50 protein-coding genes and 1 pseudogene (2 of these 51 running past the window's edge) are annotated in these 57,671 nt (G+C 56.6%); 19 read left to right on the top strand and 32 right to left on the bottom strand.

What is annotated here, in order from left to right; genetic code table 11:
- The 5 genes in view from FO268_RS10540 to FO268_RS10520 are tightly spaced (at most 11 nt apart) and all read left to right on the top strand, a layout consistent with a single transcriptional unit that may run on beyond the window.
- Positions 1-299 carry the final stretch of a Bax inhibitor-1/YccA family protein gene (locus FO268_RS10540; protein WP_150992694.1) on the top strand. Its footprint begins 418 nt before the window's first position, so 299 of the gene's 717 nt are visible here — the last part of the coding sequence; its start codon lies beyond the left edge, outside the window; its stop codon occupies positions 297-299.
- An 8-nt stretch (positions 300-307) separates the two neighbouring features.
- The gene (gene tusD, locus FO268_RS10535) at positions 308-739 is read left to right on the top strand and encodes a sulfurtransferase complex subunit TusD (RefSeq protein ID WP_225316605.1); all 432 of its coding nucleotides are present in this window, start codon (positions 308-310) and stop codon (positions 737-739) included.
- A 2-nt stretch (positions 740-741) separates the two neighbouring features.
- The gene (locus FO268_RS10530; RefSeq protein ID WP_150992690.1) at positions 742-1,092 is read left to right on the top strand and encodes a DsrE family protein; all 351 of its coding nucleotides are present in this window, start codon (positions 742-744) and stop codon (positions 1,090-1,092) included.
- A gap of 11 nt (positions 1,093-1,103) precedes the next feature.
- A complete protein-coding gene (gene tusB / locus FO268_RS10525) occupies positions 1,104-1,385 on the top strand; it encodes a sulfurtransferase complex subunit TusB (protein ID WP_150992688.1) in 282 nt (93 codons plus the stop codon).
- A 3-nt stretch (positions 1,386-1,388) separates the two neighbouring features.
- A complete protein-coding gene (locus FO268_RS10520) occupies positions 1,389-1,715 on the top strand; it encodes a TusE/DsrC/DsvC family sulfur relay protein (protein ID WP_150992686.1) in 327 nt (108 codons plus the stop codon).
- Here FO268_RS10520 and FO268_RS10515 read toward each other — a convergent pair.
- The 3 genes from FO268_RS10515 to nfuA all read right to left on the bottom strand — a co-directional run bounded on the left by FO268_RS10515 (position 1,710) and on the right by nfuA (position 4,129).
- Complete coding sequence (locus FO268_RS10515; RefSeq protein ID WP_150992684.1) at positions 1,710-2,039, bottom strand: hypothetical protein; 330 nt, start codon at positions 2,037-2,039, stop codon at positions 1,710-1,712. The genes FO268_RS10520 and FO268_RS10515 overlap by 6 nt on opposite strands.
- Positions 2,040-2,091: 52 nt before the next feature.
- Positions 2,092-3,291: a hypothetical protein gene (locus tag FO268_RS10510; protein ID WP_191966942.1), complete on the bottom strand. Its 1,200-nt coding sequence runs from the start codon at positions 3,289-3,291 to the stop codon at positions 2,092-2,094.
- Positions 3,292-3,541: 250 nt separating this feature from the next.
- The gene (gene nfuA / locus FO268_RS10505) at positions 3,542-4,129 is read right to left on the bottom strand and encodes a Fe-S biogenesis protein NfuA (protein ID WP_150992682.1); all 588 of its coding nucleotides are present in this window, start codon (positions 4,127-4,129) and stop codon (positions 3,542-3,544) included.
- 184 nt (positions 4,130-4,313) lie between these two features.
- Here nfuA and metH point away from each other — a divergent pair, with 184 nt between their 5' ends.
- The 4 genes from metH (at position 4,314) to FO268_RS10485 (ending at position 10,772) form a co-directional block, all read left to right on the top strand.
- Positions 4,314-8,021 carry a methionine synthase gene (gene metH / locus FO268_RS10500; protein ID WP_150992680.1) on the top strand — a complete coding sequence of 1,236 codons (3,708 nt, stop codon included), beginning with the start codon at positions 4,314-4,316 and terminating at the stop codon, positions 8,019-8,021.
- Between the two features lie 41 nt (positions 8,022-8,062).
- A complete protein-coding gene (locus FO268_RS10495) occupies positions 8,063-8,296 on the top strand; it encodes a DUF2970 domain-containing protein (RefSeq protein ID WP_191966941.1) in 234 nt (77 codons plus the stop codon).
- 327 nt (positions 8,297-8,623) lie between these two features.
- Complete coding sequence (locus tag FO268_RS10490) at positions 8,624-10,276, top strand: nitrite/sulfite reductase (protein ID WP_150992676.1); 1,653 nt, start codon at positions 8,624-8,626, stop codon at positions 10,274-10,276.
- The gene (locus FO268_RS10485; protein WP_150992674.1) at positions 10,269-10,772 is read left to right on the top strand and encodes a DUF934 domain-containing protein; all 504 of its coding nucleotides are present in this window, start codon (positions 10,269-10,271) and stop codon (positions 10,770-10,772) included. Before FO268_RS10490 ends, FO268_RS10485 begins: the two co-directional genes overlap by 8 nt.
- 225 nt (positions 10,773-10,997) lie before the next feature.
- Here the strand turns inward: FO268_RS10485 and FO268_RS10480 are convergent, their stop codons facing one another.
- Positions 10,998-11,996: a YhdH/YhfP family quinone oxidoreductase gene (locus tag FO268_RS10480; RefSeq protein ID WP_150992672.1), complete on the bottom strand. Its 999-nt coding sequence runs from the start codon at positions 11,994-11,996 to the stop codon at positions 10,998-11,000.
- Positions 11,997-12,020: 24 nt separating this feature from the next.
- Positions 12,021-13,085: a protease SohB gene (sohB, locus tag FO268_RS10475; protein ID WP_150992670.1), complete on the bottom strand. Its 1,065-nt coding sequence runs from the start codon at positions 13,083-13,085 to the stop codon at positions 12,021-12,023.
- A gap of 197 nt (positions 13,086-13,282) precedes the next feature.
- On the opposite strand from sohB, the gene FO268_RS10470 reads away from it, so the two are divergent.
- Positions 13,283-13,597 carry an SCP2 sterol-binding domain-containing protein gene (locus tag FO268_RS10470; RefSeq protein ID WP_150992668.1) on the top strand — a complete coding sequence of 105 codons (315 nt, stop codon included), beginning with the start codon at positions 13,283-13,285 and terminating at the stop codon, positions 13,595-13,597.
- 78 nt (positions 13,598-13,675) lie between these two features.
- Here the strand turns inward: FO268_RS10470 and FO268_RS10465 are convergent, their stop codons facing one another.
- The 4 genes from FO268_RS10465 to FO268_RS10450 form a co-directional block, all read right to left on the bottom strand.
- Complete coding sequence (locus tag FO268_RS10465) at positions 13,676-15,382, bottom strand: chemotaxis protein (RefSeq protein ID WP_150992666.1); 1,707 nt, start codon at positions 15,380-15,382, stop codon at positions 13,676-13,678.
- 249 nt (positions 15,383-15,631) lie between these two features.
- Positions 15,632-16,342 carry a DNA polymerase III subunit epsilon gene (dnaQ, locus tag FO268_RS10460; RefSeq protein WP_150992664.1) on the bottom strand — a complete coding sequence of 237 codons (711 nt, stop codon included), beginning with the start codon at positions 16,340-16,342 and terminating at the stop codon, positions 15,632-15,634.
- Positions 16,343-16,357: 15 nt separating this feature from the next.
- Complete coding sequence (gene rnhA / locus FO268_RS10455; RefSeq protein ID WP_150992662.1) at positions 16,358-16,801, bottom strand: ribonuclease HI; 444 nt, start codon at positions 16,799-16,801, stop codon at positions 16,358-16,360.
- Positions 16,801-17,571, bottom strand: coding sequence for a class I SAM-dependent methyltransferase (locus FO268_RS10450; protein WP_150992660.1), 771 nt, complete (start codon positions 17,569-17,571; stop codon positions 16,801-16,803). The genes rnhA and FO268_RS10450 overlap by 1 nt, the downstream gene beginning before the upstream one ends.
- Positions 17,572-17,666: 95 nt before the next feature.
- Between FO268_RS10450 and gloB the strand changes: the two genes are divergently transcribed.
- From gloB to FO268_RS10415, 7 genes are all read left to right on the top strand, one after another.
- The gene (gene gloB / locus FO268_RS10445; RefSeq protein ID WP_150992658.1) at positions 17,667-18,461 is read left to right on the top strand and encodes a hydroxyacylglutathione hydrolase; all 795 of its coding nucleotides are present in this window, start codon (positions 17,667-17,669) and stop codon (positions 18,459-18,461) included.
- 165 nt (positions 18,462-18,626) lie between these two features.
- Positions 18,627-20,360: a lytic transglycosylase gene (locus tag FO268_RS10440; RefSeq protein ID WP_150992656.1), complete on the top strand. Its 1,734-nt coding sequence runs from the start codon at positions 18,627-18,629 to the stop codon at positions 20,358-20,360.
- Positions 20,361-20,386: 26 nt separating this feature from the next.
- Complete coding sequence (locus FO268_RS10435; protein WP_150992654.1) at positions 20,387-22,210, top strand: extracellular solute-binding protein; 1,824 nt, start codon at positions 20,387-20,389, stop codon at positions 22,208-22,210.
- 38 nt (positions 22,211-22,248) lie between these two features.
- The gene (locus tag FO268_RS10430) at positions 22,249-23,334 is read left to right on the top strand and encodes a microcin C ABC transporter permease YejB (RefSeq protein WP_150992652.1); all 1,086 of its coding nucleotides are present in this window, start codon (positions 22,249-22,251) and stop codon (positions 23,332-23,334) included.
- A complete protein-coding gene (locus FO268_RS10425) occupies positions 23,331-24,359 on the top strand; it encodes an ABC transporter permease (protein WP_150992650.1) in 1,029 nt (342 codons plus the stop codon). The genes FO268_RS10430 and FO268_RS10425 overlap by 4 nt, the downstream gene beginning before the upstream one ends.
- A 1-nt stretch (position 24,360) precedes the next feature.
- Positions 24,361-25,950 carry an ABC transporter ATP-binding protein gene (locus tag FO268_RS10420; RefSeq protein ID WP_150992648.1) on the top strand — a complete coding sequence of 530 codons (1,590 nt, stop codon included), beginning with the start codon at positions 24,361-24,363 and terminating at the stop codon, positions 25,948-25,950.
- Positions 25,951-26,053: 103 nt separating this feature from the next.
- Entirely contained in the window at positions 26,054-26,839 is a 786-nt protein-coding gene (locus tag FO268_RS10415; RefSeq protein WP_150992646.1) for an enoyl-ACP reductase FabI, read from the top strand.
- Between the two features lie 50 nt (positions 26,840-26,889).
- Here the strand turns inward: FO268_RS10415 and FO268_RS10410 are convergent, their stop codons facing one another.
- The gene (locus FO268_RS10410; RefSeq protein WP_150992644.1) at positions 26,890-27,300 is read right to left on the bottom strand and encodes a PilZ domain-containing protein; all 411 of its coding nucleotides are present in this window, start codon (positions 27,298-27,300) and stop codon (positions 26,890-26,892) included.
- Between the two features lie 41 nt (positions 27,301-27,341).
- The gene (locus FO268_RS10405) at positions 27,342-29,165 is read right to left on the bottom strand and encodes a DUF1631 family protein (RefSeq protein WP_150992643.1); all 1,824 of its coding nucleotides are present in this window, start codon (positions 29,163-29,165) and stop codon (positions 27,342-27,344) included.
- Positions 29,166-29,289: 124 nt separating this feature from the next.
- Between FO268_RS10405 and FO268_RS10400 the strand changes: the two genes are divergently transcribed.
- Positions 29,290-30,363: a 3-deoxy-7-phosphoheptulonate synthase gene (locus FO268_RS10400; RefSeq protein ID WP_150992641.1), complete on the top strand. Its 1,074-nt coding sequence runs from the start codon at positions 29,290-29,292 to the stop codon at positions 30,361-30,363.
- A gap of 38 nt (positions 30,364-30,401) precedes the next feature.
- Here the strand turns inward: FO268_RS10400 and cobA are convergent.
- The 20 genes and pseudogenes from cobA to leuC all read right to left on the bottom strand — a co-directional run.
- Positions 30,402-31,223: pseudogene (gene cobA, locus FO268_RS10395) on the bottom strand (uroporphyrinogen-III C-methyltransferase); the annotation flags it as partial.
- A gap of 14 nt (positions 31,224-31,237) precedes the next feature.
- Complete coding sequence (gene serS / locus FO268_RS10390) at positions 31,238-32,512, bottom strand: serine--tRNA ligase (protein ID WP_150992637.1); 1,275 nt, start codon at positions 32,510-32,512, stop codon at positions 31,238-31,240.
- 115 nt (positions 32,513-32,627) lie between these two features.
- Positions 32,628-33,971, bottom strand: a complete 1,344-nt coding sequence (locus FO268_RS10385; protein WP_150992635.1) for a replication-associated recombination protein A — start codon at positions 33,969-33,971, stop codon at positions 32,628-32,630.
- Positions 33,971-34,627, bottom strand: a complete 657-nt coding sequence (gene lolA, locus FO268_RS10380; RefSeq protein WP_150992632.1) for an outer membrane lipoprotein chaperone LolA — start codon at positions 34,625-34,627, stop codon at positions 33,971-33,973. Before lolA ends, FO268_RS10385 begins: the two co-directional genes overlap by 1 nt.
- A 12-nt stretch (positions 34,628-34,639) precedes the next feature.
- Complete coding sequence (locus FO268_RS10375; protein ID WP_150992630.1) at positions 34,640-37,243, bottom strand: DNA translocase FtsK; 2,604 nt, start codon at positions 37,241-37,243, stop codon at positions 34,640-34,642.
- Between the two features lie 6 nt (positions 37,244-37,249).
- A complete protein-coding gene (locus FO268_RS10370) occupies positions 37,250-38,491 on the bottom strand; it encodes an O-succinylhomoserine sulfhydrylase (protein WP_150992628.1) in 1,242 nt (413 codons plus the stop codon).
- A gap of 30 nt (positions 38,492-38,521) precedes the next feature.
- Positions 38,522-40,045 (bottom strand): amidophosphoribosyltransferase, encoded by a 1,524-nt coding sequence (gene purF / locus FO268_RS10365; RefSeq protein ID WP_150992626.1) that lies wholly within the window; start codon positions 40,043-40,045, stop codon positions 38,522-38,524.
- Between the two features lie 35 nt (positions 40,046-40,080).
- A complete protein-coding gene (locus FO268_RS10360; protein WP_150992624.1) occupies positions 40,081-40,650 on the bottom strand; it encodes a CvpA family protein in 570 nt (189 codons plus the stop codon).
- 95 nt (positions 40,651-40,745) lie between these two features.
- Complete coding sequence (locus tag FO268_RS10355; RefSeq protein WP_150992622.1) at positions 40,746-41,393, bottom strand: SPOR domain-containing protein; 648 nt, start codon at positions 41,391-41,393, stop codon at positions 40,746-40,748.
- 121 nt (positions 41,394-41,514) lie between these two features.
- Positions 41,515-42,831, bottom strand: coding sequence for a bifunctional tetrahydrofolate synthase/dihydrofolate synthase (gene folC, locus FO268_RS10350; protein WP_150992620.1), 1,317 nt, complete (start codon positions 42,829-42,831; stop codon positions 41,515-41,517).
- Positions 42,815-43,741 (bottom strand): acetyl-CoA carboxylase, carboxyltransferase subunit beta, encoded by a 927-nt coding sequence (gene accD, locus FO268_RS10345; RefSeq protein WP_150992617.1) that lies wholly within the window; start codon positions 43,739-43,741, stop codon positions 42,815-42,817. The genes folC and accD overlap by 17 nt, the downstream gene beginning before the upstream one ends.
- Before the next feature lie 41 nt (positions 43,742-43,782).
- On the bottom strand, positions 43,783-44,595 hold the full coding sequence (gene trpA / locus FO268_RS10340; RefSeq protein WP_150992615.1) for a tryptophan synthase subunit alpha: 813 nt from the start codon (positions 44,593-44,595) through the stop codon (positions 43,783-43,785).
- 18 nt (positions 44,596-44,613) lie between these two features.
- Positions 44,614-45,822: a tryptophan synthase subunit beta gene (gene trpB / locus FO268_RS10335; protein ID WP_202336622.1), complete on the bottom strand. Its 1,209-nt coding sequence runs from the start codon at positions 45,820-45,822 to the stop codon at positions 44,614-44,616.
- The gene (locus FO268_RS10330; protein WP_150992611.1) at positions 45,815-46,444 is read right to left on the bottom strand and encodes a phosphoribosylanthranilate isomerase; all 630 of its coding nucleotides are present in this window, start codon (positions 46,442-46,444) and stop codon (positions 45,815-45,817) included. The genes trpB and FO268_RS10330 overlap by 8 nt, the downstream gene beginning before the upstream one ends.
- A gap of 7 nt (positions 46,445-46,451) precedes the next feature.
- Positions 46,452-47,348 (bottom strand): tRNA pseudouridine(38-40) synthase TruA, encoded by an 897-nt coding sequence (truA, locus tag FO268_RS10325; protein ID WP_150992609.1) that lies wholly within the window; start codon positions 47,346-47,348, stop codon positions 46,452-46,454.
- A gap of 106 nt (positions 47,349-47,454) precedes the next feature.
- Entirely contained in the window at positions 47,455-50,760 is a 3,306-nt protein-coding gene (locus tag FO268_RS10320) for a FimV/HubP family polar landmark protein (protein WP_150992607.1), read from the bottom strand.
- A 382-nt stretch (positions 50,761-51,142) separates the two neighbouring features.
- Positions 51,143-52,258, bottom strand: coding sequence for an aspartate-semialdehyde dehydrogenase (gene asd, locus FO268_RS10315; protein ID WP_150992605.1), 1,116 nt, complete (start codon positions 52,256-52,258; stop codon positions 51,143-51,145).
- A 118-nt stretch (positions 52,259-52,376) separates the two neighbouring features.
- Positions 52,377-53,450, bottom strand: coding sequence for a 3-isopropylmalate dehydrogenase (leuB, locus tag FO268_RS10310; protein WP_150992603.1), 1,074 nt, complete (start codon positions 53,448-53,450; stop codon positions 52,377-52,379).
- Positions 53,451-53,552: 102 nt separating this feature from the next.
- Positions 53,553-54,200 carry a 3-isopropylmalate dehydratase small subunit gene (gene leuD, locus FO268_RS10305; protein ID WP_150992600.1) on the bottom strand — a complete coding sequence of 216 codons (648 nt, stop codon included), beginning with the start codon at positions 54,198-54,200 and terminating at the stop codon, positions 53,553-53,555.
- 17 nt (positions 54,201-54,217) lie between these two features.
- Positions 54,218-55,636, bottom strand: a complete 1,419-nt coding sequence (gene leuC / locus FO268_RS10300; RefSeq protein ID WP_150992598.1) for a 3-isopropylmalate dehydratase large subunit — start codon at positions 55,634-55,636, stop codon at positions 54,218-54,220.
- 601 nt (positions 55,637-56,237) lie between these two features.
- Here leuC and FO268_RS10295 point away from each other — a divergent pair.
- A complete protein-coding gene (locus FO268_RS10295; protein ID WP_150992596.1) occupies positions 56,238-57,104 on the top strand; it encodes a LysR family transcriptional regulator in 867 nt (288 codons plus the stop codon).
- Positions 57,105-57,110: 6 nt separating this feature from the next.
- Here FO268_RS10295 and FO268_RS10290 read toward each other — a convergent pair whose 3' ends face one another.
- Positions 57,111-57,671 carry the 3' portion of an MFS transporter gene (locus FO268_RS10290; protein ID WP_150992594.1) on the bottom strand. Its footprint extends 579 nt past the window's final position, so the window shows 561 of its 1,140 coding nt (coding positions 580-1,140); its start codon lies off the right edge, out of view; it ends in the stop codon at positions 57,111-57,113.

Genomic DNA, 57,671 nt, shown 5'->3' with positions numbered 1-57,671 from the left:
CCACCAAAAAAGACTTCAGCTTCATGCGAGGCCTGCTGGTTGCTGGTCTGGTTGTGGTGCTTGTAGCGTTGGTGGGTTCGCTGGTTGCCGGCATGTTCGGCGTTGACATCGGCGCATTCAGCCTTGCTATCAGTGCGGCTATCGTGTTTCTGATGTCTGGTTTCATCCTCTATGACACAAGCAGGATTGTGAACGGCGGCGAGACCAACTACATCATGGCGACAACAGGCCTCTTCCTGAATATCTACAACCTGTTCCTGAGCCTGCTTCACCTCATTGGCGCATTTTCCAGCGAATGAGCAGTAGCTTGCCAGAGCAGACAAAAACCCCGGCACCTGCCGGGGTTTTTACGTTGGTAATTACCGGTGCGCCCTACTCGTCTCAGGCACCGCAAACAGCCCTGCAGTTTGCACAGGCCGTGCTGGCAGCCGGCAAGCGTATCGACCGGGTATTTCTCTATGGTGATGGCGTTCACCTCTCATCCAGCCTGAGCACGCCGCCGTCCGATGAACTGAATCTGTCCGAAGCCTGGGCCAGTTTTCTTACCGAAAACAATATCCCCGGGGTTGCCTGTATTGCCTCGGCTCTACGGCGGGGTCTCGTCAACGAAGCAGAAATGCAACGCTACGAGCTCACCGCTTCCAACCTGCGCCCACCTTTTGAGATAGCAGGCCTGGGCGAGTGGGTAGACAGTGCAGCTTCTGATTCCCGGGTTTTGTACTTTCACAAGGGAGGCTGACGATGAGCACTCTGATCATTATCGACCAGCCGCCCTACGGCTCCTGGGACGGCCGGGAAGCGCTGGACATGGCGTTCTCCCTGGCGGCGTTCGATCAACCTGTGTCCTTGCTGTTCTGTGGTGCCGGGGTGAACTGGTTGCGCAAGGGCCAGGACGCCGCGAAGGTTCAGCAGAAATCGATTGAGCGGAATCTGTCAGCGGCACCAATTTTTGGCGTGGAAGCGCTGTTGGCAGACAGTGATGCCTGTGGTCGGTATGGTCTGGCTGAATCGGATCTGCTCGAGCATGCGATCATCACAGACTTCGGGCCGGAGCTGACCAACCGTTTCGATCACGTAGCGTTTGCAGGTTAGGAGTTGAACCGATGATTTCATTTAAAACCCTGCACATCCTCAACAAACCGCCGGAGCACAGCCGCTTCAGCTTGTGCCTCGCTGCCATCGGGCCTGAGGATGGATTGCTGCTCACCGAAAACGGCGTGCTGGCTGTCACCCAGCGGTTGGCTATCCACCGGGAGCGCTGCTTTGCGCTGGCGCCGGATCTGGAAGCCCGGGGACTGTCAGCGCATTTGAGCAGCGACCAGACGGTGTCATTCGATGGCATGGTAGGCTTGGCCGCATCTGCACAAAACGTCATTAGCTGGTGAACCATGAGTGACATCCCGATGCCGGAACGAAACAATGAAGGTTTTCTGGAAAGTGCCGAGCACTGGAATCCGAAAGTTGCGGAGGTTATCGCGCGGGAAGACGGCATCAACCTAAGCGATAATCACTGGGAAATCATCAGGTTTCTGCGGGTTTTTTACAAACAACATGAAATCTCACCGCCTTCCAACCGTCTCTTCGTAAAGGCAGTGAAAGAGGCGTTTGGCGAGGCAAAAGGCAACAGTATCTATCTGATGCAGCTGTTCCCCGGCACCCCGGCCAAGACCGCCTGCCGCATTGCCGGCCTGCCCAGGCCCACCAACTGCCTATAGGTCGTTACGGGGCTTTTTCTCCTGGCCCGGCACATCGCCAAGGAAACTGCTCAGGCCATTTTCGAACAAACCTGACCCGAAACGAAGAAACTGCCGCGTGGATTCCTTGACCGTACTTTCAGGGAGATCTCGCAAGGTCTCCTCCACACCTTGTCGCACCCCTCTTTTAACGGCGGGCTCTACCTCCCGCGCAGCCTGAATAATTTCGGTGACTTTGCGATCCAGGTGAGGCTTGATCACGACAAACCAGAAAACGGCAAGCGCCGATAGTACCGCTGCAGCGGTTACCAGTGCCTGAATAACGAGTGTCCATCCAAAGTCCATACACTGCCCTCCGGGTCAGTTTCTGCTGGGCCAGGCATTTTTGCCGGCCCTGTCACGCCAATACGTTGTTTAACACCAGGAACTGGAGCCCACCCGCCAGGGCACCCAGCACCCCTCCGACCAGCATGAGCTGAAGTTCTTCCTCACGGAATGCCGGCCTCAGTATGTCCTGAAACTCCGCCGGACCCAGGGATTTCATCTGGCTGGCCAGCACCCCTGCCACGACCGGCGCTCTTTCCCGGTTGAAGGTCGGGTCCGCGAACACGTCCCGGGTCGCCAGCACAGCCTTTTGGTTCATGGCTTTCTTCAGCTCAGTGTAACCCGTCATGCCCACTGTTACCTGGGCGGTCAGCTTCATGACCACAGAATTGTCCAGCAGCGGCCTCAGATGCTTCTGGATAATCGCCCGGGTGCGGTCGCCATGGCTGCCATTGATCATGGCGTCAGCGACCTTCTCGACCGTGATCAGCTCCTCGGCCACCAGCCTGGCCCAGACCTCACTGATTTCAGGCTGGCGCCTGAGAAACAGCCCCTGCACTTTCCAGAACAGGAAGCGCCGAGGTCTCAAAGGGCGGAATATAAGGTTAATGGCGATCCAGTTGGTCAGAAACCCCACAGCAAACCCACCCACCGGCAACAGCCAGGGCTCAGGGTACCGGGCCCAGATCGGCGCCAGAATCGCACCGAGAATACCTCCAATGATCGCTCCGCGATTGATTACGGAGCGGAGCTCCACCGAACCGGCCTGCTGGAATATACGGTTCATCAGGTCAGGGTGGGATTCGAGTTCCCGGCTTAGCAGTGCTTTAAGATCCACCAGATCATTCAGGTCGTCACCAAAGTCCTCCACCAGTGACTCGATCCGGCCCGGTAACTGTTCCCGCCCCCATTGATAGATGCGGTTACGGACAAACAACGGCAGGTTGTCCCATAGTACGGGCTGGATGTCGTACATGACCTCATCAATGTACTCATCCATTCGTGGGCCAACCTGGGAGATCACCTGCTCCACGATTCTCTGGGGCTCCAGCTTCTGATAGACAGCGTTCAGGTCACCAAACTGCTGAAGAGTACGGTCAATGCAGATGTGAGCCATCTTTTCGGCCTTGCGGGGAATCACACCCTGCCAGCCGAAGACGCCGGCACCGATAAAATGCACGGGATAGAACGACATCTGGATGGCCAGCCAGTTGGTCAACCAGCCAACCACAGCGGCCACAAGTGGCACAGACAGAAGTGCTACATCAACCAAGACAAACCCCAGCGTATGAATGGCGAGCACAGTGCAACAGCGCGCCGTTAATTATGAGGCGGGCCTGTTGCCCACCATTTGATTCTGATTATGTGCCTGATAATGAAGTAATTGAAATAAAACGACATTGGCCGTGCCGCCAGAGTACAGACGGTAGCGCGGCAGGCCCGGAGCTGACAAATATCACGCCGGACAAAAAAGAAGCCGGCAATGGCCGGCTTCAGATCACAGTTGTATAATGCGCTTCATCCTACTGATAGTATGCGTTTTCTTTCACGGTGTGGTCGGTCACATCCCGTACGGCTGAGATTTCAGGCACACGTTCTTTCAGCGTCGATTCAACACCCTGCTTGAGGGTCAGGCTCACAGCGCTACAGCCCTGACAACCACCGCCAAACCGGAGTACAGCCACGGAGCCGTCGACAATCTCAACCAACGACACATCGCCACCATGGGCGGCCAGGTTCGGGTTGATCTCCGAGGCCAGCACATACTGGATCCTGTCCGGCAGCGGCGCATCGTCGTCAACTTTGGGAACCTTGGCGTTGGGCGCCTTTATGGTCAGCTGGCCTCCCATCTGATCCTTGGAATAGTCCACATACGCTTCTTCAAGGAAGGGAACCGAATTGTGGTCAAGAAACAGGGTGAATTTACCAAGATCAATCTGTTCGTCAGTCGGCACAATTTCATTGGGCGGGCAGTACGCCAGACAGGTCTCGGCATTCTTGGTTCCGGGCTGGGTCACAAAAATGCGGACACCCATGCCGTCAACATCCTGTTTTTCGATAAGTTGTGCAAGGTAATCCCGAGCGGGATCTGTCACCGTAACCAATGCCATAATTGCAACCCGTTGGTAAGTTTAACCGTATTTTAAGTGAGTTCGCGCCAACATGAAAGACCAAGTAAAATAGTCGGACTTTAATTCGTCCATTGATGAACATCATGACGGCGTGGGACGACATCCATCAATTTTGCTATGATCCCGCGCCATTGAGACAAATACGACTTCCGGAAGTAATTCTATGATCAATCGCACCTCTCGTCTGGACCGCCTGGAACAGCTTGGTACCGCCCTGAAAGAACGCATCGTCATTCTTGATGGTGGTATGGGCACCATGATCCAGAACCTGAAACTGGACGAGGAAGCGTTCCGCGGTGATCGATTTGCCGACTATGACCGTGAAGTCCAGGGTAACAATGACCTGCTCAATCTTACCCAGCCGGCTCTGCTCCGCAATATCCACGCAGACTATCTGGATGCCGGTGCGGATATTATAGAAACCAACACCTTCAACTCAACTCAGCTTTCCCAGGCAGACTACGGTCTGGAATCACTGGCCAAAGAACTGAATGTGGCAGCGGCCAAACTGGCACGCCAGGTTGCCGATGAATTCACCGCTCGCAACCCGGACAAGCCACGGTTTGTGGCCGGCGCCGTCGGGCCCACCTCACGCACGGCCTCCATCTCGCCGGATGTAAACAACCCCGGCTACCGCAACGTTGATTTCCAGACCCTGGTGGACAACTACTATGAAGCGGTTGAGGGCCTGGTTGAGGGCGGCTGCGACCTGATCCTGATTGAAACCATCTTTGACACCCTCAATGCCAAGGCCGCCATTTACGCTACCCAGCAGTATTTTATCGATAGCGGAATTGAACTGCCGGTCATGATTTCCGGCACCATTACCGATGCCTCTGGCCGCACCCTGTCCGGTCAGACCACCGAAGCCTTCTGGAACTCAGTGGCCCATGCCAAGCCTATCTCCGTCGGTCTTAACTGCGCTCTTGGCGCCGATGCCCTGCGCCCCTATGTGGAAGAGTTGTCCAACAAGGCAGACACCTACGTCAGTGCCCACCCCAATGCAGGTCTTCCCAACGAGTTCGGGGAATACGACCAGACGCCGGAAGAAATGGCCGACATCATCGAAGGCTTTGCCCGCGATGGCTTCCTGAACATTATCGGGGGTTGTTGCGGCTCTCGCCCGGACCACATTGAGGCCATCGCCAACGCGGTAGCCAAGTACCCGCCCCGCAAGATTCCCGAACCCAAAAAGGCCCTGCGCCTTTCCGGCCTTGAGCCTTTTACCGGCGACGAAAACACCCTGTTTATCAATGTGGGTGAACGCACCAACGTTACCGGCTCCAAGCGCTTCCTCCGTCTTATCAAGGAAGAGCAGTACGAAGAGGCCCTCAGCGTTGCCCGTGATCAGGTGGAAAACGGTGCCCAGATCATCGACATCAACATGGACGAGGGCATGCTGGATTCGAAGGAAGTCATGGTGACCTTCCTGAAGCTGGTGGCCTCTGAGCCCGACATTTCCCGGGTCCCGTTGATGATCGACTCCTCCAAGTGGGAAGTCATCGAAGCCGGCCTGCGCTGTATTCAGGGCAAGGCGGTGGTGAACTCCATCAGTCTCAAGGAAGGCGAGGAAGAGTTCCTCAAGCGTGCCCGCGACTGCATGCGATATGGCGCCGCCGTAGTAGTCATGGCGTTCGATGAAGACGGTCAGGCCGATACCTATGAGCGCAAGACAGAGATCTGCAAGCGCTCCTACGACCTGCTCGTCGGCATCGGATTCAACGCCGGGGACATTATCTTTGACCCCAACATCTTCGCTATTGCCACCGGCATTGAAGAGCACAACAACTACGCGGTGGATTTCATCAACGCCACCCGCTGGATCCGCGATCACCTGCCCCACGCCTCCATTTCCGGCGGTGTGAGCAACGTGTCGTTCTCCTTTCGCGGAAACGACGCAGTACGGGAAGCCATCCACTCAGTATTCCTGTATCACGCCATCAAAGCCGGCATGAACATGGGCATCGTCAATCCTGGCCAACTGGTCATTTACGATGAAATCGACCCGGAACTTAAAGAGCTGGTCGAGGACGTGGTGCTCAACCGTCGCGATGATTCCACCGACCGCCTGCTGGAGATCGCCGAGCGCTATCGCAGCAAGGGCGGAAAAACCCAGGAAGAGGACCTGGCCTGGCGGGAGTGGCCTGTTGAGAAGCGGGTTGAGCACGCCCTGGTCAAGGGTATTACCAGTTACATCATCGACGACACGGAAGCCTGCCGTCAGCGCGCGACCCACCCCATTGAGGTCATTGAAGGCCCACTGATGGACGGTATGAACGTAGTCGGCGATCTGTTCGGTGACGGTAAGATGTTCCTGCCCCAGGTAGTCAAGAGCGCACGGGTAATGAAACAGGCGGTCGCCCACCTGATTCCCTACATCGAGGCCGAGAAGACCGAAGAACAGAAAGCCAAGGGCAAGATTCTGATGGCAACGGTCAAGGGCGATGTCCACGATATTGGCAAGAACATCGTAGGCGTGGTGTTGCAGTGCAATAACTACGAAGTCATCGATATGGGCGTGATGGTGCCCTGCGACAAGATCCTGGAGACCGCCAGGAAAGAGAACGTGGACATTATCGGCCTGAGCGGCCTGATCACCCCGTCTCTGGATGAAATGGTGCACGTGGCAAAGGAAATGCAACGGCTGGATTTCCACATTCCATTGATGATTGGCGGCGCCACTACCTCCAAGGCTCACACTGCCGTTAAAATTGAGCAGCAGTACAAGAACGATATTGCGTTGTACGTGTCTGACGCCTCACGTTGCGTCAACGTGGCGTCACAGTTGCTCAGCAAGACCGCGAAACCTGCCCTGGTGGATGCTGCAAGGACTGAATATCACGACATTCGCGAACGCCGCAAGAACCGGGGCGAGCGCACCAAGCTGGTGTCATTGAAAGAGGCAAGAGATCGCGCGCCTGACATCAATTTCGAGGGCTATGAGCCGCCAAAACCTGCTTTCATCGGAGTCAGGTCGTTCGAGACATACGATCTCGAGAAACTGCTCGACTACGTCGACTGGACTCCGTTCTTTATTTCCTGGGACATGTCGGGCAAGTACCCCGCCATTTTCGACGACCCCAAGCGGGGTGAAGCTGCGAAGACTCTCTTTGACGACGCCCAGAAAATTCTGCGGCAGATGATTGACGAGAAACGCATTTCAGCCAAAGCGGTTATCGGATTCTGGCCGGCTAACCGTCGGGGTGACGATATCGTGCTCTACACTGACGAGAGCCGTCAGAGCGAACTTACCACCCTGCACCACCTCCGCCAGCAGGATGATAAGGCTCCCGGCAAACCGATGATGTCGCTGTCGGATTTCGTGGCACCTGAGGGTGACGGCCCCTGTGATTACGTTGGCGGCTTCGCGGTGACGACAGGGATCGGCGCGGAAGAATTCTCCCTGGAGTTCAAGGATCGCAACGACGATTACAATGCCATTATGGTCAAGGCCCTTGCTGACCGCCTGGCCGAAGCCTTTGCGGAACATCTGCATGAGCGCGTCAGGAAAGAGTTCTGGGGATACGCGGACGATGAAGCCCTGAAGAATGAGGACCTGATTCGCGAGCGTTACCGGGGTATCCGTCCGGCACCTGGTTACCCGGCATGCCCGGACCACACTGAAAAAGAAGCACTGTTTGAACTGCTTGACGCGCCCAAAAACGCCGGCCTGGAGCTGACTGAAAGCTTTGCCATGTTCCCCACGGCTGCGGTATCAGGGTGGTACTTCTCACATCCCGAATCGAAATACTTTGCGGTGGGCAAGATTGGCGCAGACCAGGTTGAGGACTATGCTGAGCGCAAGGGAATATCCAAAGCGGAAGCAGAGCGCTGGCTTGCTCCCAGTCTCGCCTACGACCCGGCAGAATAACGACTGCCGGACGAGCCAAACCTGATCAGATGGAAGGAAGTATGGCCGAGCAACAGGATCACGAAAGGCAACCTGCCCGCAAAAAGGGGCCGGGTGTTTTAAAAGTCATGCAAAGCATTCTCGCCGGCGCTCTCGGAGTGCAATCGGACAAGCGCCGGGAGGAAGATTTCGGAAGCCACAGCCCCTGGCCTTATATTATCGCCGGGATCCTGTTTACCGTGGGGTTTGTCGTCACCCTGATTGTGGTGGTAAACGTGGTGCTATCCAGCCAATAGGTTTATTGGCCGGATACCCAGATCACAGCGAAGGCAACTGCAAGGACTATCAGCAAAACGGCGGCTACCGCGTCCGCCTGGCTATCAGATCGCATTGTCTTCTTCATAGTCTTTCCCCTTTATTTTGTTATGTGTTTCTTCAAGCACGCCTTTTTAAATCTAGGCGGAAAATTGACATCCGTCCAGCAATATCTCGATTCCTATATCACTCAAATCGATAAACATATTTTGAAATAATCATTTTAAGAATAATGACACGGTGATATTCTCCTCCGCAAGAACAGGCACCAAAGCCGTATTTCCAGCGTTTCAGCAGGACGTTCCACTATGTATGTTTATGACGAACACGATCGGCAGATGGCTGCCGAGCGCGTTGCACAATTCCGTGATCAGACCGAACGGGCTCTGGCTGGCGAGCTGCGTGAAGACGAGTTTCTTCCGCTACGCCTGCAGAACGGGTTGTATGTGCAACGTCTTGCGCCGATGTTGCGTATCGCCGTTCCCTACGGAATGCTCCGTTCTGCGCAGCTTCGTCGGCTGGCCCGCATAACACGGGACTATGACAAAGGTTATGCCCACTTTACAACCCGCCAGAATGTCCAGCTCAACTGGCCGGCAATTGAAGATGTGCCTGACATTCTGGCGGAACTGGCAGAAGTGGAAATGCACGCCAACCAGACCAGCGGTAACTGTATCCGTAACACCACAACGGATCAGTTTTCCGGCGTCCAGGCAGATGAAATCACCGATCCGCGCCCCTATTGCGAGATCATTCGCCAGTGGTCGACTTTCCACCCGGAGTTTGCCTTCCTGCCCCGCAAATTCAAGGTGGCAGTGAACGCGTCCGAACACACGGATCGCGCCGCCATCCAGGTCCACGATATCGGCCTGCAGATGGTTCACAATGACCAGGGTGAGCTGGGCTTCCGGGTGCACGTTGGTGGCGGCCTTGGCCGTACTCCGATGGTCGGGCCGGTGATCCGTGAATTCCTGCCCGAACTGGACCTTCTCACTTATCTTGAAGCCGTGTTGCGTGTGTACAACCGCTATGGCCGCCGGGACAACAAGTTCAAGGCCCGCATCAAGATTCTGGTCAAGGCACTGACGCCTGAAGGCTTCGCCGCCAAGGTGGAAGAAGAATGGTCCCATATCAAGGACTCCCCTACCCGCTTGACGGCAGAGGCCATCAACCAGTTCAAGGGCTACTTCACCGAGCCGGATTACCAACAGGTACCGGATGTGACGGACTCCCTGGCCACCCAGCGCTTCGAGAACCGCGAGTTCGACCAGTGGATTTCCCACAATGTGGATGATCATAAAAAGCCGGGCTACACCATTGTAACGCTTACCATGAAGAAAACCGGCACGCCGCCAGGTGATGTCAGTGATCGTCAGCTTGAGCAGATTGCGGATCTCGCCGACCACTACAGTTTTGGCGAGGTGCGGGTTACCCATCAGCAGAACGTGGTTCTGGCGGATGTCAGAAAGGATAAATTGTTCGAGCTCTGGCAGGCTATTACTCCCATGGGTTTTGCCACTGCCAATCTCAACACCCTGACGGATGTGATCTGCTGCCCGGGGGGCGACTACTGCGCCCTGGCCAATGCCAAGTCCATTCCGGTTGCCGAGGCGATACAGCGCCAGTTCGATGACCTGGATTTTCTCTATGACATCGGCAACATTGACCTGAATATTTCTGGCTGCATGAACGCCTGTGGGCACCACCATGTGGGCAACATCGGTGTTCTTGGTGTCGACAAGAAGGGCCAGGAGTTCTACCAGATCAGTCTGGGCGGCTCCTCCCATCACGATGCGGCCATCGGCAAGATTCTGGGGCCATCCTTTGCCCGGGATGACATGCCGGAGGTAATCCAGAAGATCATTAATGTGTACGTCGATCACCGCACAGAGGAAGAACCTTTCTTGGACACCTATCGCCGTATCGGCATTGAGCCATTCAAGGAGCGGGTTTATGCCTGATCTGATCACCAGTGACGGAAATATCCGTCAGGACAATTGGGCGGTCGTCCCCCGGCCTGCAGACGGAGACTCTCTGGATATTCCGGATCAGCCTTCACTGATCCCGGCAGACCTCTGGTTGGCCGGCAAGGAGCACTTCGAGAACCGTGATGATATCGGGGTCTGGCTGGACAGCCATGAGGAGCCAGAGATTCTGGCTGGCGTGGTGAATGAACTTCCGGTTATAGCTGTGAATTTTCCGAAGTTCAGCGACGGTCGCGGCTATAGCACTGCCCGGTTGTTGCGGGAGCGGCTGAATTACCGGAATGAGCTGCGTGCCGTAGGCGATGTGCTTCTGGACCAGCTTCAGTTCATGAAGCGCTGCGGCTTTGACACTTATGTACTTCGGGCGGATAAGGACATCAACAAGGCTGCACGCTGCCTGAACTTCTTCACTCAGGGTTATCAGGCCGCTACGGATACCGACGTGCCGCTATTCCGTCGCCGGGCTTCCTGAATCTCTGGCTCCCCCGGGGGACTTCTTTAACTCCCCTGACGAACAAAGAGGGAGCCGGTAACCAAAACACGCCTCAAGACGTCCTGTTCGGCTTGGGCTCCGCCATCCTTGGCTCCGCACAGTTTTGGTTACCGGCCCCCTCTTGGTTCTCGTCAACCTTTCCCTCAGTCAAACGTAGGTCGGATTAGCCAAAGGCGTAATCCGACAAGCCCAAAGCATCCCTCTCTACCTGGAATGATCCAGAACTATCTTCCCTGAAGACTCCCCTTTCAAGAAGGCCTTCAGCGCCCCGTCCAGCTCACCACGACCAATATCACGCGCCGACGCTTCTGTCTTCTTACACGCCCAGTCGCCAGAAAACTTGTCCCATACGGCCTGCTTTTGCGCTAACGGAATTTCCACGGAATCCACACCCAGCAGGTTATTCCCACGCAGGATGAACGGCAGAACCGTAGTCTCCAGTTGTGGCCCTGCCACCAGGCCGCAACAAGAAACCGAACCGCCCGGGTGAATCTGCTTAAGCAACTCTGCCAACGGGCCGCCGCCGACAGTGTCCACGGCATTCGCGAAGGCCGGCTTCAGTAATGGCTTCTTTTCGCTCGCCAGAGCATCACGGCCCAGCACTTCGGTAGCGCCAAGATTTTTGAGTGAGTCTGCCTGGTCCTGCTTGCCACTGATGGCCACGACTTCGAAGCCGAGATTAGCAAGTAGTTCCACTGCAACACTGCCTACTGCGCCGCTGGCGCCGCTTACCGCGACTTTGCCCTGCTCCGGCTTGGCGCCCATGGTTAGCAGCTTTGTCACACACAGGCCCGCCGTCAGGCCGGCTGTGCCGTAGATCATCGCGGTGCGGGCATCCCAGCCCTGGGGCATGGCCACACACCAGTCTGCCGGCACGCGGATGTATTCGCCAAAGCCGCCGTCGGTGTTCATGCCGAGGTCGTAACCGGTAACCAGCACCTTGTCGCCAGCGGAGAATGCGCCGGCAGCGGCTTCCACCACTTCACCAGCAGCGTCTATGCCTGGAGTATGGGGATAGTTTCGGGTGACGCCCTTGTTGCCGGAGGCTGACAACGCGTCCTTATAGTTAAGGGAAGAGTGGCTGACCCGGATCAGAACGTCGTTCTCGGGCAGGTCCGATACGTGTAGTGTCTGCTCGGAACCGGCATACCCGCCGTCCTGTTCCTGAACACGCCACGCCTTGAACTCGGTGTCGTTCGTCATGATCTTTCCCCGTTGTCGTTGGCTTTACTGGATCTTCTGGTTACGGAATGCGCCCAGTACCCGCCATACGGTGTGCTCAAGTGCCGCACTGGTGGCCAGGCCGAGCTTTTCCGGTAAGGTGCGCTTGCGTTGGTAACTTACCGAGATTACGTCCGCACGGTCACAGGCTTCAATCAGAAATTCGTCGGACGTCTTGATTTCATCGATCAGGTTGACCTCAAGGGCACGGCGCCCGAACCAGATATCACCGTTAGCGACTGCTGCCAGGTCCAGCCCTGGACGGCGCTCGCCGACATATTCCTTGAACAGTAAGTGTGTATCTTCAAGGTCTTCCAGAAACTTTGCTCTGCCCTTGTCGGTGTTTTCACCAAAAATAGTCAGGGTGCGTTTGTGCTCACCGGCAGTGAGAACCTCAAAGTCCACATCATTCTTCTTCAGGAAGCGATGGAAGTTGGGCAACTGGGCAACCACACCAATGGAACCCAGGATGGCAAACGGGGACGCCACAATACGATCCGCCACGCAGGCCATCATATAGCCGCCACTGGCTGCCACCTTGTCAACACAGGCCGTCAGTTTGATGCCCTTGGCGCGGATACGGTCGAGTTGAGCGGCAGCCAGACCATAGGAATGCACCAGCCCGCCTCCGCTCTCCAGACGAATCACCACCTCGTCAGTTTCAGGCTCGGCAACGCTGAGTACTGCCGTGATGGAGCGGCGCAGGGAATCGGTATCACTGGCTTTGATGTCACCATCAAAATCCAGCACGTATACTTTCGGTTTTTCTTCCTCGGCGCCCTCACCAGACTTGCGCTTTGCCTTCGCCGCTTTTTCCTTTGCCTTCTCGGCTTTCTTGCGGGCCTTCTCGAAGGCTTTTCGCTCCGACTCACTACGCAGCCTGGCCTGAAGAGACTCCCTCAGTTTGCGGTACTTTTCATTGAGCTTGCGAACCCTCAGTTCACCATCCCCACCGTGATCATCCTTATCCTTCTGGGCAGTGGACATAATCACGGAAACAATGACCAGCAACGCCACCACCAGGGTAACCGTTTTCGCAATGAACAAACCGAACTCTGTCAGAAATTCCAAGTTGCTTCTCCAGGATTATTCTTGAGCGCTCGATTGTAACTGAGGTACCCAGAGGTACAACCCATCGGGATAAGAAAGAAAATTAAAACAAGCGTTCGATCGAGCTTGACACTGTTATTATCTCACCCTAAAGTCGAATGCTAAGCCTGCGTGCCCGCAGTCAATACGCCAAGACAAACACCAAAAAGGGTAAAACAATGTCTGTAGCTCCAATCTTTGAAAAGCTCGAACAGAATTTCAACGCAGACGCCGCTGAAGGCCTGGACCTGGTCTTCCAGTTCGATATCGAGGACGACAATAACTATCACGTGATTATCAAAGATGGCACCTGCCAAGCAGTCGAAGGTACTCACGACGACCCTTCTGTCACGCTGATCATGAACTCCGAAACCCTTAAGGGCATTGTGTCAGGCGAAACCGATGGCATGCAGGCATTCATGGCCGGCCAGCTGCGCGCCGAGGGCGACATGATGCTGGCCACAAAACTGGGTGAACTGTTCAACATGGGTTAATACCCGCTTGAGAACTCCCCATAAAAAAACCCTGCGAGAGTGCAGGGTTTTTTCGTTTCAACTACTCGAGCATTCCTCTCACAAGCCCACATCGTCCAGCGACGACTCCGCAAGACGCAAGAGATCGGCGTTACGCTCCTCACGCTTTCCGATGCTTTCAATATAATATTCAAGGGACGTGAGCGCGTCAGCCAGTGCTTCCAGAACCTGAGCCGGTGGAGCTTCTCTGGCATCCAGCAGGCGCTCCTGGATAGAGCCGGCGACCCGTTCGAGTACCGAGGCAGCCCCCGGATCATCAAGCATGTGCAAACCACCCCAAATGCTGTGCAGCGTACCCGGCAAGTTAGCCAGGTGGAGCTTGTCGTAGTCAGACTCTATAAAGGCAGTGATGGCCCGCTTGGCCAGGGTCAACGCACTTCTGGCCTCATCTGCCACCACAAACGTGGCTTCCCTGAGATACAGCGACTCTTCCCGGTTCCGTTGTCCGCCTGCCAGTGCGTCGGTTTCGGAGGTAATGCCTCTTGTCACGATCTGCATGACGGCGTCTTCTATGCCAAGCACTGAATCCGCCAGCTTGTAGAGCTCGTCATCCGCCGGTAACCGCTTTTCTTCTTCCCAGGTCCGCAGTTTGACTGCTTCCGCCCGGGCCATGGTGCCCAGCTGGTTCAGATCCAGCATCACCAGTGTATTTGCCATGCGCTCCAGCGCTTCGGCAATGGAGGACAGTTCAGCCAGATCCGGCTCGATGCCGCGCTCAACAATATCCAGCTTGTCTTTGAGCTGGTTAAGCTCGTCCTGCAAGGCTGTCGACAGGGACTTGAGTACATCAGATCCCGGGCCATAGAGCCGGCGGGCGTGGGCATCAAGCATGGAGTCGGGGAATTCCGCCGGTGCAAGACGGAAGGCCGACAGTACGGAGGTAACCTCCGGATTAGCTGAACCACTTCGGTACAGCAGATAGACCAGGTCCTTTATCAGAGAGTCCGGAGCGTCCTTTGCGGTAGCAACCTTGCCTACGTAAACCACTTCACGGGAATACTTTTCAATTCTCATGAACATGCGCTTACGGGCTTTACTGAACCCCATCGCGCGGTCGAGCATTGTGTCTGCAACAATGGCTACCAGGCACCACATCTGCCCCATCGATTGTCCCTGGCACAACCGGGCGAATCCCCGGGCGGCGCGGCCAAAAAGCTTTTTGCTGACCACCTCGTTCTTTTCGCGGAGAACCCCCAGCAACGCTACCTGAAAGGTAAGACGCATACGGCGAGCGAGAATTTCATACTCAGCCTCATTGCCCTCAAACGAAGGCACAGAAATTCCGGCGCAGAAATCCGGCCGCTCCTTGACGTCCACGTCGAAGAAGCAGGACTCGGGATAGGGTTTTTCCTTCCGGGCCTCGCGCAGATCATTGATTACCGGTAACAGAAGTTCGGGGTGATCGGCACGCTGCTGGTGGTAGTATTCAACGTAACGACGCAAGATAAAAAGCGCACTGTTAAGCGTGGTAAGGAGTATGTTCTTGTCATCGTTGGCGCCCACGGGGACGTCGTTCGCCATACTGACTGCTTCCTGACACAGCAAGGTGCCGGCACGCAGCTCAACAAGAATGAAAATGCCACGGAGCTGGTTCAGAAAATCCACACAGTTCTGCAGGTCCTCACCGCTCTCCCGATTTTCCTGAAAGCGTTCCAGGCTGGACTCTGCCTGTCTTATGGTCTGCTCAATCTCACTTTTGACCAGATCAAATGACTGTGATTTCGTCGCCAGAGACGATTGAACCATAAACGCTTCCTGTAAATTATGCGGAAACTACCGCGTCCTGTTCTTGGAATGTGACCCTTTCGGTATTTTTCTGGGCCTTTTTATGAGCCAGTTTTACCCTTCCCAGCTAAAACAAAAGTTCGCGAAAACTCGCGAACTTATCATTACTTATAACACAAAACTCAAGTTGCTCAACAAAGCGGGAATGTAACAAAAAGTACAGTCCGGCACAGTTCTCATTGCGGGGCAGCTATCCGACCCAGCTCCTCATTACTCTTTCTGCGCCAGCTTGCCCCAAACTGTCTCGCCCGCCTGTTTGGCAAGCAGCTCCATGAACTCTTCATGAGCAGACGCCTCCTCGTTACTGGCCAGAATGACATTAAGTGGCTTGCGGTCATCTGGCAGCCGACGGATACCACCCTCACCTCCGGCTCCATCGTTACCGGCGTCCAGAGACAGGGCGGTCTGGCCACCTGTGAGGAGAAGATAGACTTCAGCAAGTATCTCCGCATCCAGCAAGGCCCCGTGGAGGTCCCGACTACTATTGTCGACACCGTACCGTTTGCACAACGCATCAAGGTTGTTTTTCTGCCCCGGGTGTTTTTTTCGTGCAATGGCAAGAGAGTCCACCACGCCGCAGTGGTCAGCAGTCTTGCGGACCGGTTTCAGACGGGCAAATTCCGAGTCCATGAAACCGATATCGAAGGCGGCATTATGAATGACGAGCTCCGCGCCTTTGATGAACTCGAAGAACTCCGCGGCAATGTCCGCAAATTTTGGCTTGTCGGCAAGAAACTCATTCGTTATCCCGTGAACGCCTATAGCCTCAGCTTCCACTTCCCTTTCCGGATTGATATACACATGATAATGGCGCCCGGTGGTCTGGCGCTCCATCAGTTCCACGCACCCGATCTCAATGATCCTGTGCCCTTCCGCCGGATCAATACCGGTGGTTTCCGTATCCAGTACAATCTGTCTCATTATCCGCCCTGCCCGTTATGCGTTCGCCAGTTCTTCAACACCACGATTGGCGAGCTCGTCTGCCAGCTCATTCCCCGGATTTCCGGAGTGGCCTTTTACCCAGTGCCAGTTCACGGTATGCCGCGCCACTTCTTTGTCCAGTTCGCGCCAGAGATCTTCATTCTTGACCGGTTTCTTTGCCGACGTCTTCCAACCGTTGCGTTTCCAGCCGTGCATCCACTCAGTGATGCCTTTGCGCACGTACTGGGAATCCGTATACAACTCCACTTCACAGGGTCGTTTCAGGGCTTCAAGGCCACGTATGGCGGCCATCAGTTCCATCCTGTTGTTGGTTGTATTGCCTTCGCCACCATGCAGCTTCTTGGTAGCGTTTCCATAATTGAGCACAACACCCCAACCTCCTGGGCCTGGATTTCCCTTGCAGGCGCCATCGGTGTAGAGAACAACCTTACCGGCCATCAGTATTCCTCGACTTGACTATGATTAAGAGCGGCTCCCCTGCCCGGCAAGGCAATCACCTTCTTGCCCTGCCAGACCGGCTTGCGAGGCATTCTTGAGTAAACCCTTTTTTTGGCAAGGATACAGTAATAGGCGCCCGCCGGCAGGAACCGGTTACCACAAACCCTTTCCATTATCCCTGTTCGCTCACTCAGTACCGCACGCTGAAGAGGCACCTGAAAAAATGAGGAGCCGGCCGATTCCACTGAGAAATCCAGCAGCCTGAGCCAGTCTTCCATTCGCCGCTTCAGCATGAACCGGCCGCCCCAGGGACCACCGCGGTGCCGGGACATCAACTTCCTGAGCCCCCAGAGGCTGAACGGATTGAATCCGATCAGCACCATCATTCCTTCACCGCGAAGCACCCTGGAGGCCTCCCGCAGGGCCTGGTGGGGATGGGGCGAAAAATCGGCGGTATGATGAAGTATTACCAGGTCCATGGAGTCGCCGGGAAAAGGCAGCTCATCTGCATCACAAACCGCTACGCCTTCGGGAATCACTGAATTCCAGCGGGGCGTAGTGAGAATTCTCTGGGTGAAATCAGTTGCGCCTGCCAATGGCAGACGGTGGCTCAGCCCAACCTGCAACTGTCGGGCCCCCGACAGTTTTGCAGTGTGATGATCAACACAGGCCCTTTGATCTGCCAGCAGAGAGCGGCCCAGCGGTGTCTGGAACCAGTTCTCAAAGCTCTGCTGTCGGGCAGAGTAATCAATATCACCTGCTGTGGTCATCGCCGTGTTCCCCTGTTTCATCCCGCGCGGTGTTGGGACGTCGCTGTTAATGCACTATCATAACAGTCACATTCGTCTTGCACATGTGGGAGCCTATGCTGACCATTAGCGCTATTCCAGCTTTTAATGACAACTACATCTGGTGCCTGTTCAACACTGAAGACCGGCAGGCACTGATTGTCGATCCGGGCCAGGCAGAGCCCGCTATCCGCTTCCTGGCAGATAACGACCTGAAGCTGGATACCATTCTGGTTACCCACCATCATCCGGATCACGTTGGCGGTGTTGGCGCCCTTGCGAAGACGGCGCCCGACTGCCGCATCATCGGGCCCGCGCATTCGCCCTTCAAGGGGGCCAACAGCGAGGTCCACCCCGGCGATGAAGTGGTATGGCAGGATCTGACATTCAATGTGCTGGCCGTACCCGGCCATACGCTGGACCACATTGCCTACTTTACCGACTGCCCGGTGAACGAGCGCCCGGTGCTGTTTTGTGGCGACACGCTGTTTGTCTGCGGTTGCGGGCGATTGTTTGAAGGAACGCCGGAACAGATGAAGCAGTCCCTGGAATCCATCCGGAATCTGCCGGACGATACCGCAGTCTATTGCGCCCACGAATACACCATGGCTAACCTGAAATTTGCCAGGCACTGGCTTCCGGATGATGCGCCGCTGCGCGAATTTGAAGCCCAGTGCCAGAGACTACGGGATGATGGCAAACCGACGGTGCCGTCCATTCTGGGTGACGAAAAACGGTTGAACCCTTTCCTCCGCTGGGATGACCAGGCCGTTATCGACTCGGCGAAAAAACATGCAGGCAAGGCCGGGCTGACGATCACCTCAGAAAATGACGTTTTCGCCGTCACCCGTCACGGAAAGGACACCTTTTAGCAAGCAGGGGGTAACAAATTCTATCAATGCGGTAACGAGAGTCTTGTTGACCCCCTGAAAAGTGTTCCAATAGAATTCATGTAACTTTTGCGCCGTAAACCATTAAATATGCCGGGATTTTAGACAGATCTACCCGGTGTCGCCCAGCCAACCGGAAGTCGCTATATGTCGGTCTCGCGAATCTCAATCCTTTTCCTTCTCGGCACCCTCACCAGCGGTTGCAGCATCCTCAGCCCTGGTGAACGCGATCACGCTGGAGCTTCCGCAAACGTTCTTGAAACCGAAAAACTGACCGTTGCTGCCGGAGACGAGGATCTCAAGGAATCTATACAATCCGACCCGGACGGCAGGTCTGCCGACAAGTCTTCCCGCACCCAGCTTGATGATGCCATCGAGCCTTCCCTGAAAAAAACAGCAGAAGATGCCCGGCGAAAACTGGACACACCTGACCAGGATAAATCCACTGAAGCCGTCGCTGTATCAGACTTGTGGCAACGGATGAGATCGGGGTTTGCCCTCGACCACGACGCCAGCGACCCGAGGGTACAAGCCCAGCTCAACTGGTACAAAAAACACCCCCAATACATTGACCGGGTTGTTGAGCGCGGCAGTCGTTACCTGCACTACATTGTGACTGAAACCCAGAAGCGTGGCCTGCCCACAGAACTCGCCCTGCTCCCGGTGGTGGAAAGCGCGTTCGATCCGTTTGCCTATTCCCATGGGCGCGCAGCCGGCCTGTGGCAATTCATTCCGTCCACCGGCAAGTATTTCGGCCTGACCCAGAGCTGGTGGCACGACGACCGCCGCGACGTCATCGCAGCTACAGATGCGGCACTGACATACCTCGACAGGTTGGCCACGCGTTTTGATGGCGACTATATGCTGGCACTGGCCGCCTATAACAGTGGCGGTGGCACCGTTTCCAGTGCCATGAGGCGCAACCGCAAAAAGAACGCCGCCACAGATTTCTGGTCACTGGACCTGCCCCGGGAAACCCGCCACTACGTGCCCAAGCTGATCGCGCTTGCCAAGATCTTCGACCAGCCCGAGAAGTACGGCATTGAGCTGCCACCACTTGCGGATGAGCCCTATTTTGAGGTGGTGCAAACCGGCTCACAGCTGGATCTTGCCCAGGCCGCCGAACTGGCAAGCGTCGACATTGACGAAATCTACCTGCTCAACCCCTCTTTCAATCGCTGGGCCACGTCACCGGAGGGCCCCCACCGCCTGCTGGTGCCACGAGAGAATGCCAGAACATTTACCGCCGCACTTGAAAAGACCGACCCTTCGCAACGCGTGTCCTGGAACAACTACAAGGTGGTATCCGGCGATACGCTCAGCACCATCGCCAAACGCTACTCCACCACGCCTTCGGTTATCCAGCAGGTTAATAATCTGGACAGCCACATTATCCGTATCGGACAACGTCTGATGATTCCCTCTGCAGCCAAGCAGTCAGAGGCCTACGCCCTGAGCGCCAACGAACGTCTTGCCAGCAAACAACAACGTAGCGGCAAGAACAGTAACGGTACCCGCGTTGACTATACCGTACGCTCGGGCGATACGTTCTGGGATATTGCCCGTGAACACCGCGTCTCCGTTCGGCAAGTGGCGTCCTGGAATGGTATGGCGCCGGGCGACCCGCTGATGCCGGGCAAGAAACTGGTGATCTGGTCCAAGTCCAAGCAGCCAGCCATGCTGGCAAGCAACACCAGGGGCAAGGGTATGGTCCGCAAGGTGGGCTACCAGGTACGTAAAGGCGACTCGCTCTCCACGATTGCCAACCGTTTCGCGGTGAATGTGAGGGATATCGCAAGCTGGAATGATCTCAATACCTCCCGTTATCTGCAGCCCGGTCAAAGTCTGGTACTCTATGTGGACATAAGAAACAGTCCCTGAGCCTGAACCGGATACGTGCGAGATCTATGACAAGAACACGGAAAGCCTCATCCCTGATCAGCATTTTCAGCGTTATCGCCATGGCCATGTTGCCATGGCAGTCATCTTCAGCCGACAGCACAGCGACGCACGGCATTGCCATGCACGGCGACACCGGATACCCAGACGGCTTCCCCCATTTTGATTACGTCAACCCCGAGGCCCCCAAAGGGGGCACCTTGCGGATGGCCGTTGTAGCCAATGGCTTTGATTCTTTTAACCCTTTCGTTATTCGAGGCGTCGCTGCGGCCGGAATTAACGCCTATGTTTACGATACCTTGCTGGAAGCCTCGGCAGACGAGCCCTTCTCTGCCTATGGACTGATTGCGGAAACCTTAGAAACACCCGAGGACCGGAGTTACGTTACGTTCAATCTGCGCGAGGAAGCACGGTTCCAGGATGGCGAGCCGATTACCGCCGAGGATGTGAAGTTTTCGTTCGAGATCCTGACCACCGAGGGCCACCCGTTCTACCGCAACTATTACGCGGACGTGACCGAAGTAACGATTGAGGGTGACCGACGAATCCGTTTCGATTTTGCAGAAACCAACAATCGCGAACTACCCCTGATACTCGGCCAGCTTCCCGTTCTTCCCAGCCACTACTGGGAGAATCGCAAGTTCGGAGACAATGGCCTTACCCCCCCGGTGGGGAGCGGCCCTTATCGAATCGGCAATTTCGAGGCTGGCCGCTCAATTACCTTCGAGCGGGTCAAGGATTACTGGGCAGCGGAACTCGGCGTCCGCAAAGGTAAGTTCAATTTCGATAGAATCCAATACGACTACTATTCCGACGACACCGTCGCCCTCGAATCGTTCCGGGCCGGCAACTTTGACTTCCGCGTGGAATCGTCCGCCAAAAACTGGGCAACTGCCTACAAGGGCAACCAGTTCGACTCCGGCAAAGCCAAAACCGAAGCCGTCGAGCATGGCCGCCCCGCAGGAATGCAGGCGTTTGCCATGAACACCCGGCGCGACGTTTTCAGCAATCCGAAAGTGCGGGAAGCTCTGGCCTACGCATTCGACTTTGAATGGGCCAACAAAAACCTCTTCTATGGGCAGTACAGCCGCACTTCCAGCTACTTCGAGAACAGTGAACTGGCCTCGTCTGGCCTGCCCGAAGGGCGGGAACTGGAGATTCTGGAACCCTACCGCGATCAGTTGCCCGAGGATGTTTTCACCGAAGAATACCAACCTCCCTCCACTGCCGGTGAAGGCGGCCTGCGTGAAAACCTGCGTACAGCCCTTACGATACTTCGCGAAGCCGGATACGCGGTAAAAGAAGGTGCCATGGTGAACGTGGAAACCGGCGAGCCACTCGCATTCGAGATACTCATTCACCAGAAAACCTTTGAGCGCGTGGTACTGCCCTTCAAGAACAATCTGGCCAAGCTGGGTATTGATGTGTCGGTACGCCTGGTAGATACCAACCAGTATATCCAGCGGATCCGTGAGTTCGACTACGACATGACGGTTCAGGGTATCGGGCAGTCTGACTCGCCGGGCAATGAACAAAGAGAGTACTGGCACTCCTCCACTGTCGACGCAAAAGGGTCACGCAATTATATGGGCGTTGAAAGCCAGGTTGTCGATGACCTCGTCGACATGGTCATTCAGGCGCCGAGCCGGGAAGAACTTGTCCACCGGGTTCGCGCGCTGGACCGGGTTTTGCTCCATGGGCATTACGTGATCCCTAACTGGTACCTGGCCAAGGACCGTATCGCTTACTGGTCGTTCCTGCAGCGCCCGGAAACTGTGCCCAAAAATGGCGTGGATATAAATAACTGGTGGGTAGAAAGCACTGACCAATGATGCAGATCTCTGAAGAAACCGTGACGGAGTTCCGCTGAATGGGCAGTTACATTCTCAGGCGTCTGGCGCTGATTATTCCTACCCTGCTGGGTATCATGCTGCTCAATTTCGTGATCGTTCAGGCCGCGCCGGGCGGGCCTGTTGAACAGCTGATTGCTGAGACCGAAGGGCATGGTGGCGGTGCTCTTGCCAGGGCTGGCGGCGGTGGTGCCGGCGGTGAGGTGACTTCATCCAGTGGCGACAGCCGTGGCTCCCGCGGGCTCCCGGACGAATTGCTTCGGGAAATCGAAGTGATGTACGGCTTCGACAAACCACCCCACGAACGCTTTCTGAAAATGCTCGGTGACTACGCCACTTTTGATTTCGGCGATTCGTTCTTCCGCGACCGTTCAGTGATTGAGTTGATACTGGACAAAATGCCGGTATCAATCAGCCTTGGGTTATGGTCCACCCTGATTATCTACCTGATCTCCATTCCCCTCGGCATTCGCAAGGCCGTTACCGATGGCTCCCGCTTCGATGTGTGGAGTAGTTCCGCCATTGTGGTTGGCTACGCCATTCCCGGCTTCCTGTTCGCGATACTGCTGATTGTCCTCTTCGCCGGCGGCAGTTATCTGGACTGGTTTCCACTGCGTGGCCTGACGTCTTCCAACTTCGATGAACTTAACTGGTACCAGAAAATCGGAGACTACTTCTGGCACCTGGCGTTGCCAGTCACCGCCAATGTAATCGGCGGTTTCGCCACCCTCACCTTGCTGACCAAGAACTCCTTCCTGGACGAGATCAGCAAGCAGTATGTAGTAACGGCGAGAGCCAAAGGCCTGGAAGAAAAACAGGTGCTCTACGGCCACGTGTTCCGCAACGCAATGCTGATTGTGATTGCCAGCCTCCCGGGGGTTCTGGTCTCCCTGTTCTTTACCGGCTCACTGCTGATTGAAGTAATCTTTTCACTGGACGGGCTCGGCCTGCTCGGTTTTGAAGCGGCCCTGAACCGCGACTACCCCGTGATCTTCGGAACACTCTTCATTTTCACCCTCATGGGTCTGGTACTGAAACTGGTCAGCGACATCACTTATGTACTGGTGGATCCGCGCATCGATTTCGAGAGCCGGGAGGGATCATGACTGTGGTAAAGCTGACCCCGATCCAGCAGCGCCGGCTTGCCAACTTCCGTAAAAATCGTCGTGGCTTCTGGTCCCTGTGGGTATTTCTTGCCCTCTTCGGGCTCTCCCTGATTGCCGAGCTGATTGCCAACGACGTGCCGCTGGTCACCTATTACAAGGGAGATCTCTATTTCCCGGTGGTGGAGAGCGTGCCCGAGGAAACCTTTGGCGGTTTTCTGCCAACGGAAGCGGATTACCGCGATTCGTTCATTGCCGATGAAATCGAGGCCAACGGCTGGATGATCTGGCCGCCAATACGCTTCAGTTACAACACCACCAATTACAACCTCGAAGTACCCTCACCGGCACCCCCCAGCACCGAGAACTGGATCGGTACCGACGATCAGGGTCGAGATGTTGCCGCCCGGGTGATCTATGGATTCCGTATTTCTGTCCTGTTCGGGCTCATTCTCACCATACTCAGCTGCATCGTTGGGGTTATTGTCGGTGCCATTCAGGGGTTTTACGGTGGCAAGATTGACCTGATCGGGCAGCGCTTCATTGAGGTATGGTCGGGCCTTCCCGTTCTGTATCTGCTGATCATCCTTTCGAGTATTGTGCAACCGAACTTCTGGTGGTTGTTGGGCATCATGCTGCTATTCAGCTGGATGGGCCTGGTGGATGTAGTGCGGGCAGAGTTCCTCCGTGCCCGCAACTTCGAGTATGTGAAAGCCGCCAGGGCCCTGGGACTGGGCAACCGCAAGATCATGTTCCGGCATATTCTGCCCAATGCCATGGTGGCAACGCTGACCTTCCTGCCGTTCATACTGACCGGCGCCATCACCGGACTGACGTCGCTGGATTTCCTGGGGTTCGGCCTGCCATCGGGGTCCCCGTCCCTCGGCGAGCTGATCGCTCAGGGCAAGTCCAATCTCCATGCGCCGTGGCTCGGTATTTCAGCGTTCATTTCCCTGTCCATCATGCTGACCTTGCTTGTATTCGTCGGCGAAGCGGTGCGTGATGCCTTCGACCCGAGAAAGAACTGATATGTCGCAGCTTCTGGAAATCAAGGACCTGTCCGTCACGTTTGACGCCTCCATACCGGCAGTCCAGCGGCTGTCGCTCCGGATCAACCGGGGTGAAACCGTCGCTCTCGTTGGCGAAAGCGGTTCCGGGAAATCGGTATCGGCATTGTCGGTTCTGCGTCTGCTGGATGAGCGCCACGCCAGCTACCCATCCGGTGAGATTGTTTTCCACGGCGAGGACATGCTGAAAGCCAGTCAGAAGCGGCTACGACAGATTCGCGGCCGCCAGATCAGCATGATCTTCCAGGAGCCCATGACATCGCTGAACCCCCTGCATACCGTTGAAAAGCAGATCAGCGAGACTCTCGCCCTGCACAAGGGCATGCGCGGGCCCCAGGCAAGATCCCGCTGCATCGAGCTACTGGAACTCGTGGGTATACCATCGCCCGAGGAGCGCCTGAACAGCTATCCGCATCAGTTGTCAGGCGGCCAGAAACAACGGGTTATGATAGCCATGGCGCTGGCCAACGAGCCCGACCTTCTGATCGCCGACGAGCCCACCACTGCCCTGGATGTCACGGTTCAGAAACAGGTGCTGGAATTGCTCAAAGACCTCCAGCACAAGCTGGGCATGGCTATCCTGCTTATTACCCATGATCTGTCCATTGTTCGTCGATATGCGGATCATGTTGTGGTTATGGAACGGGGCCTTTTGGTGGAAGAAGCGCCGACCAGAACCCTGTTTGAAGATCCACAGCATCCCTATACCCGACGCCTGCTTGATGCAGAGCCACCGGCCTCACCGTCAGGAGCCATGGTCAACAACAAGGCTCTTCTGGACGTGGATAGCCTGGACGTTCGCTTCATTACCCGTAAAAGCCTGCTGGGCAAGCCGAAAGCCTGGTTTCAGGCCGTCGAAAAGGTCAGTTTTTCCCTCAACCAGGGCGAGACACTTGGTATCGTGGGAGAAAGCGGCAGTGGCAAAACCACTATTGGCCACGCCCTGCTCAAGCTCACCGGCAGCACGGGTAGCATCCGGCTGGCCGGAGAGGAGTTGTCCCACCTGGACCAGAAAGCGTTCCGTCCCTGGCGCAGTCGTATCCAGATCGTATTTCAGGACCCTTTCGGCAGCCTCAGCCCCCGTATGTCCGTGGCGGAAATTATTCGCGAGGGGCTTGAGATTCATGCACCGGCGACTCCGGAAGAACAGGACCGGAAAGTTGTTCAGTCCCTGGACGATGTAGGTCTGGATCCGGACGCCCGCCATCGTTATCCCCATGAATTCTCCGGCGGGCAGCGACAGCGAATTGCCATTGCCCGGGCGCTGGTTCTTCAGCCAGAGCTGATCATTCTGGACGAGCCTACCTCTGCGCTTGACCGCACGGTTCAAAAACAGGTGATCACCCTTCTGCGGGATCTGCAGGACAAATATGGTCTAAGCTATGTATTTATCAGCCACGATCTGTCGGTGGTGAGGGCGCTCAGCCACAAACTTCTGGTTCTCAAAAACGGCCGCGTGGTGGAATATGGTGAAGCATCCGGAATTTTCAGCGCACCGCAGCACGAATACACCCGTGAGTTGCTTGGGGCGGCGCTTTTCTATACCCGGTAACACTACCCGGCCGCTCGGGCCTGGCACTACGACCAATTGAGCGTTACCCGCACCGCTGCGGTTCATGGATAATGCCTTAAACTGAAACACAGGGAGAATCGATATGGGATTACTCAGTGGCAAGAAAGCACTGATTGTCGGCGTTGCAAGCAAGCATTCGATTGCCTATGGCATCGCAGATGCCTTCGCCAGAGAAGGCGCCGAACTGGCTTTTACCTACCAGAATGAAAAGCTTAAATCCCGGGTGGAGAAATTCGCCGAAGGCTGGGGCAGCTCGCTGATTTTTCCGTGCGACGTCGCCAGCGATGACGAAATCGAAGCCGTGTTCACCGATCTGGGCAAGCACTGGGATAATATCGACGTTATTGTACATTCCGTTGGCTTTGCGCCGGGCAATGAACTCGATGGCAACTACGTTGACGTTACCACCCGTGAAGGCTTCCGTATCGCCCACGACATCAGCTCCTACAGCTTTGTAGCCCTGGCCAAGGCCGGCCGCAAGATGATGCACGAAAACAGCTCGCTGCTGACCCTGAGCTACCTGGGCGCAGAAAAGGTACTGCAGAATTACAACGTGATGGGGCTGGCCAAGGCGTCACTGGAAGCCAACGTTCGCTATATGGCCGGCAGCCTGGGCCGTGATGGTATTCGGGTTAACGCTATCTCCGCGGGGCCCATCAGGACCCTGGCAGCCTCCGGCATCAAGAGCTTCCGCAAAATGCTTGCGGAGAACGCCCGCAGGGCGCCCCTGCGTCGCAATGTGACCACCGATGAAGTTGGCAACGCCGCCGCTTTCATGTGCTCTGACCTGGCCAGTGGCATCACCGGCGAAATCATGTATGTTGACGCCGGTTTCAACATCACCGGCATGGGCGAACTCGAAGACTGACAACGCCCGCAGTTTCCCGACGGGGGCCTTTTCCCTGCCGGGAAACTGCGTCAGCCTTCCGACATTGCCCTGGCGACCGCTTCAACCCACTCCAGATACGCCGTATCGTCCGACTCCAGTATCTGCAGTCCCACCAGCCAGCCACGGGCTTCAGCCGGGCGACACCACACCACCTCGACCATTAACCGGAAAGCTTCGGATACTTCTTCCAGGCTCACCCAGGCAGGCAAGATCGCCCCGGTCGTTAACGGCTCAGAGGTGACAAGCCGGACTCCCCTTGCGGACAGATCGCTGGTTCGCGAGACCAACGAGCGCCCTGGGCCGCCACCAGACTCATCGGGAACGGATGATTCTAGCTCCACAGTTACCTTTGCGCTCGCCGTGAGTCGGTACTCGGAACGATTATCCCCGTATTCCGGAGATTCGTCATAGTCACCAAAGTCGTAATCGATATCGCTCATGATTTTCCCCTGGCTATAACCTGGCTAAGCCGACTGACCGGTCAATTCCTGCCGACCCGGATGCGTCCCACAACCCTGGAAAGGGTGTCATCGAATTCTGCAGAAGCTCCCAGTACCCGAATGCGGCCTGCAACAATCTCGTCCACTAGCTCATCAAACAGGAACTCCCGACGGTTCAGGCCCAGCCGATCCACGAACACCAGTTTCTTTGAGGCATTGATTCGCACGGCGAGTTTCAGGCGAACCGCATCCTGACCGACCCCGGAACTCTCTTCCACAATCCAGCCTCCCAGTTTGATGCCGTCTACAAGTTCCCGGGCGGCCGCCAATTTCTCGCGCACCACACGGTCCTGCTTGGCCTCTTCTTCAGCCAGGCGCCTGGCTTCCGCCGCCTGCTCGCTACGGGCCAGCGCCGCCCGCCTTGCGGCTTCCTCTTCCTGCTGGCGCCGTTGTGCCTCTTCCTTTTCCTGTCGCAAAGCATCGGCACGGGCTTTTGCTTCTTTCGCAGCCTGGTCACGCTGAAGCTTCTGACGATCAAGTACTACCGACAAAGAAGAAATGGTTTCCGCCAACACTTCGCCAAACGGTTTGAGCGGAGGCAAAGGCCTCAGGGTGCCGTCGTCCAGGCTGGCCACAAACCTGCTCCAGGGCAACAGGCCAAGCTTGACGCCAGCGCCATTGGTCCAGAGCACTTCACAGGTATCTGGCAGCAGCGCAAAAAAGAACCTGCGCCGCTCACTTGCGCCCTCACCTTCAACGAACCACTTGCCCTGCAAGGGAGTGACCTCCTGTTCTGCCGGTTCAGAGAATGTAAGCCAGGAAGCATCCCACGAAAAACGGTTATCGGTCGGCAGTGCGGGCACAAGATCGGGAGTTTCGCCCCGCAGGCGGGCAACCATCACCGCCTGAACACCCTCAAGCGCTTTGTCGGCCAGCGGCTTTTTCTGAACCCGGTTCCACACATCCGCTATGCGGTCACCGATCTGCTCGCCAACCGTATAGAGCCGGTTCCGATCCTTGTCCGAAAGGTCAGGATCGCCAATCCACACCAGCCATTCCAGAAGTTTGCCGGCGTGGCGCCAGTTTTCGCCCTCAGTACCTTCTTCCCAGACTATCTGTTTCAGGAGTCCGAACCAGTGGTCAAAAACAAAGCTCACAATTGCCTGTGGCAATTCGCGATTCTGCAGGGCCCGCCCCACCAATGCGCGGGCTGTGTGCTCCGCCCGCCGTTGCCTTGCGGCCCCCCGCTCTGTTTCCAGCAAACGTTGGCGCAGCCTGTCGTTCTGTTGTTCCCGCTTCCCGGCGTCTTCCTCCCACTGCTGGCAGAAAGCCAGTACAGGGTCGATATCGCCCGAATCAAAACTGCCGGAAACCGCTATAATCAGAGCATCCAACTGATCCAGTAGTGTTCTGGCAGAGCGTCCGCCTGACGCACTCCAGCCACGGCAGTCCTGCAGGCTATCCAGCCATTGAACGAGCGTGTCGTGGAGGGCATCGGCGCCTACAAGATTCATTCGCCAGGCAAAAAAGAATCTCAGGCGTGCAATCCGACGGGCGAGTTCCGGATGCAGCCCACTGGTTTTCAGGAATACACCCATAATGCGGTCGGCAACATAGGCAGAGTTGATCTGCCGCACTGACCAGGTGAGGGAAACGGAACGAATCACACGAGTGACTGGCTCGTCCCTTTGCTCTGTCCAGCAGGAAAGCAGTAATGGCCCCCAGTCGCTGGCCGCATCCGGTGACAGCTTTCGGGCCGGGTATGGAAGATCGGGTACGCGAATGCCGGAGAGCACGTCGGCCATCTTCTCTGCGACCCGCTTCCGGGGCAGGACTTTCCCCTTGTTCTGCGTGCTCTGCTGCATCCGTTCTCCGCGCGTCAGAAGCGTTGAAAAGGTCTATCAAATAACGCAGTATAACCAACTCGCCGGGGTTTACTGCAACTTAACACCGGCCGGTTATGTTTTATGCGACGGGGATAACAACAGAATGTCGGGCACCAAACTAGAGAATCTGAATGTGGCGAGTCAGGAACCATTGATCACACCTGAAGCGCTGAAGCAGGAATTGCCGCTTTCCGGCAAGGCCGCGGAAACCGTGGAAAACGGCCGCCAGGCCATTTATGACATCATGGACGGCAAGGATCACCGCCTGTTTGTGGTTGTGGGCCCCTGCTCTATTCACGATGTTGAAGCCGCCCGGGATTATGCCGTAAAGCTCAAGAAGCTGGCAGACGAAGTCAGTGATACGCTCCTTATTGTCATGCGGGTGTATTTCGAGAAGCCGCGTACCACTGTTGGCTGGAAGGGCCTGATTAACGATCCCCACCTGAACGACACCTTTGATATCGAACAGGGTCTGCACATCGGCCGCCGCCTTTTGCTGGATATTTCAGAGCTGGGCCTGCCAACGGCCACCGAAGCCCTTGACCCGATTTCCCCGCAGTACCTTCAGGACACCATTTCCTGGTCAGCCATCGGCGCCCGTACCACCGAATCCCAGACCCACCGTGAGATGAGCAGCGGGCTGTCCATGGCCATTGGTTTCAAGAATGGCACAGATGGCAGCCTTGATGTCGCAGTCAACGCCATGAAGTCGGTTTCACACCCCCACAGCTTCCTGGGCATCGACCAGCAGGGCAAGGTGGCGATCATCCGCACCCGTGGCAACAACTACGGCCACGTGGTTCTTCGTGGCGGCGGGGGCAAGCCCAACTACGATTCTGTCAGCGTCGCCCTGTGTGAACAGGCTCTGGACAAAGCCAAACTGCGCCAGTCCATCATGGTGGACTGCAGCCACGCCAATTCCAGCAAGGACCCGGCAATCCAGCCACTGGTGCTGCAGGACATCACCCACCAGATTCTGGAGGGCAACCAGTCCATTCAGGGGCTGATGGTGGAAAGTAACCTTAACTGGGGCAACCAGTCTATCCCCGAAAACCTGGCGGATCTCAAATACGGCGTTTCCGTGACTGATGCCTGTATTGACTGGGAAACCACTGAAAAAGCCCTGCGCGATATGCGGGACAAGCTCAAGGACGTGTTGCCGAAGCGTCGCGGCTGATCCGGCGCCGCGACTGGCTAAGAGCTGCGACTGAAGAGTCAGCCGCCTATCCAGTCCAGCCTGCTTCTGAGGGTCACCACCCTGCCTATGATAACCAGGGTAGGAGCAGGCACATCATTTTCCTCGACCCGCTCAACAATATTCGAGAGGTCTCCGGTTACAACCTGTTGCTGCGGCGTGGTACCGCGAGAGACCAGCGCTACCGGCATATCCGGCGACATACCATTGGCAATCAGCTCTCTGCAGATGATAGGCAAACCCACTAACCCCATGTAGAACACCAAAGTCTGGTTGTTCTGGACGAAATCTTTCCATGGCAGGTCGCAGGTATCGTTCTTGAGATGCCCCGTCACAAACCGGACCGACTGGGCATGGTCCCTGTGGGTGAGCGGAATGCCGGCGTAGGCTGCACATCCCGAGGCAGCGGTAATACCCGGCACAACCTGGAACCGCACACCGGCGGCGGCCAGGGTTTCGATCTCCTCACCGCCGCGCCCAAAAATGAAAGGATCCCCTCCCTTCAATCGCACGACTTTGAGCCCCTTGCGTGCAAGCTCCACCAGGCGGTTGTTGATCTGCTCCTGGGGCAAGGTATGGTTCGACCGCTGTTTGCCCACATGGACGCGTTCAGCGGATTCCGGAATGAGCGACAGGATTTCCGGCGATACCAGGCGATCGTACAATACCACTTCCGCAGACTGGATCAGGCGCCAGGCCTTCAACGTCAGAAGTTCCGGATCACCGGGGCCGGCACCGACAAGTGCGACCTCCCCCTCGGAGTTGTTGGGGTTATCGGTGACCGGATTTATCCGGTATCGAACTGGTGCAGGCTTCGCACCAACGCCCTTCCATGGTGCATCGTCGGATCTGTCACTCATTGGATTCTTTCTACGCCTCCCATATACGGCTTCAGGACTTCGGGAACCAGAATGCTGCCGTCTTCCTGCTGGTAGTTCTCCATGACCGCTATCAGTGCACGACCCACGGCCAGGCCGGAACCGTTCAGCGTATGGACCGGCTCGGGCTTGTTGGTTTCCGGATTACGCCAACGTGCATGCATACGCCGTGCCTGGAAGTCCCGGGTGTTGGAGCAAGAGGAAATTTCACGGTATTTGTCCTGGCCTGGCAGCCATACCTCAATATCGTAGGTGCGAGCCGCTGCGAACCCCATATCACCGCCACAGAGGTCCACTAACCGGTAAGGCAGCTCCAGTAATTGCAATACCTTTTCGGCGTGGCCCGTAAGGGCTTCCAGCGCTGCTTCGGATTCTTCTGGCCGTACCACCTGAATCAGTTCCACTTTGTCGAACTGGTGCTGCCGGATCATGCCACGTGTGTCACGTCCGTAAGAGCCAGCTTCACTTCGGAAACAGGGGGTATGGCACACCATCTTCAACGGCAACTCTTTGGCGTCCAGGATGGTATCGCTGACCAGGTTGGTCGCTGGCACTTCCGCCGTGGGAATCAGGTACAGCGGCTTCTCGCCATCCATACGGAAAAGGTCTTCCTCGAACTTCGGAAGCTGGCCGGTACCATAAAGAGTTTCAGCGTTGACCAGATAGGGTACATAGGCCTCCGTATAGCCATGCTCTTCTGTATGCAGGTTCAGCATGAACTGGGCCAGTGCCCGGTGCAGTCGCGCGACCGGGCCGCGCATCACTGCAAAACGGGAATGGGCCAGACGCGTAGCGGTTTCAAAGTCCAGCCCGCCAAGCGCCTCGCCCAGTGCAACGTGGTCCCTGGGTTCGAAGTCAAAGCTCTTCGGAGTGCCCCAGCGCCGGACCTCTACGTTGTCGTCCTCGCTTTCTCCCACAGGCACCGTTTCATCCGGCAGGTTCGGAATCGCGGCCAGGAAGTCGTTGAGTTCTTCCTGAAGCACGCGCAATTCATCTTCAGCTTCCGACTTCTGCTTCTTCAGGTTTTCTACTTCGTCCAGTAACGGCTGAATATCCTCACCCGCGGCTTTGGCCTTACCAATGGATTTCGACTGGCGGTTCTGCTCGCCCTGCAAGGTTTCCGTTTTCACCTGGATCGCGCGTCGGCGTTCCTCAAGCTGATCGAAGGTGGCTTTGTCAAAGGTAAAGCCCTTGATGGCCAGGCGACGGGCGATCTCTTCAGTCTGGGTGCGGACACGTTTGGGATCGAGCATGGTTATCCTGAATTTTCCGGTTCAAAGGTAAGTGGACACTGTTTTTAACGATGGACTGGGCATTATACCTGCGAGGATGTCTGTGGCTACAGCAGGCACGGCCAGGCGGGGAATTTCAGTTTTGCGGGTAGCGTTTACGGGGGCTGCTGGTGTTCCATTCATCCAGCCGGCCGCGCTTTTCGGCGAGTTTGATTTCAAGGCCACGGTTTACCGGCTGATAGTACCGGCGTTGGTGTATGGCTTCCGGCAGGTAGGACTCGCCAGCGGCAAAGGCTTCCGGCTCGTCATGGGCGTAACGGTATTCGTCGCCATGCCCCATGGACTTCAACAGTTTGGTGGGTGCATTGCGAAGGTGGACGGGCACGTCGTAATCCGGATCGTTACGGATGTCGGCCATGCATCGATTGAATGCCTTGTACACGGCATTGCTCTTTGGTGCCAGCGCCAGATACGTCACCGCCTGGGCAAGAGCCAACTCTCCTTCCGGTGAGCCCAGCCTTTCCTGGGCCTCCCAGGCGTCCATGGAAATCTGCAGCGCCCGGGGGTCGGCGTTACCGATGTCTTCACTGGCAATTCTTGCCAGCCTGCGAGCGACATACAGAGGGTCACAGCCGCCGTCCAGCATACGGCACAACCAGTACAGAGACCCGTCCGGGTCCGATCCCCGGACCGACTTGTGCAGCGCCGATATCTGGTCGTAGAAAACATCGCCGCCCTTGTCGAATCGCCTGAGACTGGTCTGGAGAACCTGCTCCAGATGCTCGCGGGTAATTTTCGCAGCGCTGCCCTCGTCCGGCTCGGCAAGATCCGTGGCCACTTCAAGGATATTCAGTGCCCGCCTGGCATCGCCGCCGGAGGCGGAAGCCATCAGGTCCAGCACTGGCCCTTCCACCGTGAAACGTCCTCCCAACCCCTCCGGGGATGAGAGCGCGCGCATGAGCAGTTCCAGAATATCCTCATCCGCAAGGTTCTTGAGGACATAAACCCGGGTGCGGGACAACAGTGCACTGTTCAGTTCAAAAGATGGGTTTTCCGTGGTGGCACCCACGAAAATGAAGGTGCCATCTTCAATATGGGGAAGAAAGGCATCCTGCTGACTCTTGTTGAAACGGTGGACTTCGTCCACGAACAACAGGGTATCCCGGCCTTCGCTGCGCTTACGCTCCTTTGCGCGCTCAACAATCGCGCGGATGTCCTTTACGCCACTCAGAACAGCGGAAACGGTCTCAAAACTCAGGTCGCTGAGGTTGGCCAGCAGGCGGGCAAAGGTGGTCTTGCCGACGCCCGGAGGCCCCCAGAGGATCATGGAATGGAGCTGGCCCTGTTCTACTGCCCGTCGAAGCGGTTTACCCTCACCGACAAGATGGCCCTGGCCAACATACTCGTCGAGATTTGCCGGGCGCATTCGTGCAGCCAGTGGCCGAAACCCCTGCTGTTCCCCGAACAGGCTTTCCTGCATCAGGCTCCGTCCCGGATCACATCCACATCATCGGGATACTCGAGAACAAAGGCGGTGTCACTCACTTCTTCGTTGAGGCGGATATCGTCAAAGCTCAACACGCTCAACTGGGACATCGAATCCTGCATTCGCATTTCCTGCAGCTCTCCCTTGGAAAACGTCAACCGCAGGGATACAAAGAGCGAATCTTCGCTTCTCGGTTCCAGGGTGAATTCCCGGTTTTGTTCGCCAACAGAGCGCATGGACACCTTGTAGGTCTCGTCAAGATTATCCACTTCCCCACTGAGCAACAATGCAGGGGTTGTGGAGACTTTCTCATCCAGACTGTGGACGGTAACCTGCTCCAGGTCCGGGTCGTAAACCTCTACCTTGTCGCCGTCGCTGACGACAAACTGGGAGTGAGGCTGACTGGTCTCCCAGTAAAACAGGCCCGGACGTTTCGCCTTGAGGGAGCCCCGGCTTTCCTGCACACGGTTGCCGTTCTCGTTGACCACGATCTGAATAAAGCTGGCCTGAAAGGTTTCGTAACTTTCCAGCATGGACGCCAGTTCGGTTGCGGCGGCTTCACCACTTTCTTCCGCGTGGGCGGGCAAGGTGAACGCCAGCAGCGCCGCCAACAGGGATGCCGCCCAAAAAGCCTTCGGTGATTCCATCATTAACTGTTACTCCTAATCTCTTGGTGGCGGTGGTGCCAGCACTTCACGGGCACCATTGTGCCCGGCGGCACTGACCACACCGGATGCTTCCATGGCCTCTACCAGATTTGCTGCCCGGTTATAGCCGATCTTGAATTTCCGCTGCACGGATGAAATCGAAACACGCCTGCCCTCAGTCACGAACGCTACTGCTTCATCAAACAGGGCATCACCTTCACTGTCGCCACCCCCGTCGCTAAGACTGGGCACGCCGGGCAGATTCTCGCCTTCGGCGCCGTTAAGCACATCGTCTACATAAATTGGCTCACCCCGGGCCTTCCAGGCGCTTACAACCCGATGCACTTCGTCATCATCAACAAAGGCACCGTGAACACGCACCGGCAGACCGGACCCGGGAGGCAGGTACAACATGTCACCATGCCCCAGCAGCTGTTCGGCGCCTCCCTGGTCCAGTACCGTGCGGGAATCGATCTTGGACGACACCTGGAACGACATCCGGGTAGGAATATTGGCCTTGATCAGGCCTGTAATCACATCTACCGAAGGCCGCTGGGTGGCAAGAATCAGGTGAATACCGGCTGCACGGGCTTTCTGGGCAATCCGCGCAATCAGCTCTTCCACCTTCTTGCCAACAATCATCATCATGTCGGCGAATTCGTCGATCACTACTACGATAAATGGCAGGGTTTCCAGCTCCGGCCGCTCCTGCTCCTCGTTGGCCAGGTATTCATCCGGCTTCCAGGTAGGATCAAGTAAAGGCTCCCCCGCGGCGGCGGCGTCTTTCACCTTGCGGTTGTATCCCGCCAGGTTGCGGACCCCCAGGCTCGCGAGCAGCCGGTAACGTCGTTCCATCTCTGCCACACACCAGCGCAAGGCGTTGGCAGCGTCTTTCATGTCGGTGACTACCGGCGCCAGCAGATGCGGAATACCGTCGTAGATGCTCAGCTCCAGCATCTTGGGATCCACCATGATAAAGCGGACTTCCTCCGGTGTGGCCTTCAACAGCATGCTCAGAAGCATGGCGTTGACCCCTACCGATTTACCGGAACCCGTGGTACCGGCCACCAAAAGGTGCGGCATCTTGGCAAGATTGGCCACCATCGGGTTACCCCCGATATCGTTGCCCAATGCCAGGGTCAACGCTGACGAGGAATCCTGGAACACCCGGGCGTTAAGCACTTCGCTCAGGCGAACCATTTCCCGCTCTTCGTTCGGGATCTCGATACCAACAACCGATTTCCCCGGAATAACTTCGACCACACGGACGCTCAGAACCGCCAGTGAGCGGGCCAGATCTTTGGCAAGGTTGGAGATCTTGCTTACCTTGACCCCTGGCGCGGGCTTGATTTCAAAACGGGTAATAACCGGGCCAGGGTTAACTTCAACCACCTCCACAGACACGCCGAAGTCTGCGAGCTTCTCCTCCAGCAGTCGCGACATGTGCTGCAGGGACTCTTCGGAGTATCCCCTTTCCTTGTGTTCTTCCGGCGGATCCAGAAGCGAAATGGGAGGAATGGGGCTCTCGATATCTTCCAGCAGCGACGCCTGTTTGTGACCGCCACTGCCGTTGGTCGCAGATTGATCTTCCCGCTTGAACGGAGAGATCTTCAGGGACTTGCCGGCGGGGCTTGCGGGGCGTTTCTTGCCGCCTTTCAGGCCGGGTTCCGGCCCGTCAGAGACAGTGGCGCTATCATCCCGGGAGCTGAAACTTTCGAGCTGAGCCTGTTCAGGATCAGCCATGGAATGCACACCCTCAAGCCCCGGCTCCCGCCGTTCTTTCGGGGGTACCGTGGGTTTCGATTTTTCCTTTCGGGGGCCCAGTCCCAACAGGCGCCTCCACCAGGAGGCGCGGCCGGGGCGTTTGTTACTGGCAGATGCCGCAACCTTGTCGTGCACAACGGGAGGCTCTACGGGCTTCTTCGGGGCAGCTGGCGCCGCTGGCTCCGGAGCCTTGGACGGGGCCCGGGGCTTGCCCGAGGAGGAAAACACACCCTTGATGCTGTTGCCAACGCGCAGGGTCAGGTTGCCCAACTGATCCATCAACCAGAACCAGGACAGCCCCGTGCTCACCGTCAGCGCAAACAGGAAAATGGAAATCAGCAACAGCGTGGTAGCAGGGAGATTGAAAAAGCGCACCATGGCTTCGGAAACAGCTGCTCCCAACACGCCACCGGAGGTAACCCCGAGCCCGAACACGGAATACAGCGACAACAGGCTGGTAGCCGACAACAGGATCAGCAGAAAACCGCCGAATCGCACCATGAACAATGGCATGTGCATGTCGATGGGATCGTTCCGGCGTCGGATAAGCATCAGGGCGTAAGCCGCGATCATCACCGGGAACAGGAAAGCCACATGGCCGAAGAAGTCACGGAGCAGACTGGCGAGCCACGCGCCGGTACGACCGGCATAATTCTGCACACTGGTTTCATGGCCTATACTGGCCCAGCCGGGATCGGAGGGACTGAAAGTCACCAGCGCCATGCCCAGATAAATACACAAGGCAATCAGCGCAATCACTGCCCCTTCTCTGGCACCCTGGGCCAGAAAACGACGGAATCGCAACTGTTTGTCTGTCAACTCTTCTGATTTTTTTGCTTTTGCGCTCTCAGCCATGAATGCTCAGACAGTTCCCTGACGGTAATTTTCAAGAATATCAAACCCACGCTGCAAGTCGGCTTTGATATCCTCAACAGCTTCAATACCTACCGAGATCCGTACCAGGTTTTCGGTAATGCCCGCCTGCTCCTTGTCTTCCGGAGACAGTCGGCCATGGGTGGTGGTGGCCGGATGTGTAATGGTTGTTTTGACATCGCCGAGATTGGCGGTAATGGAAACCATCCGGGTTGCATCGATGAACGCCCACGCCTGCTCCCTTCCGCCTTTTACGGTAAACGAGAGCACACCGCCGAACCCGCTCTGCTGGCGGCTTGCCAGATCGTGCTGCGGATGGTCCGGTAAACCTGCGTAAAATACCCGGTCCACGGCGCCCTGCCCTGTGAGCCACCTGGCCAACTCTAACGCATTGTCACAATGGGCGCGCATACGGATTGGTAAGGTTTCCAGCCCCTTGAGGAAAACCCACGCATTGAATGGACTCATGGTGGGGCCGGCCGAACGCAGAAAACCGTAGACTTCTTCCATCAGGTTGTTGGGGCCGACTACCACGCCGCCAACGCAACGCCCCTGGCCGTCCAGGTACTTGGTGGCAGAGTGAATAATGATGTCTGCACCGTGGTCAAACGGTCGCTGAAGTACCGGTGTGCAAAAACAGTTGTCCACCACAAACAGCGCGTCACTATCATGCGCTAGCTTGGCCAGGGCCGCCATATCCGCCACCTCACACAGAGGATTCGACGGTGTTTCGATGAAGACCATGCGGGTTTCCGGCCGCACTGCCGCCTGCCACTGGGCCATATCGGTGAGCCCTACAAAGGTGGTCTCCACTCCGAATTTGGCCAGATATTTCTGGAACAACACATTGGTGGTGCCGAACACGCCCCGGGAACAGATTACGTGGTCACCGGATTTCAGTAACGCCATGCAGGTCGCAAGAATGGCCGCCATCCCGGAAGAGGTAGCCACAGCCCGCTCACCGCCTTCCATTGCCGCAATCCTGGCCTCAAACGCCTGTACTGTCGGATTGGTAAAACGGGAATAGATATTACCCGGTTCCTCGCCTCCGAACCGGGCTGCGGCCTGGGCAGCACTGCCGTAAACAAAGCTGGACGTGGGAAAAATCGCGTCGCTGTGTTCCAGCTGGCCAGTACGGATCTGCCCGGCACGGACCGCGAGAGTGTCCACCGACATGCCCTCTAGATCCGACTCAGGGATCAGGACGTGCTCTTCGCGGCGGTAGGTCATGACAAACTCCTGTTTTCGGCCATGGTCTGGTCAGTCTTCATCGTTGTACAGATCAATAATACCGTTATCGCGAGAATCTCCGGAACCAGACTCGAAGCGATTCTCATCGTTGCGGGCGGCTTCAAGTTTGTCCAGATAGGCGGCGTCCACATCCCCGGTAATATAGTCGCCGGTAAACACCGAGCATTCCCAGCCTTCGATATCCGGATTCACATCGCTGACGCAGGTGATCAGGTCCTCCAGATCCTGGTACAGCAACCAGTCGGCACCGATCAACTCGCCGATTTCCTCAACGCTGCGATCGTGTGCGATCAGTTCATTGACGGAGGGCATGTCGATGCCATAGACGTTGGGATAGCGAACAGGGGGCGCGGCGGAAGCAAAATAGACCTTGCGGGCGCCTGCATCCCGCGCCATCTGGACTATCTCCTTGCAGGTGGTGCCCCGCACGATAGAATCGTCCACCAGCATCACGTTCTTGCCGCGGAACTCAAGATCAATCGGGTTCAGCTTCTGGCGCACGGATTTCTTCCGCATTTTCTGGCCGGGCATGATAAAGGTCCGGCCAATGTACCGATTCTTTATGAAACCTTCCCGGAACTTCACGCCTAACCTGTGCGCCATCTGCATCGCAGAGGTACGGCTGGTGTCCGGTATTGGCATCACAACGTCAATATCATGATCCGGGCGTTCGCGCAGAACCTTCTCCGCCAGGGTTTCACCCATTCTGAGACGGGCCTTGTAGACCGAAACCTGATCAATGATGGAGTCCGGCCGCGCGAAATACACATGCTCGAAGACGCAGGGAAATAGATGGGGCTCTTCCGCGCACTGTTGCGTGTACAAGGTGCCATCGGTTTCAATGTAAACCGCCTCGCCCGGGGCGATATCCCGAACCAGTTTGAACCCGGCAGCACTCAGCGCCACGCTTTCAGAGGCAATCATGTATTCCTCGCCCTCTTCGGTCTTGCGCACTCCATAACAGGCCGGGCGGATGCCATTGGGGTCACGGAAGCCGACGATGCCGTAACCGGTAATCATTGCAATGACCGCATAAGCTCCGCGACAGCGTTTATGCACGGCGCGCACAGCAGCAAAGATCTCTTCCTTTGTCGGGTCGAGTTTACCCAGTTTCTGAAGCTCATGGGCGAAGACGTTCAGCAGTACTTCCGAATCCGAGTTGGTGTTGATATGCCGCAGGTCGGTTCGAAACAGGTCATTGCTGAGCTCGTCGGCGTTTGTGAGGTTGCCGTTGTGCGCCAGAGTAATACCGTAGGGGCTGTTTACGTAAAAAGGTTGTGCCTCGGCCGAGCTAGAGCTACCCGCTGTCGGGTACCGGACATGGCCAATACCTACATTGCCAACCAGTCGGCGCATATGGCGTGTACGGAACACATCCCGCACCAGGCCATTGTCCTTGCGGAGGTAGAAACGCTCATCCTGGAAAGTAACGATACCCGCTGCATCCTGGCCCCGGTGCTGTAATACGGTCAGCGCATCGTAAAGCGACTGATTCACGTTGGAAGTACTGACTATGCCGACAATGCCACACATGGATACGGTAATCTCCGAAGCGTTAAAACTGAATGTTAGCGGGACGCGGAAGCAGGTTCCACGTTATCTTCCGGTTGCGTTACTGAGGAGTCGTCCGTGCCTCCACCTGCGGGCCCGAGAAAGCGCGCGAATTCATCACCGAGGGTCCTTCTTGACCAGTCCTCAACCACGGCCAGGCGGTCAATCATCACAGACGTGCGCCACCAGGTGTCTTCCGCAAGGGGCGTGTAACGGGTAAAGGCAATGGCCACAATCACCACCACGAGCCCCCGCAACAGGCCAAAACCCATACCCAGCACCCGATCGGTCGCAGACAGGCCTGTGGCCCGGACCAGATGACCTATCAGGTTGTTGATGATGGCACCAACGATCAGGGTGGCGAAAAACAGGATGGCAAACGCCGCAATCAGGCGAACCAGCGGTGTCTCGACGGTGCCCTCGAGAAGAGACTGCATCTGGGGGTGAAACGTTCGGGCAATAATGAACGCACCCACCCAGGTTATCAGTGAAAGCGCCTCCTTGATGAAGCCACGCTTGAGACTGATAAGAGTAGAAACAGTAATCAGGGCAATGATGACCCAGTCAATCCAGATCAGCGCATCCATGAAGAACCCGGTGGAGAAAAGGAAGCGCGAATTCTATCAGGAAACATCACCTGACCAAACCGTCCATTACTCAATACTGAACCCGGCCGGCTTGCCTATCTGTCGCCGGAGGTTACCAGGCTGTTGAGGCCGAAGGCTTTGTCGAGAACCTGCTTCGCTTTCTCGGCTTCCGTTTTCTCGGCAAAGGGGCCACTGAAAACCCGGGTCAGCTCGGCATCACCACGGGTCACTTGCTGAAGGTGGGAGTTGTAACCTTTGTCACGAACCTTGTTGCGGAGGTTTCTAGCGTTATCAGCACTGCCGAAACTGCCCAGTTGAACCACCCAGGCGCCTTCCAGTGACCGGGTAAATTCGGCTGAGTCTTCCTCGCTGACCGGCTCTTCCGGTTCAGGCTCGCTGGTTTGCTGCTGAACCACCTCGGGCTCTTCAACCGCAGGGGCTGGCTCAGGCGCTTCAGTCTCGGGCGCTTCGACCTCTGACACCTGCTGCGGCGGCTCTTCGAAGGACGGCTCCGGGACCGTCGGCTGTTGTTCGCCGTTAGCAGACTCTTCCAGGCGGTAGGCTGGCGCGTCCGCCACTTCGGGCTCCGGCGCATCAACCTCCGGGAATGGGGGCTCCTCGGGAATTTTAATGGAAGTGGATTCGCGTTCGGAGTGTGGCTCATCAAACATCATCGGCACAAAGATAACGGCAAGCGACACCAACACAAGCGCCCCGATGATTCTTTGCTTCAGTCCATCCACGTTACGTTATCCCCTGTTAATTCACGAGTCGCGATAATAAGCCCATACTGAGCCCGATAGTAACCGCCACCTGTTGAGAACTCAAAGCCTCATGCCGGCCATGACGGATATTTAAGATGCGTTACATCTCCAGAGCTTCCCGGGCCGCCGCAACGGTATAGAACGATCCGAACACGATGACCAGGTCATCACGGGCCGCCTCCGCCAGAGCCTGCTTCAGGGCTTCGCCAACCGACAACGAAAGCGTGGATGACTCCTCCCGGACGATCCCCTTCAATCGGCCTGCCAGTTCCTGACAATCCAATCCCCTTGGAACGTCCAGCCCCGCAAGGTACCACTGATCGACGACCTGTGTCATGGCGCCGGCAACCCCTTCTACATCCTTGTCAGCCAGGGCAGCATAGACGGCGATAACACGACCGGATGAGGATCGCCGGCGACTGAGCCTGTTGGACAGCCAGGCCGCCGCATGGGGGTTATGGCCTACATCGGCAATCACCTGAGGTGATGATCTCAGAACCTCATAACGCCCCGGCAGGGTAAGCCCTGCAAGCAGCTGTTCAATGGCTGGTAACTCGAGGCCAGGCTCAAGCTGCCGGATGGCAACAACCGCCGCAGCCAGACTGTGCACAGGAAGTCCTGTATCGGGGAGCTTTACCGCATCACCATAACGCGCCTGCTTCAGGGTAACCCCTTCCCCTGTGTTTCCGCTTCCTTCTGAGGGAACCAGCTCATAGGTCGCGCCCGGACGCTCAAGGTGGACTTTCTGGGCAGATACCTGCTGAAGCACCGAGGCAGGAGGGTCGACATCCGCGTAGATAGCATTAATGCCCGGACGCAGTATCCCTGCCTTCTCAAAGCCTATAACCTCACGGTTATCCCCGAGAAATGACACGTGATCAATATCCACCGAGGTAATGATCGCCAGGTCCGGGTCCAGCACATTCACCGCATCCAGGCGGCCACCGAGACCTACTTCGAGAACCCAGTCCTCGACGCCAGCTTCCTCAAACAAAACAAACGCGGCCAGGGTACCAAACTCAAAATAGGTCAGCGTCGTGGATCCGCGGGCAGCCTCAACCTGCTCGAATGCGTGAACGAGACTCTCATCCGTAACGTTCGAACCGTTGATCCGGACGCGCTCATTATAATGCTGCAGATGTGGCGAGGTGTAGGCACCTGTTGAACGGCCGGCCCTGATCAGTAATTGTTCGAGCGCCGCGACGGCACTGCCCTTACCGTTAGTGCCACCGATAGTAATGATCCTTGCCGACGGATTGCGGCGAAACAGTCGCCGCAATCCCAGAAGAACACGATCAAGGCCGAGGTCAATTTCAGAAGGGTGGATGGATTCCAGGTAACCAAGCCACTGCTCAAGCGTGGCTCCAGTGCCCGGCGCTTTCGGCTGCCGGGCACTGGAATCATTCAGCGGGGACATCGCTTTCCGGTCGTTCCGAAACCTCAAACTCGATCGGCGCTTCCGTCGCCGGCTTTTCCAGGCCGGTAAACTTGGCCAGAAGCGCTGCGATGCGTTCGCGCATCTGGTGACGATGCAAAATCATATCAATGGCGCCATGCTCCAGCAGGAACTCGCTGCGCTGGAAACCTTCTGGCAGTTTCTCACGTACCGTCTGTTCGATAACGCGAGGGCCGGCAAAGCCAATCAATGCGTAGGGCTCGGCGATATTGAGGTCACCCAGCATCGCCAGGCTAGCAGAAACCCCACCAAACACCGGGTCTGTCATCACCGAAATGTAGGGAATGCCTTCCTGTTTCATACGCTCCAGCACCGCTGCGGTCTTGGACATCTGCATCAGCGACAGAATGGCTTCCTGCATCCGTGCCCCACCACTGGCAGAGAAACACACCAGGGGAATCCGCTCTTCCAGACACACGTTGGCAGCCTGGACAAATTTCTCGCCTACTACCTGCCCCATGGAACCGCCGAGGAAGTTGAACTCGAAAGCCACTGCAACCAACGGCGTTTCCAGACAGTTGCCTCGCATGGCTACAAGGGCATCTTTCTCCCCGGTCGCCTTCTGGTTCTGGGTCAATCTGTCCTTGTAGCGCTTGCTGTCCTTGAACTTCAGGCGATCCCAGGGTTCGAGGTCAGCCGCGATTTCCTCACGGCCATCTTTGTCCAGAAAAACGTCCAGTCTGCGACGAGCCGTTATCCTCAGGTGATGCTGACATTTGGGACAAACATCCAGATTCTTGTCGAGTTCCGGCTTGTAGAGAAAAGCACCGCATTTCGGGCACTTTTTCCAGAGGCCTTCGGGAACTCCGGTCCGTTGCTTGGATTCCGAGCGGATCTTGCTCGGCATGATCTTGTCCAGCCAGTTACTCATGATCTCATCCTGTCCTTTGATGCCTGCCGGATACCTGTCTGTCAGGAGGCCAGGCTGTCCAGTGCTTCGCGCATCGGGTGAAGCAGATCTGACAACGCCCGCTTGAGCTGATCAGGATCTGCCTGATTCCGGGCTATTGTATCCACCAGCACACTGCCGACAATTACACCATCGGATACCCGCCCGACAGCGGCGGCAGTGGCTGCATCGCGAATACCGAAGCCGACAGCAACCGGAAGTGCGGTCAGTTCGTGAATATGAGCGACCTTCGCGGCGACTTCATCCACATCAATTTTGCCAGCTCCGGTTACACCCTTGAATGAAACATAGTACACATAGCCGGAACTGTGCTCACTGATTGCCCGAATCCGGTCGTCGGTCGTGGTCGGCGCCAGCAGAAATATCGCATCCAGGTTACGTTCGGTGAACAGCGGCGCCACCTCGTCCGCCTCTTCCGGCGGCAGGTCAACCGTAAGTATGCCGTCAACTCCCGCATCGACGGCAGCGTCAGCGAACTTTTCCTGCCCCATGGCTTCCATGGGATTGAGATAACCCATCAACACGACGGGCGTTGCATCGTCTTTCTCACGGAAGGATTTGACCATGGCCAGCACCTGGCGAAGGGAGGTCCCGTGTTTGAGCGCCCGCTCGCAGGCGTGTTGGATGACCGGTCCGTCCGCCATCGGATCAGAGAAAGGGACACCCAGTTCGATAATGTCCGCGCCCGCATCCACCAGCGTATGCATAAGATCAACGGTCAGATCCGGGTGCGGATCGCCAGCGGTAATATAAGGAATCAGCGCCTTGCGACCCTGCCCTTTCAGGGATTTCAGAACCCCTTCGATTCGACTCATGCCAGCTCCTTTGCTGTTTTAAACCTCAATACCATCTATTTCGGCGATGGTCTGCATATCCTTGTCGCCGCGTCCGGAGATATTAATCACCACCACTTTGTCTTTATCCATGGTCGCGGCAAGCTTGATCGCGTATGCAACTGCGTGAGCAGTTTCCAGCGCCGGCATGATGCCCTCTACACGGGTCAATTTACGGAAACCGTCCAGAGCCTCGTCATCGGTTACTGACACGTAGTGTGCCCGCCCGATATCCTTGAGCCAGCTGTGCTCCGGACCAACGCCCGGGTAGTCCAGCCCGGCGCTGACAGAGTGTGTGCCGGCAATCTGGCCATTTTCATCTTCCATCAGGTAGGTGCGGTTACCATGCAGAACACCCGGCCGGCCGGCACACAGAGGCGCCGCGTGCTGGCCGGTGTCGATACCGAGGCCGCCCGCTTCCACACCGTACAGTTCCACGCTTTCATCCGTCAGGAACGGATAAAACATACCGATAGCATTGGAGCCACCACCGACACAGGCAACCAGCGCGTCCGGCAGTTTTCCGGTACGATCCAGGCATTGTTCGCGGGTCTCACGACCAATCACTGACTGGAAGTCACGGACCAGCAAAGGATAAGGGTGAGGACCGGCCACGGTACCGATGATGTAGAAGGTTTCGTCAACGTTCGCCACCCAATCCCGCATCGCGTCGTTCATGGCATCCTTGAGGGTGCGGGTACCACTGGTGACGGAATGAACCTCGGCGCCCAGCAGCTTCATCCGATAAACATTCGGCGACTGCCGCCTGATGTCTTCCTCGCCCATGAAAATGTGGCATTCGAGCCCAAGACGGGCACAGACAGTGGCGGTAGCCACCCCATGCTGACCCGCGCCGGTTTCGGCAATCACCCGTTTCTTGCCAAGAAAACGGGCCAGCAGCGCCTGCCCGATAGTGTTGTTTACCTTGTGGGCACCAGTGTGATTGAGGTCTTCCCGTTTGAGCCAGATCTGGGCCCCACCGGTTTCCCGTGTCAGTCGCTCTGCAAAATACAGTGGGCTGGGACGGCCCACATAGTGCGCCAGATCCCTGTCGAACTCGGCCTGGAACTCAGGGTCATCCTTGAGCCTTTTATACTCGCGCTCAAGGGTCAGCAGCGAATCAAACAGTGTTTCGGAAACAAATCTTCCTCCGTAGGCACCGAAGTGGCCCCGTGCATCCGGAAGCGCCTTGAGCATTTCTTCAGTCAGTTTCATCGACACGGTGAACCTCGTTTATAAAATCAGTGATTTTTTCGTCGTCTTTGATGCCTTTGCTGCTTTCTACACCACCACTGACATCAACCGCCCAGGGCCGAACCTCCGCAACAGCGCGAGATACGTTATCAGAAGCCAGGCCGCCGGCCAATATCAACGGCATAGGCCGGCTTTGGGGAATCAGCGACCAGTTGAAGGCCTGCCCCGTTCCGCCATATTTGGCCGGGTCCCAGGCGTCGACCAGCAACCCGCTGGCCTTCCTGTAATCCTGGAAGGCGTTTTCAATGTCCGAGCTTTGCCGCACCCTTACCGCCTTGATCCAGCGTACCCCGAAACTGCTGCAGAACGCCGGAGTTTCGTCGCCGTGAAACTGCAGCAAATCCAGGGGCACCTGCTTCAGCACCTCATTTACGTATTCCGCCTCCGGGTTCACGAACAGTCCTGTGGCCGAGACGAACGGAGGAACTGCACTGACCAACTCCCGAGCGGTTGCTGGCGTAACGTATCTGGGGCTGGGCTCGTAGAATACGAAGCCTATGGCGTCAGCGCCCGCCCGGGCCGCGGCAACAACATCCACCTTCCGGGTAACGCCACAGATTTTGACTCGGGTTCTCATAAGGCGACTATCGCTGTTTCCGATGTATATGAGTCGGGTTGCGGGGCTGGTTTTCAGCACCGCTGAACCAGGGTGCTACAAAGCCGGGCCCACAAAGCGCTGCGGGAATCGAAAATGTCTCCGGGTAGCCCACATCCACCAGATACAACCCGTGCGGCGGTGCTGTCACTCCCGCCGCCGTCCTGTTCCTGGCTTCAAGTATCTCACGAATCCATTCCGGGTGCTGCCTCCCGGAGCCAACGGCCATTAGTGCTCCAGCGATATTACGGACCATGTGGTGCAAAAACGCATTGGCCTGCACATCAATTACGACGAACTCCCCCTTTCGGGTTACGTTAATTGCTTCAAGAAACCGAACGGGCGATCTGGACTGGCACCCGGCAGCACGAAATGATGAGAAATCGTGCTCTCCTCTGAGGAACTGGGCCGCCTTGTGCATTACATCAGCATCCAGGGGGCGGAAGGTCCAGCTGACCTGGCCATTGAGGATGCCTGGCCGTACCGGATGATTGTAAATCACGTATCGGTAACGCCGGTACGTTGCCGAGAATCGAGCGTGAAAATCACCGACACCGCTGCCGGCCCAATGCACGGCAATATCCGAAGGTAGTGAGGTGTTGATACCCATTACCCATGAACGGGGGTTGCGTACCGAAGGGGTTTCAAAGTGGGCGATCTGATAGCTGGCGTGAACACCGGCATCCGTACGGCCGGCGCAGACAAGCTCAACTTCGTGGTTCGCTACTTTTGAGACAGCACGGGTCAACTCACCCTGTACAGATCGAACACCGGATTTCTGGTATTGCCAGCCGTGAAATCCGCGGCCGTCATACTCAAAGGCGAGCGCGACACGCCCCGCCCCGATCGAGCTATCGGTGGTCAGTGGTTGCGGTGTAAGAAACAATGGGTTGTCCGGATTTCGGTGCTGATAACAAAGCAAAACGCCGGCGTTTGGTCCGGGCTTGGCCCGGTAGCCGGCGTTTTGCGCTTCTGGTCCTGATTATAGCGAATCAGGACAGATTTTTAAGGAGATCCTGCGCTTCCGCTTTCTGCTCCTCGTTTCCTTCCAGGGCGACTTCCTCCAGGATATCCCGGGCTCCGTCTACATCACCCATTTCCACATAGGCTCTGGCCAGATCCAGCTTGGTTGACGCCTCATCGGTTCCAGACAGGAAGTCAAAGTCATCATCGTCGCCGAGATCAGACTCATCGATGTCAGCCGACCTTGAAGTAGCTGCCGTGGAGGCAACCGGGGGTTCCTCTCCTGCATCGTCACTCAGTTCCGGCAGCTCATCTTCAACGGCTTCCGCACCGGCAACAGTGTCTTCAGGGCCTGCAGGTTCTTCCTCACTCAGGGCGTCTTCAAGGCCCAGCTCTTCATCAAGTGATGCAACCTCGCTTTCCCCGTCAAGGCTCTCGATATTATCAACACCCTCAGCACTCTCGATGCCCTCGGGACTGTCGTCAGTACCTGCGCTATCGCCAGAATCTGCGAACTCCTCCATCAAAGCGAGATCCTCATCAGAAACATCGAGTTCAAGGTCATCCAGTGCGTTTTCGTCGCTGTCCGCAGACACGTCGTCGTCACCGGCTACCTTGTCCAGCTCAGCGTCCAGTTCGTCGAGGAATGACTCATCCAGAGAGTCGAGATCGCCTTCCTGCAAGTCATCTTCTTCGGCTCCGGCTTCTGCCGTTTCCGCAGTCTCCAGCGCGGAAGTTTCGAAATCATCTTCATCGAGACCAAGTGAGTCGAATTCATCAGCGCTATCGTCTGTCGCTGCCGTCTCGCCCTCGCTGGTGTCCGTTTCCGGCTCAAGATCATCAAGCTCAAGGCCCAGATCTTCGTCTTCACTGGCTTTGACTGATTCGTCAGTAGTCTCATCTTCCAGGGTGAAGTCGAAAGCGCTGTCTGCCAGTTCGTCAGCCTCGGGCTCCCGGGCACCCTCCTCAGCAAGTTCATCCTTTTCGTCTGAAGATGACTCAAGGCCCGACAGATCATACTCAATCAGGTCATCCGGGCCGGCTGCTCTTTCAGTTCCCGCTTCATGTGGCTCATCAGGATCCAGTTCAGAGAAGTCCGTTTCCAGACTGCCAAACTCGTCCTCTTCCTGCTCCCCCGGACGGGATTCATACTGATCAGAAGCGAATTCGTCGGAAAGGCCATCGTCATCGGATGTATCCGCCTTTTCCGCGGGTGCCTCGACGCCGGTGTCGAACGAATCGGACCTCAGTTGCGATTCAAGGTCATCAATGCTGGGCATTGACTCGGCCTCTTCGAGGCGCGACCGCAGATCATGTGCTTCGGCGATGGCTTCGTCATCACCCAGCGCTTCAACTTCACCGAGTTGCTTCTCGAAGGATGCCCGGTCCTGGGTATCTGCGTAGACGCCAAGGAGCTTCAGCCGGAGATCAGTTCGGCTTGGCTCGCGGGAAATGGCAGTCTCCAGTGATTGAGCGGCCTGATCCATGCGGCCATAGGCAATATAGGCGTCAGCCTCCGCCAGAGGATCTCCTTCCTGGCTCTCTGTGCCGTCTTCATCGTCCAGCGTCAGATCGAAGGTATCAGTGTCGCCCTCGGCTTCCCCGTTGAGCTGGTCGTAGAACGCCTTTTCGCGATTGGCGTTGCGACGGGCCAGTAACAGCAACAGCAGCAACAGAACGACCAGGCCACCGCCCAGGGCAATCTGGTACATCGGGTTATTAGTGATGGCACTGATAATATTGTCCGGGAAGCCCTTTTCAGGCTCCGCCGGCGGGGTGGTTGGCTGCTGGCCAGGCTGCTGCGACGAGGGCGCTGCAACGTCCGCCTGCTCCTCACGTTCCTCTTCGGCGGCCGGGTCTTCTTGCTCCATGCCGCCGTCTTCAGCTGTTACCGGGGACTCTTCGTCCGTCACTGAGGGTTCTTCACCAGTAGCTGAGGGCTCTTCACCAGTGGCTGAGGGCTCTTCACCAGTGGCTGAGGGCTCGTCACCAGCAGCTGAAGGCTCCTCACCACTGACTAAAGACTCTTCAGCAGCGGCTGAGGGCTCTTCGTCGGTAGTGGCTAACGGGTCATCAGCTGTTTCATCACCGGCACCGGTCTGCTGCCCGTCAGCATCGGCAATATCCCCTTCAGCATCGTCCGCTTCCTGACCAGAAAGCGCGTCTTCATCGGCAGGCTCGACGGGCTGCTGGGCATCCCCCTCACCTTCGGCTTGCTGCATTTCCGCCAGCTGTGTGTTCTTGAGTTCCAGCAACCGCTGGAGAGTCTCTACCTGCTCCTGCAGGTCATCGACGCGACCGGTGAGTTCTTCATTCTCACGGCGGGCGCTTTCGAGTTCTTCCATCGCAACGGCAGAACCGGCATCCACACCACCGGCAGTATCACCGTCTCCACCTGCGGAACCGCCTTCATCAGCATCACGGGAGCCACTGTCTTCACTGGCCAGCAATCTCAACTCGTCCCCGCCCGTTTCACCCTGAGCGGCCTGCCCTGAGGCAACGCCGGTATCCGAAGTATCGTCAGTAGCATCAACCGTGCGTGCAGGTCGGGAGAAAGCTTCGTTCTGCTGCGCCACTTGCCGGTTGGCCTCAGCGCCGGAACGACTGCGAATTGCGTCGAGCTCCGGAACGCGGAGAACTTCGCCACGTTTGAGGCGGTTGATGTTGCCACCAATGAACGCATCCGGATTGGCATCCTGCAAAGCAAGCATCACCTGCTGAATAGAGACGCTGTTATCCGGACGAACGCTGGCGGCAATGTTCCAGAGGGTATCCGACGGACCCGTAGGGCCGAAGGTACGCGCGCGCTGTGTGGTAGTGCGCCTCGGTTCCCGTGCCTCTGTCTGGGCCTGGGGCCGGGTCTGCTGCCGTGAAGGTTGTTCTGCCTGGCGAGTGGCAGGAGCAGCGACCTGTTCCTGCACACCGGATTCCTCGGCGTAAACCGGCGGATCGACCAGAACGGCGTATTCACGCATCAGGCGACCATTGGGCCAGGTTACTTCCAGCAGGAAATTGAGATAGGGCTCCCGCAGGGGTTCACGAGAAGTTACGTTAACCACCAGATTACCATCGCTGGTTGTGGTTACCCGAAAATCCAGTTTGGTAAGGAAATAGTTCCGGTCGATACCAACCCGTTCATAGGCTGATTCGGGAGCGATGTTAACGAACACATCACCGGGGTCAACTCCCTCGCTTTTACGCAGATTGATCTCTGCGTCCAGAGGCTCATTCAGATAGGACTGTAATTCAATCTCTCCCAGACCCAGGGCCTGTGCGACGCCGGAACCGAGCCCTCCCGCCAGAGCCAGAGCAACCGCAAGCTTGCGTACCTTCATGCTTTTTCCTTACCAGTCTCCGTTATTCGTTACTGTTCCTTGGAACAGATATCGGACGAGGTTGGATGACTTCCGTCTTGATTACTATCGTTATTATGTAATGTTTTTAATATTCAGTTGCGCAAGTATTGTTGATAATACCTCTTTTATCAATCATGCAGCTGCATACCTTGTACCATTTTTTTACAAATACTTGGTAACATCTTGTTACCGAACGATGATTCGGTCACTACAACAGCCTGAAACAGGCCCTACAAAGGCCGGAACACTTACAAAACGCTTCCGAAAATAACAGGGGCGGAGGCGTATTTCAGCCTCCGCCCCTGACCGGTTCTCTGAAACCGGACACAGTTGGCATAATCTTGCCGACTGCGGGACCGCGTTACTTTTCCTGAAGGATTCGAAGCATGCGGCGCAGCGGCTCAGCGGCGCCCCACAGCAACTGGTCCCCTACCGTAAACGCAGAGATATACTCCGGCCCCATGGCAAGTTTGCGAATGCGACCAATGGGAACACTCAACGTGCCGGTTACCTTCGCAGGCGTCAGTTCGCGGATAGTGGCATCACGCTCGTTGGGAATGACCTTTACCCAATCATTGGCCTTCGCCAGAATCGACTCTATTTCGTCTAACGGCAGATCTTTCTTCAACTTGATAGTGAGCGCCTGGCTATGGGAGCGCATTGCGCCGATGCGGACGCAAATACCGTCGATAGGAATAGGATTATCGCTGCGACCAAGAATCTTGTTGGTCTCAACACCAGCTTTCCATTCTTCCTTGCTCATACCGTTATCAAGCTGTTTGTCGATAAACGGAATGAGGCTGCCTGCCAGTGGCACTTCAAAGTGCTCAGCTGGGAAACCCTCCGAACGCATGGTCTCTGTGACCTTGCGGTCAATCTCGAGAATGGCGGACGAAGGGTCCGCCAGCTCGTCACCCACGGCATTCTTGAGCTCGCCCATCTGGTTCAGCAGTTCACGCATGTTCTGAGCGCCCGAGCCTGAGGCCGCCTGGTATGTCATGGGCGACACCCACTCGATCAGGTCCTGCTCCAGAAGGCCGCCCAGGGCCAGCATCATCAGGCTGACTGTGCAGTTACCACCCACGTAATCTTTAACGCCTTTCGCCAGCGCTTCGTCAATCACGTTGCGGTTAACCGGATCGAGCACGATCACGGAGTGATCGACCATCCGCAGCGTGGAAGCCGCGTCGATCCAGTAACCCTGCCACCCGGCGTCACGAAGTTTCTGGTAAACCGCGCCAGTGTAGTCTCCACCCTGACAGGTAACCACCACGTCCAGGGTTTTCAGGGTGTCGATATCGAAAGCATCCTGCAGGGGCGGAACGCCCTCTTTACCCACGTCAGGCGCAGGTTTGCCAGCCTGGGAGGTAGTAAAGAAAATGGGTTCGATATCTGCAAAATCGTTTTCTTCACGCATGCGCTGCATGAGGACAGAGCCCACCATACCGCGCCAGCCAATAAGTCCAACTCGCTTCATGTGCGACCTTTGAACCTCGTTTTATGCCCGCCCCATGCCTTTATCGCTGGCAGGGACAGGATGGATGATCCCGCGACAACTGCATCGCGTTGTCGTCGGGTCTCAAAATCTGCCGGCTTCAGAGTGCAGCCAGAACCGCATCGCCCATCTCACGGGTGGATACTTTCCGGCCTTCAGCAGACATGATATCCGCCGTTCTCAGGCCCTGATCCAGCACTTTGCTGACCGCAACCTCAATCGCCCCGGCCGCTTCTTCCTCGCCAAGACTGTATCGCAACATCATCGCGACACTGAGAATGGTGGCCAGCGGGTTGGCAATGCCCTTGCCCGCGATATCCGGCGCGGAACCGTGACAAGGCTCATACATGCCCTGCTTCTCGGAATTGAGGGAAGCAGAGGGCAGCATACCGATGGAGCCTGTCAGCATTGCCGCTTCGTCAGAAAGAATATCACCAAACATGTTGCCAGTCACAATCACATCGAACTGTTTGGGCGCACGCACCAACTGCATGGCAGCATTATCGACGTACATATGGGATAGCTCTACATCAGGGTATTCCCGGCGCAGATCCTCCATGATTTCCCGCCACAAAACAGTCACCTCAAGCACATTTGCCTTGTCCACCGAACACAGCTTCTTGCCCCGCTGCTGGGCTGCCTCGAAGGCGACCCGCCCGATGCGACGAATTTCCGATTCGGTGTAGGCGTAGGTGTTGTAGCCTTGACGCTCGCCGCTCTCAAGCTCGCGCACGCCACGTGGCTGCCCGAAGTAGATACCGCCGGTCAGTTCACGGACAATCATGATATCCAGCCCAGAAACCACCTCCGGCTTGAGCGATGATGCGGACGCCAGTTGTGGATACAGAATCGCAGGCCGCAGATTCGCAAACAGCTCAAGGTTGGAGCGCAGACCCAGCAGCCCTTTCTCGGGACGGCTGGCCATGGGACGACTGTCCCACTGCGGTCCGCCGACGGCGCCCAGCAGAATGGCGTCTGCCTTGCGAGCCTTGTCCAGCGTTTCGTCCGGCAGTGGCGTGTCCGTTTCGTCGATGGCGGCACCACCGACAAGGGCAGAGTCGAAATGCAGGTCCAGGCTGAATTTGTCATTGACCTTATGGAGGATTTTTTCGGCCTCAGCAACAATTTCAGGGCCGATGCCGTCGCCCGGGAGCATCAGGATAGTTCTGGACATAGTTTTTCCTTGATATTTAGTTACATTGCCGGATTACGCCTTCGGCTCATTGTGCCCTTCACGGGTAAATCCGACGAACTCTCATTTTTTACCGAATGCCGATCAACCACCAGCCCCGAAAAGCCACGGCGCCGTTTCCCGCCGCGATTCTTCGTAGGCCTTGATCACCTCTGCATCCTCAAGCGTCACGCCAATATCATCAAGACCATTGAGCAGGCAATGCCGGCGGAAATCGTCCACCTCGAAACTGAATGACTCGCCGGATGGGGTGGTAACCGTTTTTGCTTCCAGGTCTATTGCCAGCTGATAGCCTTCTTGCTTCTCTGCTTCCCGGAACAGCTGATCAACTGTTTCTTCATCAAGAACAATAGGTAACAACCCATTCTTAAAGCAGTTGTTATAGAAAATATCCGCAAAACTGGGCGCTATAATAACTCGGAAACCGTAATCCTCCAGGGCCCAGGGAGCGTGCTCACGACTAGACCCACAGCCGAAGTTACGTCGCGCCAGCAGTACACTCGCATTCTTGTAGCGGTCCTGATTAAGCACGAAGTCCGGGTTGATCGGCCGTTGGGAACAATCCTGGTCCGGCTTGCCTTCGTCCAGGTAACGCAGCTCATCGAACAGATTAGGGCCGAAGCCGGTGCGCTTGATGGACTTCAGAAATTGTTTTGGAATAATCATGTCCGTATCCACATTGGACCGGTCCATGGGGGCAACGACGCCCTGGTGTTGCTTTAACGCTCGCATGGTGTCTCTCCTGTGGATCAGTTCATCATCTCGCGGACATCAACAAAGTGGCCATTGATCGCAGCTGCAGCCGCCATCGCCGGACTCACCAGGTGCGTACGCCCACCAAAGCCCTGACGGCCCTCGAAGTTACGGTTGGAGGTCGATGCACAATGCTCTCCCTGCCCGAGCTTGTCGGCGTTCATGGCCAGACACATGGAACAACCCGGGTCACGCCACTCAAGACCGGCTTCGAGAAAAATCTTGTCCAGCCCTTCCTGCTCGGCCTGGACTTTTACCAGCCCGGAGCCCGGCACAACCATCGCCTGCTTCAGCGACGGCGACACCTTACGCCCCTTGACGACAGCCGCCGCCTCGCGAAGGTCCTCGATACGGCTGTTGGTGCAGGAGCCGATAAACACCCGGTCGAGCTTGATCTCGGTAATTGGCATGTTCGGCTTGAGCCCCATGTATTTCAGGGCACGGACAATACCTTCCCGCTTAATGGGATCCGCTTCCGCGTCCGGGTCCGGCACATTGCCTCCAACACCGGCCACCATTTCCGGTGACGTGCCCCAGCTCACCTGCGGCATGATCTCCGAGCCTTCAAGCTGAACCACCTTGTCGAATACCGCGTCATCATCGCTGTGCAGGGTCTTCCAGTATTCAATGGCCCTGTCGCGCATCTCGCCTTTCGGAGCGAACGGGCGGTCCTTAACGTAGTCGATGGTGGTCTGATCCACTGCCACCATACCCACACGCGCGCCTGCCTCGATCGACATGTTACAGATGGTCATACGAGCTTCCATGGAGAGGTTACGAATCGCCTCGCCCCCAAACTCGATGGCATGGCCCGTGCCACCGGCGGTACCGATCTTGCCGATGATAGCCAGCACGACGTCCTTGCCAGTCACGCCGGGGCCGAGTTTGCCATTCACCTTCACCAGCATGTTCTTCATCTTCTGCTGAACCAGACACTGGGTCGCCAGCACGTGCTCGACCTCGGACGTACCAATACCATGAGCCAGACAGCCGAAGGCGCCGTGAGTAGAGGTGTGGGAATCGCCACACACGATGCTCATACCCGGAAGCGTTGCGCCCTGCTCCGGCCCGATAACATGCACGATACCCTGGCGCTGGTCCTTGATCTTGAACTCAAGAATCCCGAACTCGTCGCAGTTCTTGTCGAGGGTTTCCACCTGAATCCGCGATACCGGATCGACGATGCCTTCCACGCCGCGAGCACGGTCCGTTGTCGGCACGTTATGATCCGGCGTAGCAAGGTTGGCATCCAGCCGCCAGGGTTTGCGCCCCGCCAGGCGCAGACCTTCAAAGGCCTGTGGTGAGGTGACTTCGTGAAGCAGGTGCCGGTCGATGTAGATCAATGCAGAGCCATCATCCCGCTGCTTGACGAGATGGTCGTCCCACAATTTGTCGTATAAGGTCTTGCCCGCCATGGTTTCTCTCACTTTCCGGGGGTTTCTGGTTTTACCGCTATGGTTCTATCTTACCGCTTACCCTTAAATAACCTCAATTCATGTTTTTTATCTTGTACATTCCTTTGTGGCATAATAGGGCTCGGTGCGGGCCTGCATTAAAGCCGGGCCTGACGATTGGGTGCGGATCGCCTGGTGGTAAGGGCCTCCCAAAACACGCCGTTAACCCATCCATGGGGGCTCGGTCGCGCCGTCCCTGGCGCTCCACGGTTTTGGGAGGCCCTTACCACCAGGCTTGTCGAACCTTATTCGAGCCTGCAGCTGCCGATTCATCGTAGGTCGGATAGAGCGGAGCGAAATCCGACATTTTGGGCTTTGCCGCGAAATTAAATTTGTCGGATTACGCCTTCGGTTCTTGTGCCCTTCACGGGTAAATCCGACCTACGTTAATGCGAAGGCAACTCGCAAATTTGGGGAGTATGCCGGGCAGCCCCTTCCAAAAACGTGGAGCGCCAGGGATGGCGCGACCGAGCCCTACATGGACGTATTTACGGGCGTTTTTTGGAAGGGGCTTCCCGGCATGCGACCTTCGCCAAAACAAGAAGCCAAAAAGGCAAACCTCATGGACGCAAACGCACTAAAAGCCTTCCTGACCATAGTCGATCAGGAGTCGTTCTCCGAAGCCGCAGAGCTGTTGCATCTTACACAACCGGCAATCAGCAAACGGCTGGCCGCACTGGAGAACCAACTGGGTACAAAGCTGATTGACCGCAGCAACCGGCAGGTTAGGCTGACGGATGCAGGTGCGCGGCTGCTGCCCCATGCCCGCCGCATTCTGGATGAAGTTCACAACGCCCGGCAGGCGCTTTCGGAGCGGGAAGGTTCAGTTTCGGGGCAGCTGTCGGTGATTGCCAGCCACCACATCGGCCTGCACCACCTGCCGGCCTGGTTGCGGCGGTTGAACCGCGATTACCCGGAGGTATCACTGGAACTGCAGTTCATGGATTCCGAAGGCGCTTTCGGGCAGATGCGGAAACGTACCGCAGAGCTGGCGTTTGTGACCCTGAGTGAAAGTATGGACCAGGCGTTTGAGGTATATGTGCGTTGGGAGGATGCCATGGCGTTTGTGGTATCGCCGGAGCATCCATTAGCTTCACTGGAAACACCAGGGCTGGACGATCTTTCGCGCTATGACGCCCTGTTGCCTGAAGCAGGCACTGCCACCTACCGCACAATCAGCCGTCTGTTTCTGGACGCCGGCCTGCCACTGAAAATCCAAATGCCGACCAACTACCTGGAAACTATCAAAATGATGGCCAGTGTCGGGTTGGGCTGGAGCGTGTTGCCGGTGAGCATGGTAGACGAATCCTTGACCGTTCTGGCCGTGCCCCACTCTGTCAGCCGCATTCTCGGTGGCGTGGGACTGAAAGGCCGGTCGCTGAGCCCCCAGGCCCGGGCATTGCTGGATATCGCATCCGAACTGCAGTAGCGCCGATTAATGCTCGGGCGGCGGTCTCAGGCCACGCCAGGTGATAACAATGGCAATAGCCATGGCTATTGCCCCACCCCAGAACGCCGCCGAGGTACTGAAACCGTCCACCAGAAAGCCCGACATCCAGGCGCCAATCGCGCCACCAGCGCCAAAGGTCAGGCCGCTATACAATGCCTGCCCTTGGCCATGGTGATGTTGCCCGAAGAATCCCTGGATGTACTGAACCGAAATGGCATGCAGCGCGCCGTAAGACGCGGCGTGCAGCAGTTGCGCGAAAATCAGCACGACCAGTACATCCGTCACTTCCGCTATCAGCACCCAACGGATCATGGTAAGAGCCAATGCCCCGATCGCAATCTGCCGAACCGTGAAGTTTCTGGTTAACCGGTGCATCACCAGAAACAACCCAATTTCCGCCAACACCCCAAGCGACCACAAAAGGCCGATCGCCAGCTTTCCGTAGCCATGCTGCTCCAGATGAATACTGAAAAAGGTGTAGTAAGCCCCATGCGATACCTGCAGTAGGAAGTTCATCAGAAAGAACGTGACCACCGCCGGGTGCGT

The organism is Marinobacter denitrificans (assembly GCF_008795955.1).
GTDB lineage: Bacteria > Pseudomonadota > Gammaproteobacteria > Pseudomonadales > Oleiphilaceae > Marinobacter > Marinobacter denitrificans.
The sequence above is the reverse complement of the archived record's forward strand: the minus strand, read 5'-3'. Positions and strand labels throughout refer to the sequence as shown.

Coding starts and splice junctions, on each gene's coding strand:
- FO268_RS10530 (WP_150992690.1), top strand. CDS start 742: ATGAGCACTCTGATCATTATCGACCAGCCGCCCTACGGCTCCTGGGAC.
- tusB (WP_150992688.1), top strand. CDS start 1,104: ATGATTTCATTTAAAACCCTGCACATCCTCAACAAACCGCCGGAGCAC.
- FO268_RS10520 (WP_150992686.1), top strand. CDS start 1,389: ATGAGTGACATCCCGATGCCGGAACGAAACAATGAAGGTTTTCTGGAA.
- FO268_RS10515 (WP_150992684.1), bottom strand. CDS start 2,039: ATGGACTTTGGATGGACACTCGTTATTCAGGCACTGGTAACCGCTGCA.
- nfuA (WP_150992682.1), bottom strand. CDS start 4,129: ATGGCATTGGTTACGGTGACAGATCCCGCTCGGGATTACCTTGCACAA.
- metH (WP_150992680.1), top strand. CDS start 4,314: ATGATCAATCGCACCTCTCGTCTGGACCGCCTGGAACAGCTTGGTACC.
- FO268_RS10495 (WP_191966941.1), top strand. CDS start 8,063: ATGGCCGAGCAACAGGATCACGAAAGGCAACCTGCCCGCAAAAAGGGG.
- FO268_RS10490 (WP_150992676.1), top strand. CDS start 8,624: ATGTATGTTTATGACGAACACGATCGGCAGATGGCTGCCGAGCGCGTT.
- FO268_RS10485 (WP_150992674.1), top strand. CDS start 10,269: ATGCCTGATCTGATCACCAGTGACGGAAATATCCGTCAGGACAATTGG.
- FO268_RS10480 (WP_150992672.1), bottom strand. CDS start 11,996: ATGACGAACGACACCGAGTTCAAGGCGTGGCGTGTTCAGGAACAGGAC.
- FO268_RS10470 (WP_150992668.1), top strand. CDS start 13,283: ATGTCTGTAGCTCCAATCTTTGAAAAGCTCGAACAGAATTTCAACGCA.
- FO268_RS10465 (WP_150992666.1), bottom strand. CDS start 15,382: ATGGTTCAATCGTCTCTGGCGACGAAATCACAGTCATTTGATCTGGTC.
- dnaQ (WP_150992664.1), bottom strand. CDS start 16,342: ATGAGACAGATTGTACTGGATACGGAAACCACCGGTATTGATCCGGCG.
- rnhA (WP_150992662.1), bottom strand. CDS start 16,801: ATGGCCGGTAAGGTTGTTCTCTACACCGATGGCGCCTGCAAGGGAAAT.
- FO268_RS10450 (WP_150992660.1), bottom strand. CDS start 17,571: ATGACCACAGCAGGTGATATTGATTACTCTGCCCGACAGCAGAGCTTT.
- gloB (WP_150992658.1), top strand. CDS start 17,667: ATGCTGACCATTAGCGCTATTCCAGCTTTTAATGACAACTACATCTGG.
- FO268_RS10440 (WP_150992656.1), top strand. CDS start 18,627: ATGTCGGTCTCGCGAATCTCAATCCTTTTCCTTCTCGGCACCCTCACC.
- FO268_RS10435 (WP_150992654.1), top strand. CDS start 20,387: ATGACAAGAACACGGAAAGCCTCATCCCTGATCAGCATTTTCAGCGTT.
- FO268_RS10430 (WP_150992652.1), top strand. CDS start 22,249: ATGGGCAGTTACATTCTCAGGCGTCTGGCGCTGATTATTCCTACCCTG.
- FO268_RS10425 (WP_150992650.1), top strand. CDS start 23,331: ATGACTGTGGTAAAGCTGACCCCGATCCAGCAGCGCCGGCTTGCCAAC.
- FO268_RS10420 (WP_150992648.1), top strand. CDS start 24,361: ATGTCGCAGCTTCTGGAAATCAAGGACCTGTCCGTCACGTTTGACGCC.
- FO268_RS10415 (WP_150992646.1), top strand. CDS start 26,054: ATGGGATTACTCAGTGGCAAGAAAGCACTGATTGTCGGCGTTGCAAGC.
- FO268_RS10410 (WP_150992644.1), bottom strand. CDS start 27,300: ATGAGCGATATCGATTACGACTTTGGTGACTATGACGAATCTCCGGAA.
- FO268_RS10405 (WP_150992643.1), bottom strand. CDS start 29,165: ATGCAGCAGAGCACGCAGAACAAGGGGAAAGTCCTGCCCCGGAAGCGG.
- FO268_RS10400 (WP_150992641.1), top strand. CDS start 29,290: ATGTCGGGCACCAAACTAGAGAATCTGAATGTGGCGAGTCAGGAACCA.
- serS (WP_150992637.1), bottom strand. CDS start 32,512: ATGCTCGATCCCAAACGTGTCCGCACCCAGACTGAAGAGATCGCCCGT.
- FO268_RS10385 (WP_150992635.1), bottom strand. CDS start 33,971: ATGCAGGAAAGCCTGTTCGGGGAACAGCAGGGGTTTCGGCCACTGGCT.
- lolA (WP_150992632.1), bottom strand. CDS start 34,627: ATGATGGAATCACCGAAGGCTTTTTGGGCGGCATCCCTGTTGGCGGCG.
- FO268_RS10375 (WP_150992630.1), bottom strand. CDS start 37,243: ATGGCTGAGAGCGCAAAAGCAAAAAAATCAGAAGAGTTGACAGACAAA.
- FO268_RS10370 (WP_150992628.1), bottom strand. CDS start 38,491: ATGACCTACCGCCGCGAAGAGCACGTCCTGATCCCTGAGTCGGATCTA.
- purF (WP_150992626.1), bottom strand. CDS start 40,045: ATGTGTGGCATTGTCGGCATAGTCAGTACTTCCAACGTGAATCAGTCG.
- FO268_RS10360 (WP_150992624.1), bottom strand. CDS start 40,650: ATGGATGCGCTGATCTGGATTGACTGGGTCATCATTGCCCTGATTACT.
- folC (WP_150992620.1), bottom strand. CDS start 42,831: ATGTCCCCGCTGAATGATTCCAGTGCCCGGCAGCCGAAAGCGCCGGGC.
- accD (WP_150992617.1), bottom strand. CDS start 43,741: ATGAGTAACTGGCTGGACAAGATCATGCCGAGCAAGATCCGCTCGGAA.
- trpA (WP_150992615.1), bottom strand. CDS start 44,595: ATGAGTCGAATCGAAGGGGTTCTGAAATCCCTGAAAGGGCAGGGTCGC.
- FO268_RS10330 (WP_150992611.1), bottom strand. CDS start 46,444: ATGAGAACCCGAGTCAAAATCTGTGGCGTTACCCGGAAGGTGGATGTT.
- FO268_RS10320 (WP_150992607.1), bottom strand. CDS start 50,760: ATGAAGGTACGCAAGCTTGCGGTTGCTCTGGCTCTGGCGGGAGGGCTC.
- asd (WP_150992605.1), bottom strand. CDS start 52,258: ATGAAGCGAGTTGGACTTATTGGCTGGCGCGGTATGGTGGGCTCTGTC.
- leuB (WP_150992603.1), bottom strand. CDS start 53,450: ATGTCCAGAACTATCCTGATGCTCCCGGGCGACGGCATCGGCCCTGAA.
- leuD (WP_150992600.1), bottom strand. CDS start 54,200: ATGCGAGCGTTAAAGCAACACCAGGGCGTCGTTGCCCCCATGGACCGG.
- leuC (WP_150992598.1), bottom strand. CDS start 55,636: ATGGCGGGCAAGACCTTATACGACAAATTGTGGGACGACCATCTCGTC.
- FO268_RS10295 (WP_150992596.1), top strand. CDS start 56,238: ATGGACGCAAACGCACTAAAAGCCTTCCTGACCATAGTCGATCAGGAG.